The sequence below is a fragment of the Cyanobacterium aponinum PCC 10605 genome, assembly GCF_000317675.1.
In the GTDB taxonomy this organism is placed as follows: Bacteria; Cyanobacteriota; Cyanobacteriia; order Cyanobacteriales; family Cyanobacteriaceae; genus PCC-10605.
In genome coordinates this window covers 2,825,902-2,883,572 of record NC_019776.1, presented here as the reverse complement: position 1 = coordinate 2,883,572, position 57,671 = coordinate 2,825,902, and the positions used below count along the sequence as shown (strand labels likewise).

The 57,671-nt window shown below is 34.4% G+C and carries 51 protein-coding genes, 2 pseudogenes and 1 riboswitch (2 of these 54 only partly in view); of the genes and pseudogenes, 34 read left to right on the top strand and 19 right to left on the bottom strand.

Features of this window, described 5'->3' with window-relative positions; genetic code table 11:
• From CYAN10605_RS12080 to CYAN10605_RS12065, 4 genes are all read left to right on the top strand, one after another.
• Positions 1-240 carry the 3' portion of a type II restriction enzyme NmeDI-related protein gene (locus CYAN10605_RS12080; RefSeq protein ID WP_015220233.1) on the top strand. 723 nt of this gene lie to the left of the window's left edge, so only the last 240 of its 963 coding nucleotides appear in the window; its start codon lies off the left edge, out of view; it ends in the stop codon at positions 238-240.
• On the top strand, positions 237-455 hold the full coding sequence (locus CYAN10605_RS12075; RefSeq protein ID WP_015220232.1) for a hypothetical protein: 219 nt from the start codon (positions 237-239) through the stop codon (positions 453-455). The genes CYAN10605_RS12080 and CYAN10605_RS12075 overlap by 4 nt, the downstream gene beginning before the upstream one ends.
• Positions 434-748 carry a CfrBI family restriction endonuclease gene (locus tag CYAN10605_RS12070; protein WP_502688799.1) on the top strand — a complete coding sequence of 105 codons (315 nt, stop codon included), beginning with the start codon at positions 434-436 and terminating at the stop codon, positions 746-748. Before CYAN10605_RS12075 ends, CYAN10605_RS12070 begins: the two co-directional genes overlap by 22 nt.
• A 101-nt stretch (positions 749-849) precedes the next feature.
• Entirely contained in the window at positions 850-1,725 is an 876-nt protein-coding gene (locus CYAN10605_RS12065) for a hypothetical protein (RefSeq protein ID WP_190274999.1), read from the top strand.
• Positions 1,726-1,840: 115 nt separating this feature from the next.
• On the opposite strand, the gene CYAN10605_RS12060 is transcribed toward CYAN10605_RS12065, so the two are convergent.
• From CYAN10605_RS12060 to ebsA, 3 genes are all read right to left on the bottom strand, one after another.
• Positions 1,841-2,416, bottom strand: a complete 576-nt coding sequence (locus CYAN10605_RS12060) for a Uma2 family endonuclease (protein WP_015220230.1) — start codon at positions 2,414-2,416, stop codon at positions 1,841-1,843.
• 126 nt (positions 2,417-2,542) lie between these two features.
• Complete coding sequence (gene psbA, locus CYAN10605_RS12055) at positions 2,543-3,613, bottom strand: photosystem II q(b) protein (RefSeq protein ID WP_015218695.1); 1,071 nt, start codon at positions 3,611-3,613, stop codon at positions 2,543-2,545.
• A 131-nt stretch (positions 3,614-3,744) separates the two neighbouring features.
• Positions 3,745-4,122, bottom strand: a complete 378-nt coding sequence (gene ebsA / locus CYAN10605_RS12050) for a type IV pilus biogenesis protein EbsA (protein ID WP_015220229.1) — start codon at positions 4,120-4,122, stop codon at positions 3,745-3,747.
• A 329-nt stretch (positions 4,123-4,451) separates the two neighbouring features.
• On the opposite strand from ebsA, the gene CYAN10605_RS12045 reads away from it, so the two are divergent.
• The 5 genes from CYAN10605_RS12045 (at position 4,452) to CYAN10605_RS12025 (ending at position 8,246) form a co-directional block, all read left to right on the top strand.
• The gene (locus CYAN10605_RS12045; RefSeq protein WP_015220228.1) at positions 4,452-5,777 is read left to right on the top strand and encodes an FAD-dependent oxidoreductase; all 1,326 of its coding nucleotides are present in this window, start codon (positions 4,452-4,454) and stop codon (positions 5,775-5,777) included.
• 7 nt (positions 5,778-5,784) lie between these two features.
• Positions 5,785-6,426 carry a dTMP kinase gene (tmk, locus tag CYAN10605_RS12040; RefSeq protein ID WP_041922858.1) on the top strand — a complete coding sequence of 214 codons (642 nt, stop codon included), beginning with the start codon at positions 5,785-5,787 and terminating at the stop codon, positions 6,424-6,426.
• Between the two features lie 238 nt (positions 6,427-6,664).
• Positions 6,665-7,030, top strand: coding sequence for a hypothetical protein (locus tag CYAN10605_RS12035; protein WP_015220226.1), 366 nt, complete (start codon positions 6,665-6,667; stop codon positions 7,028-7,030).
• 182 nt (positions 7,031-7,212) lie between these two features.
• A complete protein-coding gene (locus tag CYAN10605_RS12030; RefSeq protein ID WP_015220225.1) occupies positions 7,213-7,752 on the top strand; it encodes a GIY-YIG nuclease family protein in 540 nt (179 codons plus the stop codon).
• 53 nt (positions 7,753-7,805) lie between these two features.
• Positions 7,806-8,246, top strand: a complete 441-nt coding sequence (locus CYAN10605_RS12025) for a hypothetical protein (protein ID WP_015220224.1) — start codon at positions 7,806-7,808, stop codon at positions 8,244-8,246.
• Positions 8,247-8,287: 41 nt separating this feature from the next.
• On the opposite strand, the gene CYAN10605_RS12020 is transcribed toward CYAN10605_RS12025, so the two are convergent.
• Complete coding sequence (locus CYAN10605_RS12020; RefSeq protein ID WP_015220223.1) at positions 8,288-9,595, bottom strand: ABC transporter substrate-binding protein; 1,308 nt, start codon at positions 9,593-9,595, stop codon at positions 8,288-8,290.
• A 141-nt stretch (positions 9,596-9,736) separates the two neighbouring features.
• Positions 9,737-10,876 carry a murein transglycosylase A gene (gene mltA / locus CYAN10605_RS12015; protein WP_015220222.1) on the bottom strand — a complete coding sequence of 380 codons (1,140 nt, stop codon included), beginning with the start codon at positions 10,874-10,876 and terminating at the stop codon, positions 9,737-9,739.
• 282 nt (positions 10,877-11,158) lie between these two features.
• Between mltA and CYAN10605_RS12010 the strand changes: the two genes are divergently transcribed.
• Together CYAN10605_RS12010 and CYAN10605_RS12005 are read left to right on the top strand one after the other, a co-directional pair.
• Positions 11,159-12,799 carry a DUF3352 domain-containing protein gene (locus tag CYAN10605_RS12010; RefSeq protein ID WP_015220221.1) on the top strand — a complete coding sequence of 547 codons (1,641 nt, stop codon included), beginning with the start codon at positions 11,159-11,161 and terminating at the stop codon, positions 12,797-12,799.
• Between the two features lie 108 nt (positions 12,800-12,907).
• On the top strand, positions 12,908-13,843 hold the full coding sequence (locus tag CYAN10605_RS12005) for a histone deacetylase family protein (protein ID WP_015220220.1): 936 nt from the start codon (positions 12,908-12,910) through the stop codon (positions 13,841-13,843).
• Between the two features lie 136 nt (positions 13,844-13,979).
• Here CYAN10605_RS12005 and CYAN10605_RS12000 read toward each other — a convergent pair whose 3' ends face one another.
• Entirely contained in the window at positions 13,980-14,336 is a 357-nt protein-coding gene (locus CYAN10605_RS12000) for a type II toxin-antitoxin system VapC family toxin (protein ID WP_015220219.1), read from the bottom strand.
• A complete protein-coding gene (locus CYAN10605_RS11995) occupies positions 14,336-14,572 on the bottom strand; it encodes a hypothetical protein (RefSeq protein ID WP_015220218.1) in 237 nt (78 codons plus the stop codon). Before CYAN10605_RS11995 ends, CYAN10605_RS12000 begins: the two co-directional genes overlap by 1 nt.
• Before the next feature lie 124 nt (positions 14,573-14,696).
• Between CYAN10605_RS11995 and CYAN10605_RS11990 the strand changes: the two genes are divergently transcribed.
• Positions 14,697-16,061, top strand: a complete 1,365-nt coding sequence (locus CYAN10605_RS11990) for an NAD-dependent succinate-semialdehyde dehydrogenase (RefSeq protein WP_015220217.1) — start codon at positions 14,697-14,699, stop codon at positions 16,059-16,061.
• A gap of 502 nt (positions 16,062-16,563) precedes the next feature.
• Here the strand turns inward: CYAN10605_RS11990 and CYAN10605_RS11985 are convergent.
• Together CYAN10605_RS11985 and CYAN10605_RS11980 are read right to left on the bottom strand one after the other, a co-directional pair.
• Positions 16,564-19,587, bottom strand: coding sequence for an AAA family ATPase (locus CYAN10605_RS11985; RefSeq protein ID WP_015220215.1), 3,024 nt, complete (start codon positions 19,585-19,587; stop codon positions 16,564-16,566).
• Positions 19,588-19,632: 45 nt separating this feature from the next.
• The gene (locus CYAN10605_RS11980) at positions 19,633-20,937 is read right to left on the bottom strand and encodes an RNA-guided endonuclease InsQ/TnpB family protein (protein ID WP_015220214.1); all 1,305 of its coding nucleotides are present in this window, start codon (positions 20,935-20,937) and stop codon (positions 19,633-19,635) included.
• Positions 20,938-21,191: 254 nt separating this feature from the next.
• On the opposite strand from CYAN10605_RS11980, the gene CYAN10605_RS11975 reads away from it, so the two are divergent.
• Together CYAN10605_RS11975 and CYAN10605_RS11970 are read left to right on the top strand one after the other, a co-directional pair.
• Positions 21,192-21,758, top strand: coding sequence for a DnaJ domain-containing protein (locus tag CYAN10605_RS11975; RefSeq protein ID WP_015220212.1), 567 nt, complete (start codon positions 21,192-21,194; stop codon positions 21,756-21,758).
• A 2-nt stretch (positions 21,759-21,760) separates the two neighbouring features.
• Positions 21,761-22,804 carry a hypothetical protein gene (locus tag CYAN10605_RS11970; RefSeq protein WP_015220211.1) on the top strand — a complete coding sequence of 348 codons (1,044 nt, stop codon included), beginning with the start codon at positions 21,761-21,763 and terminating at the stop codon, positions 22,802-22,804.
• A 71-nt stretch (positions 22,805-22,875) separates the two neighbouring features.
• Here CYAN10605_RS11970 and CYAN10605_RS11965 read toward each other — a convergent pair whose 3' ends face one another.
• The 3 genes from CYAN10605_RS11965 to CYAN10605_RS11955 form a co-directional block, all read right to left on the bottom strand.
• Positions 22,876-23,073, bottom strand: coding sequence for a hypothetical protein (locus tag CYAN10605_RS11965; RefSeq protein ID WP_015220210.1), 198 nt, complete (start codon positions 23,071-23,073; stop codon positions 22,876-22,878).
• A gap of 6 nt (positions 23,074-23,079) precedes the next feature.
• Positions 23,080-24,375 carry an NYN domain-containing protein gene (locus tag CYAN10605_RS11960; protein ID WP_015220209.1) on the bottom strand — a complete coding sequence of 432 codons (1,296 nt, stop codon included), beginning with the start codon at positions 24,373-24,375 and terminating at the stop codon, positions 23,080-23,082.
• Between the two features lie 191 nt (positions 24,376-24,566).
• Entirely contained in the window at positions 24,567-25,022 is a 456-nt protein-coding gene (locus CYAN10605_RS11955; RefSeq protein ID WP_015220208.1) for a peroxiredoxin, read from the bottom strand.
• 121 nt (positions 25,023-25,143) lie between these two features.
• Between CYAN10605_RS11955 and trhO the strand changes: the two genes are divergently transcribed.
• Positions 25,144-25,902, top strand: a complete 759-nt coding sequence (gene trhO / locus CYAN10605_RS11950; RefSeq protein WP_015220207.1) for an oxygen-dependent tRNA uridine(34) hydroxylase TrhO — start codon at positions 25,144-25,146, stop codon at positions 25,900-25,902.
• Positions 25,903-25,940: 38 nt separating this feature from the next.
• Here trhO and CYAN10605_RS11945 read toward each other — a convergent pair whose 3' ends face one another.
• Both CYAN10605_RS11945 and CYAN10605_RS11940 read right to left on the bottom strand, forming a co-directional pair.
• Positions 25,941-26,567, bottom strand: a complete 627-nt coding sequence (locus CYAN10605_RS11945; protein ID WP_015220206.1) for a DUF3782 domain-containing protein — start codon at positions 26,565-26,567, stop codon at positions 25,941-25,943.
• 48 nt (positions 26,568-26,615) lie between these two features.
• Positions 26,616-27,569 carry an ABC transporter ATP-binding protein gene (locus tag CYAN10605_RS11940; protein ID WP_206536277.1) on the bottom strand — a complete coding sequence of 318 codons (954 nt, stop codon included), beginning with the start codon at positions 27,567-27,569 and terminating at the stop codon, positions 26,616-26,618.
• 106 nt (positions 27,570-27,675) lie between these two features.
• Here CYAN10605_RS11940 and hemF point away from each other — a divergent pair, with 106 nt between their 5' ends.
• From hemF to CYAN10605_RS11915, 5 genes and pseudogenes are all read left to right on the top strand, one after another.
• Positions 27,676-28,695 (top strand): oxygen-dependent coproporphyrinogen oxidase, encoded by a 1,020-nt coding sequence (hemF, locus tag CYAN10605_RS11935; protein ID WP_015220204.1) that lies wholly within the window; start codon positions 27,676-27,678, stop codon positions 28,693-28,695.
• A 365-nt stretch (positions 28,696-29,060) separates the two neighbouring features.
• Positions 29,061-29,309 (top strand): hypothetical protein, encoded by a 249-nt coding sequence (locus CYAN10605_RS11930; protein WP_015220202.1) that lies wholly within the window; start codon positions 29,061-29,063, stop codon positions 29,307-29,309.
• A 132-nt stretch (positions 29,310-29,441) separates the two neighbouring features.
• The gene (locus CYAN10605_RS11925) at positions 29,442-29,795 is read left to right on the top strand and encodes a hypothetical protein (protein WP_015220201.1); all 354 of its coding nucleotides are present in this window, start codon (positions 29,442-29,444) and stop codon (positions 29,793-29,795) included.
• 115 nt (positions 29,796-29,910) lie between these two features.
• Positions 29,911-30,288 (top strand): hypothetical protein, encoded by a 378-nt coding sequence (locus tag CYAN10605_RS11920; RefSeq protein ID WP_150108955.1) that lies wholly within the window; start codon positions 29,911-29,913, stop codon positions 30,286-30,288.
• Positions 30,289-30,588: 300 nt separating this feature from the next.
• Positions 30,589-31,620 (top strand): annotated as a pseudogene (locus CYAN10605_RS11915) (IS701 family transposase); the annotation flags it as partial.
• A 154-nt stretch (positions 31,621-31,774) separates the two neighbouring features.
• Here CYAN10605_RS11915 and CYAN10605_RS11910 read toward each other — a convergent pair.
• The 3 genes from CYAN10605_RS11910 to CYAN10605_RS11900 form a co-directional block, all read right to left on the bottom strand.
• Positions 31,775-32,011 carry a hypothetical protein gene (locus CYAN10605_RS11910; protein WP_015220198.1) on the bottom strand — a complete coding sequence of 79 codons (237 nt, stop codon included), beginning with the start codon at positions 32,009-32,011 and terminating at the stop codon, positions 31,775-31,777.
• 62 nt (positions 32,012-32,073) lie between these two features.
• Positions 32,074-33,111, bottom strand: coding sequence for a helix-turn-helix domain-containing protein (locus CYAN10605_RS11905; protein ID WP_041922500.1), 1,038 nt, complete (start codon positions 33,109-33,111; stop codon positions 32,074-32,076).
• Between the two features lie 24 nt (positions 33,112-33,135).
• Positions 33,136-33,798 carry an S-layer homology domain-containing protein gene (locus CYAN10605_RS11900; protein ID WP_015220196.1) on the bottom strand — a complete coding sequence of 221 codons (663 nt, stop codon included), beginning with the start codon at positions 33,796-33,798 and terminating at the stop codon, positions 33,136-33,138.
• A gap of 246 nt (positions 33,799-34,044) precedes the next feature.
• Here CYAN10605_RS11900 and CYAN10605_RS11895 point away from each other — a divergent pair, with 246 nt between their 5' ends.
• The 7 genes and pseudogenes from CYAN10605_RS11895 (at position 34,045) to CYAN10605_RS11865 (ending at position 42,837) form a co-directional block, all read left to right on the top strand.
• The gene (locus CYAN10605_RS11895; RefSeq protein ID WP_015220195.1) at positions 34,045-34,512 is read left to right on the top strand and encodes a hypothetical protein; all 468 of its coding nucleotides are present in this window, start codon (positions 34,045-34,047) and stop codon (positions 34,510-34,512) included.
• Positions 34,513-34,541: 29 nt separating this feature from the next.
• Positions 34,542-37,724, top strand: a pseudogene (locus CYAN10605_RS11890) (efflux RND transporter permease subunit).
• A complete protein-coding gene (locus CYAN10605_RS11885) occupies positions 37,725-38,444 on the top strand; it encodes an AI-2E family transporter (protein ID WP_015220194.1) in 720 nt (239 codons plus the stop codon).
• A 145-nt stretch (positions 38,445-38,589) separates the two neighbouring features.
• Entirely contained in the window at positions 38,590-39,357 is a 768-nt protein-coding gene (locus CYAN10605_RS11880; protein ID WP_015220193.1) for a DUF2092 domain-containing protein, read from the top strand.
• A gap of 108 nt (positions 39,358-39,465) precedes the next feature.
• Positions 39,466-40,356: a DUF6515 family protein gene (locus CYAN10605_RS11875; protein ID WP_041922854.1), complete on the top strand. Its 891-nt coding sequence runs from the start codon at positions 39,466-39,468 to the stop codon at positions 40,354-40,356.
• Between the two features lie 113 nt (positions 40,357-40,469).
• Entirely contained in the window at positions 40,470-41,129 is a 660-nt protein-coding gene (locus CYAN10605_RS11870) for a Uma2 family endonuclease (RefSeq protein ID WP_015220191.1), read from the top strand.
• Between the two features lie 25 nt (positions 41,130-41,154).
• Entirely contained in the window at positions 41,155-42,837 is a 1,683-nt protein-coding gene (locus CYAN10605_RS11865) for an alpha/beta hydrolase (protein ID WP_015220190.1), read from the top strand.
• Here CYAN10605_RS11865 and CYAN10605_RS11860 read toward each other — a convergent pair.
• Positions 42,774-43,886 carry a tyrosine/phenylalanine carboxypeptidase domain-containing protein gene (locus tag CYAN10605_RS11860; RefSeq protein WP_015220189.1) on the bottom strand — a complete coding sequence of 371 codons (1,113 nt, stop codon included), beginning with the start codon at positions 43,884-43,886 and terminating at the stop codon, positions 42,774-42,776. The two genes, CYAN10605_RS11865 and CYAN10605_RS11860, sit on opposite strands and share 64 nt — an antisense overlap.
• 567 nt (positions 43,887-44,453) lie before the next feature.
• Positions 44,454-44,587, top strand: a riboswitch (cyclic di-AMP (ydaO/yuaA leader).
• Positions 44,588-45,117: 530 nt separating this feature from the next.
• Between CYAN10605_RS11860 and CYAN10605_RS11855 the strand changes: the two genes are divergently transcribed.
• The 5 genes from CYAN10605_RS11855 (at position 45,118) to CYAN10605_RS11835 (ending at position 55,885) form a co-directional block, all read left to right on the top strand.
• Positions 45,118-46,458: an ArsB/NhaD family transporter gene (locus CYAN10605_RS11855; protein ID WP_015220188.1), complete on the top strand. Its 1,341-nt coding sequence runs from the start codon at positions 45,118-45,120 to the stop codon at positions 46,456-46,458.
• Between the two features lie 328 nt (positions 46,459-46,786).
• Complete coding sequence (locus CYAN10605_RS11850; protein WP_015220187.1) at positions 46,787-47,527, top strand: DUF3120 domain-containing protein; 741 nt, start codon at positions 46,787-46,789, stop codon at positions 47,525-47,527.
• Positions 47,528-48,121: 594 nt separating this feature from the next.
• Positions 48,122-51,475, top strand: coding sequence for a methyl-accepting chemotaxis protein (locus tag CYAN10605_RS11845; RefSeq protein WP_015220186.1), 3,354 nt, complete (start codon positions 48,122-48,124; stop codon positions 51,473-51,475).
• Between the two features lie 126 nt (positions 51,476-51,601).
• Complete coding sequence (locus tag CYAN10605_RS11840; RefSeq protein WP_015220185.1) at positions 51,602-54,973, top strand: GAF domain-containing protein; 3,372 nt, start codon at positions 51,602-51,604, stop codon at positions 54,971-54,973.
• Between the two features lie 144 nt (positions 54,974-55,117).
• Complete coding sequence (locus CYAN10605_RS11835) at positions 55,118-55,885, top strand: cobalt-precorrin-6A reductase (protein WP_041922853.1); 768 nt, start codon at positions 55,118-55,120, stop codon at positions 55,883-55,885.
• Here the strand turns inward: CYAN10605_RS11835 and CYAN10605_RS11830 are convergent.
• Positions 55,860-56,750, bottom strand: a complete 891-nt coding sequence (locus CYAN10605_RS11830; protein ID WP_015220183.1) for a LysR family transcriptional regulator — start codon at positions 56,748-56,750, stop codon at positions 55,860-55,862. The two genes, CYAN10605_RS11835 and CYAN10605_RS11830, sit on opposite strands and share 26 nt — an antisense overlap.
• A 109-nt stretch (positions 56,751-56,859) precedes the next feature.
• Here CYAN10605_RS11830 and CYAN10605_RS11825 point away from each other — a divergent pair, with 109 nt between their 5' ends.
• Positions 56,860-57,561 carry a pirin family protein gene (locus CYAN10605_RS11825; protein WP_015220182.1) on the top strand — a complete coding sequence of 234 codons (702 nt, stop codon included), beginning with the start codon at positions 56,860-56,862 and terminating at the stop codon, positions 57,559-57,561.
• A 45-nt stretch (positions 57,562-57,606) separates the two neighbouring features.
• Positions 57,607-57,671 carry the 5' end (the start) of a nitroreductase family protein gene (locus CYAN10605_RS11820; RefSeq protein WP_015220181.1) on the top strand. Its footprint extends 541 nt past the window's final position, so only the first 65 of its 606 coding nucleotides appear in the window; its start codon is at positions 57,607-57,609; its stop codon lies off the right edge, out of view.

The following is a 57,671-nucleotide window of genomic DNA, read 5'->3' as shown; positions in this document are numbered from 1 at the left end:
GAACATACAACAGATATAACCAAAGGTTTATTAAGATTATATCAAATTCATAAATTAAGAGTTAAAATGTTTATCATTGCTAATGAGAATAGTAGAAACAAGTTTGATAAAGAGGTGAATAAAAGCCCTTTTAGAAAACTAAATAAAGAATTTATATTTAAAAATTATGATGAATTAGATAGCTTTTTTGAATCAGTAAAAAATTTTAGTAAACTACAACAGGATTTTTTAAACTTATGAATATTAATCAATCTAAATCACAATTTAAAACCAGTGACACAATATTTGCAACGGGAGTTTTTTTAAAGCCTGTCAAATGTGTTATTAATGATATAGAACAATGGCGTTGGATAGTAGTTAGCTTTGAAGATGATAGTTATTTTGATGGTAATTTAATAGAGGTTTATGAATATTCAGATACTTTTGAAGGTTTATTTATTCAAGAGGAAGAATAATTAGTGAAAAATATTATCGTTGTGAAGTTAAATTGATGGGGAAAGGAAATCCAGAAAGTGCCGATGCAATTTTTGCCAGAGAAAGCAATATTTTTGTGGCGGATAAACTATCAGATTTAAACAAACAACAAGCGGATATTTTAGGAGTTAATTGGGTAGAATTAAGAGCGGAAAATGGATTTATGAAATTTGCTGAAATTTTAGAAAAATTAAATATTCCTCATCATTCTTTAATTGAAGATTTAGACACTAAAGTAGCTAAAATACTTACTCAATTAATAGATATAAAATAAAAATTGGGTACTGTTAACCCAAATTGCGGAGGGGGCAAGTGTGCTAACTTTAGGGGATAAGTGTGGCAGGTTTTGCTTATATGGGTTACAAACTCGATCAGATGCAAAAGTCTATTAATAAACTTCAAGAAACTATGGCACAAGGATTTAATGATGTTAATAGTCGCTTAGATGATATTTCTGGGCAATTAGTTTATTTATATTTATTGGTGCGGGATAGTCGAGAAAAACAGGAAAATCTAGGGAAAGCAATTTCTAACATTCATAAAGCGATGTTAATTAAAGAAATCACTACTTTACAAGCAGAATTAGAAGTTTTAAGATTGTTTCCCGATGAATCTCCCCGATTAGCTTTAAAAACCGCTACCAATACTCGTTTATTTTTAAGTAGTCAGGCGATGCAGTCAACCCCAGAATTAGAGGCTGAATTGCTGTTAAATAGTGATGTATCGATTCAAGGATGGGCGGTTGCTACCGTCACCGAAGCGCATTTACTGTTACAAATGGGGCAACATCAGGAAGCAAAGGGAATGTTAAGGGAGGAGGTAGAGAAGTTTAAAACTGTCGCTCATAATTGGAGTAATAGCCTGATAAAAGAGGGTAATTCGTCATTGTCAACGGCGTATCGTTTTTCGGCTTCTCCCTTTGCAGAATATATCACCCCCGAAAGAGTTACCAGAATTAAGGATATTTCCCCTAGTGATCTTAGTTTAGATCGGGATCAACTAAGACGCAAAAAAAATGAGGCAAATGTTGAATTTGAAATGTCTTACGCCCAAGAAAGATACCCTAAATCATGGATACAAAAACAGATTGCCATAGCTGAATATTTAGACAGTTTAAGCGAATTATTGGCAAGATTGGAGAGTTTAGAAGCCTTTGCGGATTTGTGCGAAAGTCGTAACCTGAAAAGCAGTAAGGAGATTTTGCCTGATGAGAATACCCCTTCAGAATTGTATTTGTTACCTGCGGATTGAGAAGTAATCAAAGCTCTAAAGAGCTTACCACAAAAAATGCGATCAGGCGTAGCCTGCCACTTCGTGATCGCATCTACATTTACATTTAATGGTAACATAAACGGGAATTATAAAACTAAAAAATCTCAGTTAAATCTAAAGTAAAATCAGGTAAAATATCTTCTCCTGATAAAATTTTAGGATTATTTAAAACTTCTTTTTCTCCTTCTTGACGATATATTTCAACTTCTTTTTTTTCAGGATTAATTAACCATCCTAATTTTACGCCGTTATCAATATATTCCTGCATTTTCTCCTGAGTATCTTTTAATGAGTCTGTTTTTGATATTAACTCTAAAACAAAATCAGGTGCTAAAGGAGGAAATTTTATCCTTTCTTCTTCTTTTAAATTATCCCATCTTTCTTTTTGAATATATGCTACATCGGGAGAGCGATTACTACCTTTTGGTAGTTTAAAACAGGTGGAAGAATCAAATATATATCCTAATTTTTTTTGTCGATTCCAAATGACAAAATCAGCATTTAATTCAGAATTTTTTTTCCCAGTTTCTCCCCCAGTAGGTGACATAATAACTAGCTCTCCTTTTTGATTTTTTTCCAATTTTAATTCGGGATTATGACGACAAAGCTGGTAAAATTTTTCATCATCAATGGTAGAAATTACATCAAAGTTAATAGTATAAGCAGTCATTATTATATTTCTCCATGCGATCGAAACTAATGTTATAGTAACACACAACAAAAAACACCCCCTAACTTAATAGAGAGTGCCTTTTGATTATTTATTTAATTGTTTTAGTTTTTCAACCTATACAACTTATCCGTTGATTACAGGAGCAGATACAGGCTCTGCACTTGCTAAGTCTAAGGGGAAGTTGTGAGCATTACGCTCGTGCATTACTTCGATACCGATGTTTGCACGGTTTAATACGTCTGCCCAAGTTCCAATTACATGACCTTGGCTATCTAAGATAGACTGGTTGAAGTTGAAACCATTTAAGTTGAATGCCATGGTAGAGATTCCCATTGCTGTGAACCAAATACCGATTACAGGCCATGCACCTAAGAAGAAGTGTAACGCACGGCTGTTGTTGAATGAAGCATATTGGAAGATCAAACGACCGAAATAGCCGTGAGCTGCTACGATGTTGTAGGTTTCTTCTTCTTGACCGAATTTGTAACCGTAGTTTTGAGATTCGGTTTCAGTGGTTTCACGCACTAAGGAAGAAGTTACTAAAGAACCGTGCATCGCAGAGAATAAAGATCCACCAAATACACCAGCTACACCAAGCATATGGAAGGGGTGCATTAAGATGTTATGCTCAGCTTGGAACACAAACATGAAGTTGAAAGTTCCAGAGATACCTAAAGGCATACCATCAGAGAAAGAACCTTGTCCAATGGGGTAGATTAAGAATACAGCAGTAGCCGCAGATACAGGTGCAGAGTAAGCAACACAGATCCAAGGACGCATACCTAAACGGTAAGATAATTCCCACTGACGACCCATGTAGCAAAATACACCGATCAAGAAGTGGAATACTACCAATTGGTAAGGACCACCGTTGTATAACCACTCATCTAAGGAAGCTGCTTCCCAGATAGGATAGAAGTGTAAACCAATAGCGTTGGAAGAAGGAACAACTGCACCAGAGATGATGTTGTTACCGTATAATAAAGAACCAGCTACAGGCTCACGAATACCGTCAATATCAACGGGAGGAGCTGCGATGAAAGCGATGATGAAACAAGTGGTTGCAGTTAATAAACAAGGGATCATCAATACACCAAACCAACCTACATATAAACGGTTGTTGGTAGAAGTGATCCACTGACAGAACTGCTCCCATGCGGAAAGCTGTTGTTGTTGCTGTAAAGTGGTAGTCATCTTATGATTACTTATGTATGATTTTTCGAGGTACGTTATGAATTAAGTGATTTCTCACTATAGCAAAATATTAACGTTTTTATGAAGTTTTGTCAAGGGGTTTTCAGTTTTTTTTGAAAATTTTTTTTCTATTACTCATCAAGGCGGAGTAATTTGCGATAAAATTTCTGAGAGAAATCTGTTTGCCGAGATTGTTTAAAATTTTTGATGAGCAAGATTAGATACTGAATAAATTCTGAGTTAGATAAGTTGACTTCGTAGCTCAACTCGGCACTTCCTTCAAACTGAATTCTGCATCTCGTTATTTCATAAGGAAGCCTAGAAACATACCAAATAGCTACAAAAGGAATACTCTGTTGTCCTTCAATGATTCTTTCTCCCTCTAAGTATCCTTGTTGATATAGACTCAAAGCATAAGGCAAGATTTCTTGTTGCTCTTTATTGTAAAAAGGCAGATACATTTTTGTATCATCTTTATTAGCAGGTTGCAATTTTTCAATATTGGACATTTGACCTTATCTTTACCACATACTATTTAAGTCTGATCTATAACCAATCATACCCTTACTTTGACACTCTATTACATTTTTATTTGTTTCGATTTACATTTAACTTACAGCCTAAAGTTATTCTCAGAATTCTTTTATTTGTTTATTTAGCTCTTTTATTGTCGCCATGACAAATTATATTGTAAAAATAATTTGGGTTTAAATTAAAAAATAGACCAATTAATTTTTCAATGAGTTTTGTTTCGCTAAATTCTGATGTGACTAAATTTATATTTTTCAATTACCCTTTCTGATTTTGACAATTAATTCCCAACTAAACACAATTATCTATGAAAATAAATTATGACTTAATCATTATTGGTTTAAATGAATCTGCTATTAGTGCGGCTGAATATGCTTTAAGATTTGGTGCAAGAGTTGCATTTATTCATAATTCAAATTTTGGTTTTTTATCAAAGAATATAATATTAGATTTAAACATCGATAGTTTAATATTAATTCATAATATCTTGGCTCAAGAAGCAAGGAAAATAGATTATAAAATAGAAAATTTGAAATTGATAGGATTGGATACTTATACTCAAGAATCAGTTTTTTCTTTTTCTCAGACAAACAGAAAAATTCAAGTATCAATGGGGAAATATACTTTAATTTCTCCAGTGGCTATCATGACAGATATATTGAACAAAAATTTAATAGTTGATAATAACTTAAATGTAAATAAAGTAAATATTTATAAAAATTTTTCAGATTTAAAGAATATACTAAATAGTGCGATCGCATCTATAATAATTAAGGGAAGTAACTTAGAAGCCATCTATTTAGCACAACAATTAACTTCACCTAATAAATCAATAATTTTACCCATTAAAAATAAACAATTATTACCCACAGAAGATAAAGATATATCTTGGAAATTACAATTAATTTTGGAAGCTAAGGGAATAAAAATATGTGACGCTAATGCGGATAAATTAGAAACGAATCAAAACATTAGTAATGAAAACAATTTTATTATCAATACAGAAAAAAATATAAGTTATGACGACTATCAAGATTTAGGGAATGATTTGGGCTTAAAATGGCAAGGATATAATATTCTAGCTAATGAGAAACTGCAAACCCATAATTCAAAAATTTATGCCTGTGGAGAAATATTAGGGGGCTATAATTTGGCTAATTTGAACGAATATGAAGCAAAAATAGCCGTTGATAATAGTTTATTTTTTCCTCTTAAAAAGGTTGACTATGGAAATATTAGTTATAGTTTAAACACTAATCCCAGAATTCATCGTATTGGTTACACAGAAAAACAAGCATTACAGCTATATCATAATAATTTTTATATTATTAAACTTGATGTTAATTTGAACTATCATCACTATAGTAATTTCATTAAGTTAATCATTAGTAATGATAATTTGATTTTAGGGTTTCATGGATTGGGAGAAAATTTAGAAGAGCTTTTTATAGTAATTAAAAATATTAAGCAAAATAGATATGGTATAAATTATTTATTTAGAGAAAATTTTAATAATATATATACTTATAAAATTGTCAATCAAATAAAAGAAAAATTTTTAGAAAAAGAGAAGAAACAAAATAATATTATAATGGGTATTCGTGAAACTTTCTTATTATGTAAACGTAGTTAAATTAATTATGATTAGCGAACAAGAGAATAGAGGTTATTTTATCGTTTTTGAAGGTATTGATGGCTCTGGTAGTTCCACTCAAGCAGATTTGTTACATCAATATTTTCTTTCTCAAAATCAAGAATCTGTTTTAAGTCCTGAGCCTTCTAATGGAAAAATAGGGAAACTGTTAAGAGAATTTTTAGCTAATCCGCCATCATTTTTAAGTGATGATTTATTTGAGCAACAAATGGCTTATTTATTCACTGCAGATCGCCATTTTCATCTATATAATAATGTCGATGGAGTTAAAAAATTAGTCGAACAAAATATTAACGTTATTACGACTAGATATTATTTTTCATCTCTCGCTTATAATGGAAAAACTGAATCTGATTTTCATTTTGTTGCTAATCTCAATCAAAATTTTCCGCCTCCAGATTTATTAATTTATCTTGATATTCCCGTAGATATAGCTTTGAATAGAATTGGAAATCGTCCTTTTAAAGAGGTGTATGAAAACAAACAAAAATTAACATTAGTCAGACAAAATTTTGAGAAAATAATTGATGAATATAAATATCCCTATTTAAAAATTGATGCTTGTCAAAAACAAACCGAAATACATCAGCAAATAATAGATTCTTTAGCTTCTACTAAGTATAAATAACTATTGAAAATAAGTAAAGTTTTGTAAAAAATAAGGTATCTTGATAGGTGAAAAACTTAAACTTTCAAACGAAGAGAAAAAGAAAACCTCTTTACTTATTAAGACTGTGTAGAAAGCAATCAAAAATCTGATATATTCATGATGGTGATGATATAGTCAGTAAAGTCTTTAGTCTGTCTATAAAAAATTGCACATTTTTAAGAATAAAGTTTGACAACCAAATATATAAGGAGACACAATGGTACTAAACAAGCTATTTGGTAAGAAAAAAGATAATTACTTTTTTGAAGCCGAAAATAAAAGCACTAATGAGACTGAAACTCAGGTAGAGGGTAATCAAACAGAAACTACTCCCTCTGAGGGTGATGCTGAGACAAACGCAACTCCTGCTGTTTCTGCACCACAGAAAGACGTAGCTTATGAAGTGCCTGATTGGGTGAAAGCCATCAAAAATTATTCCAGTCAAGATACAAGCAATAATGCTCAATCTCAGGGGGAAAATTATGCAGGAAAATATGTTACTAATAATGTCCCTTTTTCCCGCCGCCGCCCAGGGCCTAGCCTCAAACCTTTTAAGGGTATGGCTTCTAAAATTGGCAAATAATTATTAAATTTATTTAAAAGTGGGGGCTTATGCCCCTTTACAATTTGTGTCGGGAGTTTTTATGATTAATTATCAACTATTTACTAATTGCCTTTTGCCCATCTTCATCTAAGCACTTTTTCAGCAAAGCCGAATTAGTGATTGCTTATTTCACAAATGTTGTTAGCTTTTTTTTCATATTTATGACTATCTCTTCGTCTTTACCGAAATTAAATGATTTGTCTTTTCTTCCTTATCTTGATGATACGGGCAAAATTTCTTCAGAATTAGAGGGCAAAATTGGTATTTATGCTATTTTTGATCAGAACAAAAATTTAAGATATATAGGTTATTCTCGCAATTTATTTTTGAGTTTAAAGCAACATTTAATAAGGCAATCCGATAATTGTTCTTGGTTAAAATTATATAGCTTCGATCGCCCCAATCGAACAATTTTAGAAGAAATTAAACAAAACTGGTTAGCGGAAAATCAACACATACCAGAGGGTAATGGGGAAAAAGAAAATTTATGGACACAACCTATTGATGCAAAATTAACGATGACAATGGGTGAAAAAGAGGAATATCAAGAGTTAGATGAAATTAGTAAGGTAAAGTTTCTTAAAAAAATAGCCCGTAAGTTAGAAGAAGATATTAAAGAAAAATTAACTTTGAAGGGGGTAACAATGGAAATTCGTTTCAATCCGAAGTTAAAAGAGGAAGGATTATTAGACTTAAAATAAATATCTTTTACCTTTACAATGAAAAAATATAAGTATAGAAGGATCATAATTATATGTTTTATCGTCTTATAGTTACATTTACTTTTTCTCTTTTTCTTTTGCTTTCTAGCTTTATCATTACCCCCCCAGTAGAAGCATTGGTGCAAATTAAAATTACCGATGTGTCTTATAAAGACTGCCCTCCGGGGGTTGGAGAAGGAAGTGTAACCAGTGGAGGTAGTGCTTTACCTGCGACTTGTTATCTCGTCACGGGGAAAACTAACAATACTTCAGGAAAAACTCTTTATGATGCTGATGTTTTTGGCAGAGTGTATGATGCAAATAATGAACCCGCTCTACAAAATCGTACTCGTTTAGGGGCATTACCAGAAGTGCCTCCCGGAATCAGTAGTTTTGAACTACGTATTAGTGTACCATCTAATCAACCAACTCCTCTTAAACTTAAGCAATTTAAAGCAACAGGATTTACCAGTAAGGTTTACCCCACATTTTAGGATGATAGGGATTTTAGGAGATATTTTTTGTGAAATTCTATTTATTCTAAATCAAGTCTTTTTTGAGCTTCTTGTAAGGCATTTTCAGGAGTTTTTTCACCTAATAAAACAGATTCGATGGCTCTCCCTAAGTTTTCTGATAGACTAGGATATTGGGCAATAATAGGGCGAGATTTAGCATATTTCATTTGCTCTAAAAAAACTTTAATAACTGGATTTGCTTGAACAAATTGTTGATATTCTGGACTATTTTGAGCATTAATATTAATGGGTAAATAACCTGTTTTTAAAGCCCATTGGGTTTGGAATTTTTCACTTAAAATAAATTCTAAAAATTTTAAACTAGCTTCTTCTCTTTCTTGATTAGTTTTGAAAACAAATAAATTTTCTCCTCCCAAAACTGTGGCAGGTTGATTAATCATTGGTAGGGGGAAAACATCATAATCAATGCCAGTTTGATTCAATTGTGCCAAAGTCCAAGGGCCTGTTATTTGCATAGCCACCTTACCATTAATAAAATTATCTAACTCATAACCTCGATCTGGTGCTGATAAAATAGCTACTTTTTTCGCAACTAATTTTTGTGCTAATTGTAAGGTTTTTTCTGTACCTTCATTAATAATATTAGGACGATTATCTGCAGTAATTTCACCATTGGCACTAAAAATAAAAGGCAACCAAACAAAAACAGTAAATTCTCCTTTTCCTACTGCTAATAATACCCCATTTTGTTCATTAACTCCGTCATTGTTACTATCAATGGTTAATTTTTCTGCTACTTGTTGAAACTCATCCCATGTTTTTGGAGTATCTGTTATACCCGCTTCTTCAAATAAACTGGGGCGGTAAAACATAGCCGTATTATTAGTGGCAAAAGGTACAGACCAAATACTATCATTTAATTCCATAGTGGGTAACATAGCAGGGTCAATTTCTTCTTTAATAGAGGAATTATTCCACCAATCTTGTAGAGGTTTTAAAGCCTGTAATTTCACTAATTTACCTGTTAATTGAGGCACATACCATAGTATATCAGGTGGTTGATTAGCTGCGATCGAAGCTATAATTTTTGGTAATTGTTCATCAGGTTGCCCGACATATAAAGCCTCTACTTGAATATCAGGATTATTATCATTAAATTCAGTTAATAATTCATTAAAAATCTCTCTATTTTCAGGGGGATTAATACCATGCCAAAAGGTTATTTTAGTGATAGTATTGTCAGAAATTTGTTGATTATTAATATTTTGACAACCAGTAACAAATAATAAATTAAAACAACATAATAAAACCAAGATTCTTTGAATAAATTTTTTAGGTTGAGTGGGATAAAACAATAAAAAGTTCATATATGGTGGCAATACTATATTTTTATAATGACGGTAAGATAACAAAAATCGATAGTGTATTATCAAAGGTAAAGCTACAATAATTTGAGTATTAATTTTTAATTTTTAATTTTTAATTTTTAATTCTTAATTTATTAGCCCTTACTTTAACAATAAATAATATAATTCTCCTTCCCAATCTACCAAACCAGCTTTACTTTTTGCTATATCCCCTGTGCCAAAATATATATCAACTCTCCCCGCCCCTTTGATAGCACTTCCTGTATCTTGATCTAACACATAACGGGCAGTCATGGGAGTGATTAACTCTTTATTTTGATTAATCTGAGGAATGCGAGTATAAATCAAGGCTAATCCCCCCGGAGGCATTAAATTTTTATCTGTAGCAATAGACCTTTCATCTGTAACTGGTACATTTAAACTGCCAGTTGCCGGTTTGCCTTTGGTTTCGGTGAAGAAAATAAAGCGATTATTGCGAGGGAGATAAACTTCTAACTCGTCTGGATTATTTTCTAAGTAAGCCATTAGGCGAGGCAAACTCATTTCTTCGGCGGGTATTTTGCCATCATTAATTAATTCTTTCCCTAAACTTGTATATGGGTAGTCAGTGGCGCCATCATAACCAATAGTCATTATTGTACCATCTGTTAGTCGTAGTTGAGCAGACCCCTGTACTTGTACTAGATAGGCTTGGAGGCGATCGCGCAACCACACTAATTCATAACCTTTAATAAGACTATTATTACCTAAACCGTCTTTTCCCTCTAAATCTTTGCGAGAAGGATGGGGAGTTTGCCAAGAATCAAAATTAGAAGGTTTACGATAAAGAGGATAACGAAAAACATCAGTTTTTTGGCGACTGGCAGGATAAAGAGGTTGAAAATAACCAGTAAAATCAACTCTACCCTGATTATCATTGCCTACGGATTTGTAAAAAACAAACTCCCTTTCTACCGATGCTTGTAATTGTTGAGGAGTTTTAGCACTTATTAATAATTGCCGAAAACGCTTTAAAGAGGCAATAACCCTTTCACGAGAAAACTCTTTGAGAGGATAATTCTCATAAACTTCCTTTGCTTTGGTAGTTTCTAAATAGCTTAAACTGTGATTTATGCCCTGAATTAGTTTTTGTTTATCATCGGTAAATAATTTTTCATCGATTAAGTTTTGAGGTATATTATTAATCTGTATTAGAGGATAACTAATGGAAGGAAATAGAGGATAAATAAAATTATAAATAAAAGTTAAAAGGAATATTTTATATAGCTGTTTTTTCTTCATTTTTATACTTATTCTGAATCTTAGGCTCTTCTATAATGGTTATGATAAGTTAAAGGCAAGAGGCAAAAGTGTTTAATTAACGCTAACCCTAACACCTGCAACCTGAAACCTGTACGGGCGAATGGCCATTCGCCCCTACTCTTATCCGATATTCTTAAACTGAATTGAGGTTAATTATAGTCCGAGACTTGATTTTAATTAAGTTTTGTTCCCAAAAAGCACCAATTCACAAGAAATTTTATACATTGAACATGAACATATAGGTAAAGTTGGGGGGAAATCATGACTCAGTCAAAATCCCGTAAAAGTGGTTGTGGATGCTTTAGTTTACTATTATTTGGAATTGTTGGTATTGCAGGGGGCTATTTCTATGGACGTAATTTTATCGGGCAAGAATTAACACCTAGCCGTAGTGCGATGATAACCCCTGCTTCTGCTTATGCTACTGGTTTTATTTCTACAAATCCTAGGGAGTGGGAAGAAATAAGTCAATTTGGGACAAATTCTGCTCAAGAAATTCTCACTCAAAATCTGCAAGAATTGATAGATGAAAATTTGACAGAAGAAACACAAACAATTGATGTAGAAAAAGATATTTTACCTTGGTTAGGAGGAGTGAGTGTGGCAGTTTTACCCTCCTCTTCTGCTGGATTGGATTCTAATGTTGCTTTAATTATGGGAGTTAGTAATAAATTTAAAGCAAATAGTTTCTTTCAAAAATATAAGAATAATTTGCAGACAAACCCTTTAGAAACAAAATATAATGGCATCAGTGTTTATGAAATTGATATAGAAAATAGTGAAAAAATTTGGGCTACTTTTTTTAATAATTATTTAGTGATAAGTGAGCAAGAAGAAGTAGTTAATCAAATCATTGACACTCATAAAGGAAAAACATCTTTAGCTAATAATTATCCTCAAAATTTAGTTAATAATAATGCAGTAATTTCTATTTATTTTCCAGAGTACGATCGCATCTTATTAAAAGCATTAAAAGATAGTATATCAGAAGGAGAATTAGATGAGCAAGTAGAGGAACAACTAAATAAAATTAAGACTATATTTATGAATATGAGTATAGAAGATCATGGATTAAAATTTACAACTTTAGTCAAATTATCTGAGCCTTTAGAATATCAAAATAATCGTCAACCAGTGTCAGAAAATTTACTAAGAAAAATTCCAGAAAATAGCATTTTTATGATTAACGGAAATGGGATTAATCAACTGTGGCAACAACTAGAAATCGAAAGAAAAAATATTCCAGAATTAAATGAATTAATAAGTGAAACAGAAATAGCAGTAAATCAATGGCTTAACTTGGACTTAGGTAATGATATTTTTAGCTGGTTAGATGGAGAATTTGCCTTTGCAGTGGCTGTAAATCTTGAAAAACCATTATTTAATAATAACTTTTATGGATTACTTCTCTTAGAAAGTAGTAATAAGAATCAAGGAGAAAATACTCTAAGTAAACTAGAAAATATGGCTCAATTTTTACCTTTTGCGTCTATTAATCGTACAGAAATAGAAGGAATTAATATCACGGAATGGAATAACTATCAAACAACTATTACTTCCTATGCTTGGTTAGATAATAATAATTTTTTACTTACCTTGGGAAAAACTTTTAACCCCAATAAAATTTTAGATAAAAATAGCTCAATTCTTAATAGTGATAATTTTAAGATAACAACAGATTCTCTCGCAAAAAATAATTATGGTTATATCTATTTTGATTATCAAAAAGCCCTCGATTTCGCCTTTAATATTGATCCCAATTTTTATGAAGAGTTTACCCCAGAAATGAGAGCATTATCTGATTCTATTAAAGCATTTGCCCTTACCAGCTCTAGTATAGATGATACGACTGATAAAGTGGAATTGAATATTTCTTTGATCAAAAAAAATGAATTGAATTAATAAGTAATGAATAATAATTTTGATCGGGATAGATATTAGGTTAAAGATTGATAAGTAAAAGTCTTTTAAAAGTGTTTAAATTTTTTACATAATTGCAGTTTTAATTTTATGATAACCATTATTTACTCGGAAGAATTTTTAAACCACAAAACGGGAAGACTCCACCCAGAATCCCCTGATAGACTGATTAATATTTGTCAAACATTAAAAGAAAGTCAACAACTTAAAAATCAATTAAATTGGATACATCCAACTCCTGTAGAAAAAAGTTTAGCCCTCAATTGGGTAGAAAAAATTCACGATTGGCATCACATTGAAAGAATAAAACTTATCGCCAAAAGAGGGGGAGGAAAATTAGACCCAGATACGAGCGTTTCTGCTAATAGTTATTATGTAGGGTTATTAGCTGTTAGTGCATGGTTAGATGGTATTGAACAAATAGTAAACCATCATCAACCCTGTTTTATCCTAGCACGTCCCCCCGGACATCATGCTACTGCTTCAGAAGGAATGGGTTTTTGTCTTTTTTCCAATGCTGCGATCGCGGCTAGTTATGCTATAAGTAAGAAAGGAATAAATAGAGTAGCAATTTTAGATTGGGACGTACATCATGGCAATGGTACACAAGCCATAGTAGAATCTAATCCTAACATAGCCTATTGCTCTTTACATCAATCCCCTTGCTATCCCGGCACTGGTATGGCGGAAGAAAAAGGTTTATATAATAATGTTTTAAATATCCCCGTCAAGGCAGGAAGTGGTATCGCAGAATATGAAGTTTATTTTCAAAAACAGGTAATCCCCTTCTTGAAAGAATTTCAACCAGATATATTGATAGTAAGTGCAGGATACGATGCCAACTTTGATGATCCTTTAGCTAATATGTGTTTGTTTCCTCAAGACTATGGCAAATTGACAAAATATTGTTTAGAAGTCACCGATAAAATAGTATTAGGCTTGGAAGGAGGCTATCATTTACAGGCTTTAGCGAAATCCGTAGAATATACGCTCTTAGAAGTACTAGAAAAAACAAACATAAACTAGATGGATAAGTGTTTTACTCATTTTTAAGAATTAATAAAAATAGAAATTAATGCGTTTTAGTTTAGTTTTAGATAAATTCTAAGGAATAATTCTTAAACTACGGTTATTTTTAATTCTGTATATATTAAAGTCTTTCCTATCTAAGGGTGAAAACCACTTTAAGATTGTAGATTTCTCCTAAATAACATAATGATGCGTCTGCTACTTGCACTCCCATATCATGATATTTCAACATAAATTGATTTAACCAACTAATAGTATTATCTGATAAAGGGTCAATTTGTACTAATCCTCCTTCAATCATTTTAAATAGAGATTGTATTGCTTTTCGATTATGACGAATTAACCATAGAGTTTCAGTAATCACAGCCCATGTTGTCAGCAGGGGGGGCTTAATAGTTTTAAGAGTATCAACGCAAAGTTTGTGGTAATTATCTTGGGGTGATAATATTGCTATTAATGGGCTAGTATCAACCAATATAATATTTTCCATTATTCTCCCAAGCCCATGAAATAGTCAGGGTTTGTGCTTAAATCTGACGGTAAATCTTCAGCTATGCCAATTACTTCTAATTCTAATGCAAGATCATAACAATTTTGCTCCGAAATTTGTGGGGTGTTTAAGTGTTTTTCTAAGGCTTCAATAATAACTTCTTGTTCTGATTTTTGAGTTTTTTGAGCCATTTTTGTTAATTTTTGCTGTAATTTTGAGCTTAAGATTATATTCATTTACTTAAAATTCAGGATAAAAAAGTTTGTTATTTCTGTTATACAATTAATCATGAAAAGTGACTACTAACCCTTCTTTGCTTTATTCCTCATTGAAATATTGTCGGATTCCTAATTAAAATAAATGGCTATTGCAACAGTTAATCCAACCACAGAAGAAACCCTAAAAATTTTTACTCCTTTAACCGCAGAAGAAATCGAAAAGAAATTACATCTGGCAGAAACAACTTTCCAACAATACCGCCTAACTTCTTTTGCCCATCGCCGAGAGAAACTCCTCAAAGCAGGAGAAATTTTGGAAAATAATGCCAGAAAATGGGCAGAAATAATTACTCTGGAAATGGGCAAACCCATAAAACAAGCATTAGCGGAAATTAAAAAATGTGCTTTGGTTTGTCGTTACTACGCTGAAAATGCAGAATCTTTCTTAAAACCAAAGACGATCGCATCTGATGCTTCCTATAGTGTGATAAACTATCAACCATTGGGTATTATTTTAGCCGTAATGCCTTGGAATTTTCCTTTTTGGCAAGTTTTGAGGTTCGCCACTCCTGCCCTCATGGCGGGGAATGTGGGCTTATTAAAACACGCTTCTAATGTGCCTCAATGTGCAAATGCGATCGCATCTATTTTTCTGGAGGCTGGTTTTCCTGAAGGGGTATTTCAATCATTATTAATAACCTCAAATCAGGTAGAAGGGGTGTTGAGAGACAAGAGAGTAAAAGCCGTAACCCTTACAGGTAGTGAATTAGCAGGAAGAAAAGTTGCTTCTGTGGCTGGAGATGAGCTGAAAAAAAGTGTGCTGGAATTGGGGGGGAGTGACCCGTTTATCGTGACTAAATCTGCTAATATCGAAGAAGCGGTAAAAGTCGCTGTCACCGCCAGAATGCTTAATAATGGGCAATCCTGCATCGCCGCTAAACGTTTTATTCTCGAAGATGCGATCGCACCTAAATTTACAGAATTGTTACTACAAGAGTATCAAAAGCTAAAAATTGGGAATCCTTTTGACGAAACCGTTGATATAGGCCCCCTCGCCACTGCTAACATTTTAGAAGATATAGTGCAACAGGTTGATGAAACCATCGCTAAGGGTGCAAAAGTGCTAATCGGAGGAAAACCCCTAGAAGGAAAAGGCTATTTCTACCCTCCTACCATTTTGACCGATATTCCCGTCAATTCTCCGGGGATGAATGAAGAATTTTTCGCACCTGTAGCTTTAATATTTACAGTAAAAAATATAGAAGAAGCGATCATTTTAGCTAATAGTACCAATTTTGGATTAGGAGCATCAATCTGGACAAATAATCAAACAGAAATAGATTTAGCCGTTAGAGATATAGAAGCAGGGTCAGTATTTATTAATGGTATGGTAAAATCAGACCCTCGTCTTCCTTTTGGCGGAATAAAACGCTCAGGTTATGGGCGAGAATTAAGTATGGAAGGAATGCTTGAATTTATGAATATAAAAACCGTTTGGCAAAAATAAAATTTTTTATCTCTGAATTAGATAACTTAATATTAGTTTGCTGAAACATTTTTATGTAATTTTGTCAATGTAATTATTTAAAATAGAAACGAGTAAAATTTTAACATACATATAAACTATTTTTTTATCAGTATTTATAATTTGATTTAACATCTTAATTAGTTATCAATCATAACCTATTGTTTATAAACATACTTTTATCTAAGAATAAAAATTTTAGTAATTTTTTTAATAATAAATTAACCATCTATAAGAATCCTAAATCACCTGAGTTCGATGAAAAAACTTTTGAAAAATAAAACAAGAAAAATAAAACAAGAAGTTAACACCTATTAATCGACAAAATTTCCCCAGAAATAATCATTAAATTGAGAAAAAATGTCTTTAAAATCAGTTGAAATGCAGTTTATATCAATTATAAATACTTTTCTCTGTTCCCCTTAAAAGGGGAGACATAGAAGGGTTTTCTCCTTTCCTTATTAACACCTGACATCTTTAATTGCTAACTAGAAAGTTTAATTTTTGAGCCTTCCTGAGTTTTATATACTTCAATTCTGGTTTGGAAGGCTTCTTTAAATTGATTAACGTGAGTTACTGTTAAAATACAAGCAAATTCAGATGCGATCGCATTTAAAGCTCCAATGAGACGATTACAACCATCAGTATCTTGAGTACCAAATCCTTCATCGACAATTAATAATTGTAAACGAGTACCTGCTCTTTGGGCGAGAATACGGGATAAAGCAAGGCGAATGGCAAAATTGATACGGAAGGCTTCCCCCCCCGAATAAGTCTCATAAGACCTTGTTCCTTGTGCATCAGAAATGATAATCTCTAAAGTATCTATATACTGAGATGATGATTTTTTACTGCGACTAGCTTTTGGTTTTTGGGTAAGGAATTGTACACTTAATTGACTACCTGTAAGACTATTTAAAATGTGATTTGCCTCGTCTTGTAATTGGGGTAAAATATTTTCAATCATTAAAGACTGAATACCTCTTCTGCCAAAAGCAAATGTTAATTCCTGATAAATACGATATTTTTTCTGGGTTTCTTGTAAACGATTTTCTAATTCTTTAACATCATTCTCTCTATCTTTTAAATTAGTTAAAGATTGTTCTAATCTTCCTTTAGCTGTTAGTAATCTATTGATATTTTCCTGACAATTACTTGCTTCTTGTTCTAGTTTCGCTAACTCCTGACTATAATCAGTTAATGATGATAGTTGTTCTTGAAGACTATTTAATTCTTTTTCTCCCGTCTCTTTTTCTTGGTTATATTGGGTTAAATTAGTCTCAATTTGAGTTTGTCTTGTGCTTAACTGGGGATACTGTTTTTTAGCCTGTTGTAAATCTCCATAAAGTAGCTGATAGGGTTGCAATTGTTGCCCTTGTTTTCTAATATTTTGATGATAAGTGCGATCGTAATTTAAAGATTTTATTTCTTCCTCAATTTGGCGTAATTGTAATTGTAAAGGGGAATTTTCTCTGAGATTTTCTAAACGGTTTTCTAAAGATTCTATGTTTGTTTGTAAATCTGGCTTTTGTTGAGCTAGTTTTTTTAGTTGATTTTGAGCATCTTTTATTCTACTTTGCTGAAATTCTACTCGACGTAAATTTGCCTCTTCTTTTCTTAATAAAGCATGGTTTTCTTGACTATAGTTTAAGTTATTAATTTGCTCGATAATTTCTCTTAATTTGCTTTGATTATCTTGAGCGTAATTACCTGTATCTAATTTGTTTTGTAAATCTGCTTTTTCTTCTAATATTAATTCATATTGATTATAAGTATCATCGATAGAATCTAATTGATTTTCTAGTCTAGCATAATCTTGTTTAAGACTATCTTCTAAGGCTAATTCTTGATTTAATTGGGCGTATTCTTTTCTTAAATTGTCTAATTCTCGTTTACAATTGATAATCTCTATTTCATAATAAGATGATTGCGAAACTATTTGTTGTTGTTCATTTTGAGTTTTATTAATTACATATTCTAAATGAGTATCATCTAATTCTCTCTCACATAAAGGGCAAACCGCATGATCTTGATTTAAAGTTTCTAACTTTTCATTGAGTTTTTTAATTTGATTTTCTAAGTTACTTTGATTATCTAAATATCTTTGAATTAAAAGATTTCTTTGCTCTCCTTTTTCCTGTACTCTTTTTTGATAATTTTTGGTATTTTCTATTTCTTTTAACCTTGTTTCTAAGGTAAAAAATTCTTGTCGTATTTGAGGAACTTGATTTAATTTAGTTTGTATATTATTCTCTTCATTTTCTAACTGTTTTAATCTAGCCAATAACATCGCTTCTTCTCTATTTATCTCCGTTTCTAAAGACTGTTTTTGTTGCAACAGAGTATTAGCTTGTACCTGAATTTCATCTAATTGACTTAGTTTTTGACGACAAATATTAAGTTTTTCTAAATCTGCCTCTAAGTTAGATGTCTTATTAACTATTGCCTCTAATTCTTTTTCTTGATTAATTAAATTTTCTAACTTTGTTTTTTCCCTTTGAATTGCTAAAATTAAATCATTACTTTCCTTTTGCAAGGACTGTTCTAAAGTTTGTTTTTTTTCTAGAAATTGTTGATATTGATTAAACTTAATATTTAAACCCTCATCTTCTTCTCTCAATTTTTGCCATTGTTCATAATTAGTGTTAATATCCTCTTCTTGAGATAAAGTAACAGTAATTTTCTTGATTTCTTGTTCTAAATCTGCTTTTTCCTGTTGTAACTGCTGAATTTTTTTTGCAATAGTTTGAACTTGATTTTGTTGCCAATCGTATCTCTGTTTTAAGCTACTTCTCTGATTATTAAGAAGCTGAATTGTCTGTAACTCTTCTTGATTAACAGTCTGTTTTTTTTGGAAATATGCTAATTCCTTTTCTGTTTCATCAATAGCTATATGAAAAGATTGTTTTTCTTCTAATTTTTCCTTATTTTCTTCTAAATTTCGACTAATTTCTTCCGCTTTAATTTTAAAATCTCTAGCTAATTCTTTCGCTTCATTGGCTAAATTTTCATATTGATCTAACTTTAATAAATCTGCTAGTATTTTCCTTCTTTCTGACGGACTTCTTAACATAAACTCATCTGCTCTACCCTGCCTTAAATAAGCAGAATTAGTAAAAGTATCATAATCAATTTTTAAACATTCTTTAATCTTATTTTCTGTATCTCTTAATCCCTTTCCACCAATGGATTTATAGCCTTGCTCATTAATAATTTGAAAATCTAAAGTGCTTCCATTCTTTCTCTGTCTGGTGCGAATAATACGATAATGTTGTTCATCATAAATAAATTCAAAATCAACCCTTGTTTCTCTTTCTCCCAAATGAATTAAATCATCATCGGAGGCTGTGCGAGTTTTTCCCCAAACTACCCAAGTTATCGCTTCTAGTAAAGATGATTTTCCTGCACCATTAGCACCACAAATACAGGCTGTGTGTAAACCGGTAAAGTCTAATTCTGCATGACGATAGCTTAAGAAATTTTTGAGAGTTAATTTACGAGGGATCATAGGAATTTAGAATAGCATTGTAATCAATTTTGACCTCTCCCCGTACTAAAGTAACGGGGATTCAAAAAAGAAATATTGAATCGGGTTAAAACCACGATTAAAAATATTTATCCTTTGTGGCAGGGTCAAAACTGCCCTAGACACCTTGGCTAGTGAGATATTCACTGGCTGTATGCTTACATATTTTCGGAGAATATTAGCGGCGGCCATTACATCGCCATTAACCAAAAAACCTTGTTTAGAACGGTAAAGACCTCGTTTAATCCGTTTTCCTGAAAACTGATACCCTTCGGGTTTTTCACCGAAATTAGGTATCAAATCATTATCTAGGAAACTAGATTTAGAAGTGTAAGCCTCTGGTAATTCGATAAACTTAAGACCGTGTTCATCACACAATTGATGGATGCGGTCTTTTATTTTACCCATTGGGATTTGCACAAAAGATTGATTATTTTTCTTGCCGATATTTACGGATTGCTTTTGTCCCTGATTCCATCCAAAGACAATTGTACCTATGCGATGATGACGACAAAAATTCACAATATATCTAGCAGATTTATTAACGAAATCACGCATTTGACGATTGCGTATTTCGGTAGTACGAGCCAAATCATCTGACCAAAACCCTTGGGGCTTTCCTTCTTTTAGTTTTGCAATTTTCTTGTTATACCACTGATTAAGGCTTTTAGCTTTTTTCCCATCGATAATGATTGATTTTCCTATATTAGTAACACAACTAAGGGCATTTCCTATACCATGATCCATTGCCAAAACCTTTTCAGGATCATTTTTTTGCATTACTATTTTTTTTTCGTAAACATATTCTACATAGAAAAGACGATTACGGGGGACAATGCGAAGTTCTTTGATGGTAGAGAAAGATAAATTGGTTGGCATAGGAAGAAAGAACTCACTCAGCCCAAACCATCTAGTAACGGTTTTCCCTAATGGCAAACGAATCTGATTGCCTCGTAGTTTAAGGGCTTGTTTCGGATAGGTTAGACCACAAAAACCACCTTTCTTTCTATACTTTGGAGGACGGGGTTTATCTGTTATCGTCTTTTTATGATATTGTTTTTGCAACTCATAGTAAGATTTAAAAGATTCTGTCACCGATAACAACAATTGTTGAGCAACCTGTGAGTACAACACCCGATAGTGATTATTATTTTTCAGTAGTTTATTGAGATCAAATTTTTTCAGGTATCGCCTCCCTTTAAACCATAATTGCCTTCCTAGATATACTCCGCAATTATGGAGCTTATTTGACTCCTCGCATAAAAACTCTAGTATTGCTAGTGAATCAGGGTTCGGATTGATCAGATTTTGCTGACATCCATAATTCTTCATTGGATAGCACTACATTAATTGCTGATTGAACTTGTATTAAAATATTACCACAAAAAGAGTAGGATACAATGGGAGACTCAAGTCTCCTTAAGCCTTTCATCCCTTGATTAAAATCTAGGGGTTTTCAGGCTATTCATTTATAAATAGAAGGAAAAATTATCCTTCCCTTTATTCCATGAGATATTTTTTAAAGTTACTATGAGAAAAATTAAATTAAAATGTCCATAACATTAGCATTGTAGGAAAAAAAAGTTATGTTAAACGAAATTATTTATCAAGAAATAGAGCGTATTGCTAAGGAAAAAGGAATAGAAATTTCTCTTTTAAAAGAATTTGCAAACTTCGTTATTGTTAATCAAAAAACGAAAACAAGCAAGAAAAAAGTAGGTAAAACAAAAGGGAAAAAGCCTCTATCTATGACAGCAATAAAAAAAGCTGTTTTAGATTATTTTCACGTAAAAGATACTAAAGATTTACGTAAATCTTCTGAGTTTAAATTAGCTACAGAAAGCATGGATTTAAACTTTCGTCAAAAAGAATCATGGGAAACTCTTTATCGGGAATTTGTCGGCATTCTGCCTGAAGAAGAAGGAGAAGAAGGGGTTAACTGCATCAATGGTATCAATATTTTCAAGTATTTTCGTCCTTGGCGAGTATTTGGACTTAATCCTAAAACTGCAACCGAAAAAGAGATTAAATCTGCTTATCGAAAATTATCAAAAAAATATCATCCAGATAATCCAGAAACAGGAAACGCCCAAATTTTCGATCGCATCAATACGATGTATCAGTCAATTTTACCTAAGACATATCAAAGTTAATCATGACAAAAGAAAAAAATTTATTTACTATTTCTGAAGAAGAATTAACAAATGCTTTAGAAATTTCCTTAGAGCGTTTAGATGAAATCATTGATTTTTTTGATTCTGACCCAGATGATGAATGGGATTTACAAGAAAATCAAGATTATATTTTTCTCAATAAAAACAAAAAAATTAGGAAATATTCAACTAACGGAGCTTTAAAAATTGCCACCTATTTAGATACCCATGAAAATAGGGGAATTATTGCCCAAATAAAAGAATTTATTACAGGACATCACCGAAAAATACGCAATGCTTTAGCGAAAAAAGTCATTTTAGAGGAATTAAGTGATGATGACAAAATTATACAAGTAAATGGTCGTTCAATGATTCAAAAACAAAGTCTAAGAAGAATATTGGCAACCAGTGGAGCAAGATTAAATAAAGCCATAGAAGACTTAAGACAATCGGAAAAACCTTTAGAAGCAAATGTGGATTTTACCGAAAGAGAATCACCAAAAAATAAGATAAAAAAAAGACGAAATAACCAAGATAGTAGCGAAAATACCGTATTTGAATTGTGGTTTTCCGGCAAAGGCTCAGTAAGAATTGCAAGAGAATTAGGAGAAAATTTAAAAGATAAATCTCGCCAAAAAATGTGCATGGCAGTAAGTCAACAGATTGAACCCGTTTTACAAGAAAAAGAGCGGAAAAAATTGAGATTTAATAAAGATATTGAAAGTGCGAAAAATAAAGCTAAAAAAAGAGATAAAAATACCTGTCAAATTACCTTAGTTCATAAAAATGACAAAAAAATAAATGCGATCGCAGCTCATCATTTGTATAGTATCAATAAATATCCCCATTTAGCTACATCTATCGATAACCTAATCACCATTGATGAAAGAATACATAAAGAATTTCATTTAACTTGGATGGGAGGCTATGATGTGGAGTGTACAGTTCAAGATTTCATCGATTTTATCACAGAACGTTATCCTGAACAGGTAACAGAAGAATTACTTGATCGCCTTTTTCACATTCAAAAAACTTTAAAAATTTGAGAAAAGATATAGTTAGAATCATGAAAAATACTAAGACTTGCTCTTATTTTTTACAGGGTATTTAATATTTTTTATACATAGAAAAATAATAATAACAATAAAAAACAAATAAATATAAAAAATAAAATAGGTTTTCCCGTTTGTTCCCAACCCAAGCCTTGATGATTGATATAACTACCATCAATAAAACCAAATAAAGCCAACAAAATTAATAAAAATAAAAAAGTTATTAATAGACTAAAAACAATAAATATTTTTCCAAAAAACATTGTATTTTAAAAATCTAAAATAATTTGCTCAATAATATTTTCTTTTAAATCTTTCCCCCAAAATGATGATAACTTATTAAAAATAGATTCTTTAAATTTTTTAATGATAGCTTTATGTTCTTGAAACTCCAATTTCAACCTAAAAACCTTTTCAGAAATATGTTTATGAGAATTAGTGATGGCAAAAATATCTAAATTAATTAGGGAGAGTAAACAATTATTTATATTTTCACTTTCAATATCTGGATAAATATTATTAATATTTTCCAATAGAATATCTAAGGTATATTCATCCGTTAAACAGGCAACAGCAGAAGTAATCTTTAAAAAATCTTCTGAATCAATAATCTTAATCCGAGGATTACCAATAGCTAAAATTGATTGATAGTTTTCTGAAGAGTGTAAAAAATTATCATCTAAATAGGGTAAAGGTTCAAAGTTTTCAAGAATAGTATTTTTAAGGGCTAATTTAGTTTGAAACTTATCGGAAGTAACAATTTTTAAATCAGTATCCTTACAGATATATTGTAAAAACTGAATGAATTTAGGTAAACCAATTTTATGAGGATCAAAATCTTCTATTCCATACTTAAATGCCTCTTTTATCACTGATAAATGTATTCCAGAGTGAGATAATTCTCTAACTGCTTCTTTATCCTGAGTAAACCAATTTAAAATAATTTGCGATTTCTTAATAATTTCCTCTCTATTATTACTAGATAACCTTTCCAAAGATTGAGACATTTTTAACACTAAAGGGTTAGTAATTTTTAAATTTTGCTCTACCTCTTTTTTCTCTTCTGTAATATTTTCATTTTCTTCTTCTGGGTCATCTATACCGATAAAATAGTCACACATTGATTCTAATACTTGATTAGTTGATGATTTATAACCACAGGCAATAACATACTTCCCGTATTCGTGTAACTTTCTTGCAACAGCAGAGAAACCACCGTCTCCAGAAACAATCACAAATATATCAATATTATTTCTCACATAAGCTAAATCGATCGCATCTACGGCTAACTGTATATCAGCGGCATTCTTTTTTTGATAGTAGGAAAAACCAAATATTTGTACAGGCTCAATACCTAATTCATTAATTTCTCTTTTCATCACCGACAAACGAGAATCACTCCAATTAGCATAGGCTTTTTGCACTAAAATTCTCTTAACTTTAGGAATTTTTTCTACTTCTTTAAATATATTTTTTAAGGAGATGCTATTAATATAATTCTTGGGCATATTATAGCCTTTCAAAAGGTTCTCAACATCATAAAAAATTGCTGTATTTCCATTCATGAAAAAAATTTGGGTAATCGTTAGATTGATGAGAGCGAGAGAGAAGAGGTTTAAGAGTTAAGAGTTAGTTCGGGGCGAATGGCCATTCGCCTGTACAAGAGTTAGAAGTTATTAATTATCAACTATTTACCTTTGCCCTCCCCCTCTCGAGGGCGGCTAAAGGGGGGTTTGCCCTTTGCCCCTTACCTCATTTAAAGAGATTTTATCGTTTTTAAGGCTTCATCCACATGGGCTTTAAAATCCATCATTGAATTAAAGATATGTCTGACAATTCCTTCTTTATCAATGACGTAGGTGACTCTACCGGGTAATAAAAATAACACATTTGGCACATCAAAAAGTTTTCTTACTTTTCCCTGACTATCACTGAGTAAAATAAAGGGTAATTGATATTTACTGGCAAATTGTTGATGAGATTGAGGGGAGTCACTACTAATGCCGATTACTTCTGCACCCGCTTCTTTAAATTCTTCATAGCTATCTCTAAAGGTGCAAGATTCTATGGTACAACCCGGAGTGTCATCTTTAGGATAAAAATAGATAACCACGGATTTTTTCCCCAGAAAATCGCTCAAACTAACGTTTTTACCCTCCGCAGAGGGTAAAGTAAAATCAGGAGCGCGATCGCCAACATTTAAACTTGTCATATAATTTAGAATTAATTGCGATAATAATAATTTAACTTAATAATCAATTGTATCGAAAGACTGGTAAGAGTTAAGATAGAAAACGGACGTTTAAGAGTATTAGATAAAAAACATACTTTCTATGAATCTCATATTTGCCTCATTTTATCGTTTTTTGCCTTTAGAAAACTTAGAAGATTTACAGGCCGAATTTTTGCAGTGGTGTCAAGAAGGAGAAATAAAAGGAACTATTTTAATCGCCAAGGAAGGAATTAATGCCAATATTGTTGGAGAAAAAGAGCCATTAAAAGAAGTTATTGAAAAGATCCAAAAAAAACTTAATTGTGATGAGTGGGAAATAAAATATTCTGATGTAGAAATAATGCCTTTTGCTAGGATGAAAGTCAAAATAAAAAAAGAAATCATTACTTTTGGTATTCCTGACGCTGATCCCAATAAACAAGTGGGAACTTATATTAAACCTAAAGATTGGAATAATTTAATTTCTCAACCCGATGTAAAATTAGTGGATACCCGTAATGAATATGAAGTTCAAATCGGCACTTTTAAAGGGGCAGAAAATCCCCATATTGACTCTTTTACAGAATTAAATAAATATATTGAAGAACATTTAAACCCGGAAAAAGATCAAAAAGTGGCGATGTTTTGCACTGGGGGAATTCGTTGCGAAAAAGTGACGGCGTTAATGTTAAGTAAAGGTTTTAAAGAAGTTTATCATCTACAAGGAGGAATCCTTAAATATTTACAAGAAATTCCCCCTGAAGAAAGTCTCTGGGAAGGAGAATGTTTCGTGTTTGATGAAAGGGTGGCTGTTAAACATGGTTTAGAGAAAGGAAGTTATAAATTGTGTCCTGAAACTGGCGAACCAATACCCGTATAGCTAGAGTTCGGAGTTCGGAGTTAGAATGCAATGAAGAATTACCATGCTTTTGCTTCAAATTCAGGGGGATTGAGAATACCCACAGTTTCTCCTTTTTGTGATAGTACAAATAAACCTTGTCTATCAGCGTATTTATCTGCTCCTTCTTCGATTTCGATTCCTGCTACTGCACCATATAATTTTTTTTGATTATATTCAGGGAAAAACAGGCGAAATCTCTTTAAATCTGCCATTAAATCTTTTACATCTTCCACTCCTAAACTGCTTTTCACTTCTATCACTAACACTGAGTCTTGATTTGTGACTAAAACATCTATTTCTAAGGTATCACTATTAATACGTTTTCTAACTCTTTGACTAACTTGATGAACATCAATTCCTCGACTCAAGAAGATAGTTTCACAGGCTGGTGCAACCATATTTTCCACAAAACGCCCCCATTTACCACCAAGGGTGCTAATTTGCTTATTTACAGCACTAATTTGTCTGTTGGTTTCTTGGATGAGTTGCTGGAATTTACGATCGCTTTCTTGGAAACGTTGTTCGCTTTCTTGGCTAAGTCGCTGGAATTTGCGTTCGGTTTCTTGGCTAAGTTGCTTGGTTTTTTTTTGAGCTTCTGCTAATTCTGCTAAAATCCTCCAAATATCATCGGCGGTGGTTGTCATAATTTGTTGGTTGATTTAACACTACTACACTTCATTTTATCTTCTTGATTAAGATACTTGTTTATGTCCAAGTTTGAGGAAAATTGTTTCTAAATCTTCTTTCTCACAATGGAAATCTGCGATCGCAACTCCTGCTATAATCAAATTTTTTAAAAGTAAGGCACTATCTTTCTGATTGCCTGTAAATTCTAGTTTATACCGTTGTCCATCCGCTAGTTTTTCCCATGCTCTGACGGAAGGGCAATTTCTTAATTCCCCGATGAGTTTATCTTCTCCTTCTAAAATGGTAATCAGGATTAATTGACGGCTCAAACGCTCATACAATTGAGCTAAAGAGGTACTTTCCACTAAAAAACCTAATTCCATTATTCCCACCGATGTACATAATTCCGCTAAGTCTGATAAAACGTGAGATGATATTAAAATCGTCATTCCTGCCTGTTGTAGTTGTTTAATGGTTTCCCGAAATTCCATCCGTGCAATGGGATCTAGTCCAGATACAGGCTCATCCAACAATAACACTACAGGTTGATGAATAATAGTTCTAGCAAGGCTTAAGCGTTGTTTCATGCCCCTTGAAAGAGTAGCAATTTCGGCATTGCGTTTATATTCTAACTGTACTAATTCCAATACATCCGATAAACGGCGGTATCTTTCTGAAGCAGGTATATTGTACAATCGCCCAAAATATTCGAGGTAATCAATCACCGTTAAATCATCGTAGAGAGGAAAATCATCGGGAAGGTAGCCCAAATATTTTTTCAAATGGGAATTACTATTGTCCGTTAAGAGGCGATCGCCATAGAGATAAATTTCTCCCTTAGTGGGAGTTTCCGCCGCCGCTAACATTCGAATTAAAGTGGTTTTTCCCGCACCATTTGGACCTATTAAACCATAAACATCCCCTTTCTTTATTTGTAAATCCACATCGTTAACGGCAATATGTTTATCAAATCTTTTCGTTAAGCCAAGGGTTGTAATAGCTGATTCAGGAGCAATTATCTGTTGCATAATATTAAGATCTGGAAATAATCCTAGTCTAATGGGTATCAGAGGGTTTAGATTGAAAGATTGTAAGTTATTTTAATTATTTATTAACAATTCCATCATGGCAAAAGTTGAGACTAATTCGGAAAAAATTGTTCCCACTTTACCCCCAGAAAATGCCAAAGCAAGGGTAAGTGAATTTATGAAAACTATACAAGAGGAAATCTGTGCAGGATTAGAAGCCCTAGACGGCAAAGGTAAGTTTAAAGAAGATAGTTGGGAAAGAGAGGAAGGAGGGGGAGGAAGATCCCGTGTAATGACTGATGGAGATGTGTTTGAGCAAGGCGGAGTTAATTTTTCTGAGGTTTGGGGTAATCATTTACCTCCTAGTATTTTAAAACAACGTCCTGAAGCAGAAGGTCATTCTTTCTATGCTACAGGTACATCTATGGTGCTACACCCCAAAAATCCCTATATCCCTACAGTGCATTTGAACTATCGTTACTTTGAAGCCGGTCCAGTGTGGTGGTTTGGTGGTGGTGCGGATTTAACACCCTATTACCCTTTTGCTGAGGATGCCAAGCATTTTCATTCTACCTTCAAAAAAACCTGTGATCAACATCATCCCGAATATTATCCCGTGTTTAAACGTTGGTGCGACGAATACTTTTTCTTAAAACACCGCAACGAAACCAGAGGAGTTGGAGGACTCTTTTTCGACTACCAAGATGGAACAGATCCGCTATACAGAGGTCCTCATCCCGATAAAGCCGCCGCTACCTATAGTAATCAATTACCTCCTCAACCTCAACGTAGTTGGGAAGAAATTTTTGCTTTTGTGCAAGATTGTGGTAGAACATTTTTACCAGCTTATGTACCCATTGCGGAAAAACGTCGTGACACCGAATATGGAGAAAGAGAGCGTCATTTCCAACTATACCGCCGAGGTAGATATGTAGAATTTAACTTGGTTTACGATAGAGGCACAATTTTCGGTTTACAAACCAATGGTAGAACAGAATCGATTTTGATGTCATTACCTCCCCTTGTGCGTTGGGAATATAACTACAAACCCGAACCTAACACTCCCGAAGCCCAACTATATGAAGTCTTCTTAAAACCTCAAAATTGGGCAGAATAAAACAAAACCTAAGTCTATGGTTACAGCCATATAAATTTTTTAGGGTGGGCATTGCCCACCAATTACTATTGAAATAAAAGTTACTATTATGAAAAACTGATGGCTTTTCTACGCTTAATTACGATAACTTACTCTGACAATTCTGAAAATGGCTGAAAAGCTAACAGTGTTAAGAATCAAACCATATGCTTAAATGAAAATGCCCAAAATATTTTTCCTAAATCATGAAATTTCATCTATCTAGCATAATTCAGATTTTCTTTGTCAGATTTAATAGATTATTTCCCTCTCATAAAATTGAAGCATTTGAAGCTATTATGATTTTAGCAATCAGTCATGCCTATGGCTGTTTTAATCCTAAATAATTGGCAGATTTCTTAGGAGTTAATCATCAAAAAATATATGCAGAAATTTCTTCATGGACATTATACAAGCTCCAAAAAGTTTTAAAATTATTGATGGTCAATGTGGCAGTAGAACAGTTACAAATTATTGAAAAAAAGAGTAATTCTACACAGTCAAGGGCAAAGATAACACTTGCCGTAGATGATAGTGTTATTGACAGAGTAGGAAAGAGGTTACGCCGTACATTTACTTGGTATAGTGGACGTTAGAAAAAAGTAGTAAATGGACAAAATATATTAGGAATCATATTAACAATCAATGGAAAAGCAATACCCATTGGATTAAAATATTGCTCCAAACAGGGAAGAAAAAATACGGATAAACCAAGTGTTTTAATTGCGATGTTAAAGGAAATTAAAGAAGAATGTCTCAAAGAAAATATCAATATTAGTAAATATCCTATTACTCTCGATTCTTGGGATGTATCAAAACAATTAAAAGAACAATTAGATGAACTAGGATTCACCAAAATTATTATGGCAGGGAAAAGTAGTTATGTATTTGAAGGAGAAGATTTTAAAGGAAAAGGAAGTGAATGGAAAAAAAGAGTGGATTATCAAGAAAATCAATGGGGAATAGATGTGCCTTGTGTGAGAAAACAATTGTCAAATCCGACTTTTGGGGAGTTAAATTTGTGGTTCTTCTACAGTGATTATGATAAATTAACAGAAAATAACTTCCATAACCTTTATTGAATAGTGTTTATAGTAAAACAAAAACTAAAAGTTTATAAATTATTATTTAATAATCCCCTATTGCCTATTGCCTCTTGCCTCTTGCCTACCCTAACTAATAATTTACATACTCAAAGTGATAGAGCCAAATTTGTTATTTTTTCAAAAAAGTAATAGTAGTTGTTATTTATTGATGGATTTAAGTAGTATATCGTTGAGAGGAGTAGAAATATGGCGGATATGGTCTGCACACAATATTATTGAACAGTTTTGGAAAATGTTAAAATCGGTACTAAAAATTGCGGAGATGAAATTAAGGAAACAGGGAATTTATATAGGATTATTAATTAAAGTAATAATGTATTTAATACTGTTATCAATGCAGTTTATGCCTAGTTTAAGTCGTTTATCATTGACGCAAATAATGAAAAAAATAGAATCAACAACTAAGTTACCTGATGTAATTAAAGAGCATTTTCAGCACGATTTTCTAGGGGTTTCAGCTATGGCATAGCTTTTCAGGGTTTTTGTTTGGAATTATCAGTTTAAAATAAAGTCGTATATTAAAAAATAAAGTTATATAATTTTAAACAAAGTTGGAAACCGAATAATAAAGTTAGAAACTAGAGAATAAAGTTGGAAACTAAATAATCCCTTTTTTGTCATGTTCCGAGATAAAATAATAGAAGAAAAAGAGAAATGGAACTTGGGAGGCTTAGATGATAATGGATGTAGCAGAGCAAGTTAGTAAACATTTGCCTCGAACTCCAGAACCCACTATACCTTTAGTGGATCAATAGAATAGTGGATCAATAGAAGATTAAATAAATTAGTAGAGATATTGCAGGGGAAAAAAATCATTCTCATAGTAGATGAAACAGGAGATAGAAAAAAAGGTAATAAAACAGACTATACTGCTCGACAATATTTAGGAAATGTGGGGAAAATAGATCAAGGAATAGTTTCAGTTAATGTCTATGGTGTTTATCAGAATATAACCTTTCCATTAATGACAAAAATATATAAACCAAAGTCAAGATTAAAAGTAGGAGATAAATATAAAACAAAGACAGCAATAGCAGGAGAAATGGTAAGAGAATTAAAGGAATTAGGATTAGAAATAGAAATAGTGTTAGCAGATAGCTTATATGGTGAAAGTAGTAGTTTTTTGGAAGTATTAGAAGAGTTAAAACTGGAATATGTGGTATCGATTAGAAAGAATCATGGGGTGTGGATGGGAGCAAATGAAAGAGTTAGAGCAAATAAATGGTGTAAATTTACTAGGACATTTAGGGATGGAAAAAGAGAAACAAGATACATAAGAGAAATAATTTATGGAAAAAAAAGGAGAATAACATACTGGGAAATGACCACAGATACAGAAAATTTACCGAAAAATTCAACAAGTTTTGTGAGGACAAATTGTCAGGGAAATTTGAAGAAAAGATTAGGAGATTTGTATGGTCAAAGGACATGGGTAGAATATGGATTTAGACAATGTAAACAAGAATTAGGATGGAAAGATTATCGACTAACAAAAATAGAAAGTATTGAGAAATGGTGGGGACTAATAAATAGTGTTTATACCATGGTAAGTTTACAAACAAAACCATTGAGAGAATTACTATTTTCAGAAGAAGAAAAGAAAGAGGAAATAGAAGAAAAAGAGCAAATAAATAGTTGGAAAACAAGTTTAAAGAAAATAATGATGATGATTGAGCCATTAGTCTTATTTTGGTTAATAACACCATGGTTAAAAATGGTAAATTCATCAGGATTATTAGAAGGATTGAATAATTTATTATCGATCACTCATGGTTCTAAATTATATTTTCCTATAGGATAATTGTTTCTATTTTTTGATAGTTGATTCGGAGTTTGACAAAAGAGGGATAACCAAAATTTCTCTAGTTTTTGCTACTTCTTTATCAAACGCTATATTTACAGAACACATTTGTCGAAATTTGAACGTCTCTAAGACAATAAACGGCGTGTTTTTATTATAATTCCTTATCTCTTTGTTTTTTTGCTTGTCTCAAATACTCTTGTCCTGCCCCGACGACAAAACCAATAGCGAATCCAGCCCTACCATACGATCGCACCCAATTACGATAAACGACTCGATCGTACTTTAAACTTGTTTCATTGGCTTGTCCATACTTAGCAATGCCGACACCGGCGACAAAACCAATCATCCCCGTAATGATAGCTGAAAATAAAATACGCTTTCCATTCATAATTATATTGGGAGAATTAAAAATACAGATGGGGATAGGAAAAGGAAAAAAAATACAAATTATTACCTCGTTGAGTGCAATCTATAACGATAATCACTTGGTGTTACGCCTGTCCATCGCTTAAATGATCTTGTAAAACTATTGATTTCACTGTAATGAAGTTCAAAGGCAATTTCCCCAATGGGTATATTAGTATCTTTCAACCATTCCACCGCTAATTGAAATCGAACTTGATCTAATAAATGAAAGTAACTTAAACCTCGATCCCCTAAACACCTTTGCAAACTCCTTTTACTCATCCCGATCGCATCAGCGATAGTTTGTATCTGAATATTACCACCCAATAATTGAGAGCGAATTAATTGTTGCAATGCTTTACTAAAATCAACATCAGGAGAGGAGGAAATCAAATGTTCGTATAAGTCTTGCTCCTCATTATAATCAATATTCTGAGACTCCCTTTTAAGGGGTAAATAGAGGACATTCTTCGAAATGCCAATAGAATTATACCGTTGATTAAAATGTATTCGAGACCGGGAAAATAAATCTATGTCAGATAATCCTTTCACTGTTTGTCCTTGAAAATACAAATCCGTGGGATACCAGTCAAAACCAATCATTGATCGTATTGCCTGAAAGTGAAGAAAAAAGGCATAATAACCCCCTTGTCGGTTTTTATCGTATTGAAGATTAGGATATTGATGATTAAACCAAATAACATCATTCTCTTCCTTTAACCATACCCTTACTCCTGAACTATAAGTTTTACTTAATAAAGTAATAATGGTTCTTAACAAATCATAACCCGTAAAAGACTGACGAAGAATCTTACCAAATAAACCCAGATCCTCTATTTCTAGTTTTTCACTAGCCAAAACTCCCAAGTAATCAATCCCCTGACGATGAGCAAAAGAGTCGATCGCATTAAAGACTTGGTGAAGAGAAAGTAAGTTTTCAGGTTGAGAGAAAATATTTTCGGGAATAGTGCTTTTGTAAAAAAAATTCTCTAAAGGAATACTGTTTTCATGGAGAAATTTAAGCAGAGGAAAAAGACTATTGGCTCGAACTAAAGGTAAATTTTTCATAGATTTAGTCTCCATTTATTCCCCTACTCAGGGTCGCTTTTATTTGTTCACACAATCTAACATTCTTATGATCGCCGCCGCCGTATAATCTCTATTGGCAGATTTTTTTGGTGCAAATTTATCGCCCTTTTCATTAAGAGCAGATGCCACATTACAATAAGCTGACATTTGACGGGTTAATTGCAATTCGTACCCAGAAACGTCAGAGAAAGTAATTTCCTTAACAGTAGGAGTCAGAAAAGAGGATTTACCGAGCTTAACTTGCAAAAATTCCGCCGCCCTTCTCAAAAAGTCCACCAATTCAGTTCTAGTAATGTAATCATCAGGGCGAAAATTACCCGTGGCTGAACCTTCAGGCTGAATATTCCACTGAGCCCATGTGATCTTATCATAACTCCAGCGATTTTCATCTACATCTAAATAAGGACGAGTTCTGGTGGTAGGAGCTTCTTTGAGATCAATTTCCGTTAATGTGCCTAAAGCCTCAACAATCATAGAAATAGCCTCTTCTCTCTTTACTGGTTGGTTAGGGCGAAAAGTTTGATTAGGAAAACCAGCAACGATATTTAATTCTGTTGCTCTGTTGATTTCTTGTTCATAAGGATTGCCTTTTATATCTGTAAAAGTTTGTGCTTTTACTCCTGAAATTAAAGTTAAAGATGCAATTCCTGCAACTAATAAATAAGTTATTTTAAAAAACATTTTCTTCTAAAAAGATAATAATAAATTGGTAATAAATTCAATTATGACTTATTTAGAGTTAATCTTGTCATATTATCTTTATTTTTTTACAAAATAGTTTAATATTTTTTGTCTTTATATTTTTTAATATATTTGGCACAAAATGATGAGTCATTTTAGATTTAAAAACTTTAAGATTAACTTAAAAACCATTTTTTTAATCATTAAAGAATTATTAAATTTTTATTAAACTTTAGTATAATTATTATGTTTTCTCCACTAATTTTATTGTCTTTTTTTAGTCTCTTTTTTTGTAGTTTAATAGTCCCCATTAGAGCGGAAACTTGTAAACCCCTTCCCTTAGTTGGGGGAGAAGGAAGCACAGTCACCAAAACCGTTTCTCAACCTACCATTCCCACCCGTTTTGGTAATATTACGAATAGTAATTGGAATACTGATTGGGCTGTACCTGGAGGAGAGAGTTTTAAGCGTTATGTAGTGACGGTTACTTCCAAAGATGATAATAGTTTTGATATAAGGATGTATCTAAAATATAGTGATCAAACGGCTGACGAGTTTTTTAATGAAGAAGGTTACACCGTAAACCCTGATCAACCTTTAAAAGTATCTGCTAATCCTCGAAAAAGCACTCAACCTTATCAAGTTAATTTATTTGTGAATGGCGTGGCTTCTTTTGGTAAAACTTACACCGCAACAGTTATGGGATGTTTTTAGTGGCAATCATTAGGAAAAGATATTTTTAGATGAGTATTTCTAGCACTTTTATTAAACGACCAGTATTAGCTACGGTTTGTTCTTTAGTCATTATCTTAGCAGGTGCGATCGCTTTTCCTTTGTTACCTGTGGCGAAATTACCACAATTAGCACCCACTCAGGTGAAAGTAACTGCCACTTATAATGGTGCGGATGCTAAAACCGCAGAAGACACCGTTACTACCATCATTGAACGGGAAATTAACGGGGTAGAAAATATGAAGTATATTACTTCTAACACCAGTAATGACGGGGTGACGAATATTACCGTTGCTTTTCCCACAAATATCGATCGCAATCAGGCACAAGTTAACGTACAAAATAGGGTATCCTTAGCCGAGCCTCGTTTACCTGACTCCGTGAAACAAACAGGGGTAAAAGTTGATAAAGCCTCCCCGAATATACTTCTTGCCTATGCCTTTTATGCGGACCAAAATGAGCAAGGAAAACCCATCTATGATACGGTATTCGTCAGCAATTACGTTGATCTATTTGTTACGGACGAAATTAAGCGTATTTTTGGGGTAGGATCAATTACCATCTTTGGGGAGCGTAAATATGCCATGCGGATTTGGCTTGACCCTTATAAACTAGCCGCTCGGGATTTATCTGCCAATGACGTAGTCACAGCAATTCAAAATCAAAACTTACAAGTAGGTGCAGGACGTATTGGACAAGAACCCTCTTTATCTGAGCAACAATTTGAAATTCCTTTGCGTAGTTCAGGACGCTTCAAAACTGTAGAAGAAGCTGGAGAAATTGTTATTCAAACAGGAGACAATGGTACTATAATTAGACTGAAGGATGTGGCAAAGATTGAATTAGGGGCAGAAAACTATGATTTAGATGCAAAATACAACAATCAACCTGCCGTCGGTTTTGCAGTGTATCAGTTACCCGGCACAAATGCTTTAGCTACGGGAGAAGCCATTAAGGCTAAAATTGCTGAGTTACAGGAGAATTTTCCCCCCGGTTTAAAGGTTGATGTGGCTTGTGATACCACCGATTTTGTTAATGTAGCCATTGCAGATGTAAAGAATAACACATTCGAGGCAATTTTTTACGCCATTATTACCATTATGATCTTTTTGCAGAATTGGCGTTTAGCCATTATTCCTGCCATTGCTATGCCTGTGGCGATGATTGGTTCACTAGCGGCGGTGTTAGTGTTTGGTTTAGAGTTAAACTTACTAACTCTGTTTGGGATTATTTTGGCAATCGGCACTGTTACCGATGATGCAGTGGTAATTGTGGAAGCGGTGCAAGTCAAAATGTCTGAGGGAATGCAGCCGTTACAAGCCTCTCTCGATGCAATGGAGGAGTTAGGAGGAGCGGTTTTAGCTTCTTCTTTAACCCAGTTAGCTGTATTTGTTCCTGTTATGTTTTTCCCCGGTACAACAGGCATTGTTTATCGACAATTTGCGGTGACATTATCGGCGGCGATCATATTTTCTACTTTTAACGCCCTTACCCTTTCTCCTACTTTATCATCCCTAATTTTACGCCCTCGTAACGCTCCTCCCGATGTTATTGACAAAACATTTAACTTTCTCTTTGGTTGGTTTTTTCGTCTCTTTAATACGGTTTTCGGATGGATTGAAACCGCCTACGGTAACTTCATTAATGCCCTCACTAACGTCAAATCCCTGATTATGATCATTTTCGTGGCAGGGTTAGCGGCAACGGCTTTTATGTACACTGTCATACCGTCTGGGTTTATTCCTGAAGAAGATCAGGGATACTTTTTTATTATTGGTAATTCTCCTTCTAATACTTCCCTTAACTATACCCGTGAGGAGGTAAATAAAGTAAATGGAATTTTAGCAGAAATACCAGAGGTTAAAGGTTATTTAGGCATTGCAGGAACAAGTTTTGATGGTAATAACTATAACAAATACCTGTTTTTCGGGCGTTTAACACCTTGGGAAGAGCGCCCGTCTGCCCCGCAATCTGCTTTCGGAATTTTACGCAAACTGAATCAAGAGTTAAAAGCAACAATGACAGGCTCAAGAGCGGTAGCTGTTAACGCTCCTGCGGTGGATGGTTTGAGTGCTACAGGGGGCTTGGAATTACAGTTGCAAAACCGTACAGGTTTACCGATGGCAAATATGATCGAAGCGGCTCAAAAATACTTAGCTACTGCCAATGAAAGACCAGAATTGCAAGGAGTTTTCACTCAGTTTACCTTCTATACAGATCAACAACAAATCGATCTCAATCGAGATAAAATTAATGCTTTGAATGTGGATGTATCCGAAGTTTTAAACACTTTACAAACCTATATCGGCTCTCGCTATGTTAATGATTTTGTGTTTGCCAATTGATCGTACCGTGTTTATGCCCAAGTTGAATCTGAGTTTCGAGCGAACCCCGAAGATATTAACACTTTATACGTTAACTCCAGGGATGGTCAACAGATCGCCCTCAAAAATTTAATTAATGTGCAGAATATCAACTATCCTCCCACTCTCACCCACTATAACGTTTATTCTTCTGTCAAAATTCAAGCCTCTCCTGCGGGTGGGTTTAGTTCAGGCCAAGCTATCAAAGTAATGGAAGAAGTTGCGACGGAAGTTTTACCGAATGGTATTGGTTATGAATGGACAGGGAGTGCGTTGGAGGAATTATCTGCGGGTAGTGCCACAATTTTGATTTTCGGTTTGGGCTTTGTCTTGGTTTTCCTCGTTTTAGCCGCTCAATATGAAAGTTATATCGATCCTACTATCATCATGTTAACTGTACCTCTTTCCACTTTAGGGGCATTGGTTGCCATCTGGTTGCGATCGAATATGCAACTAGGGGGTTTTTTCCCCGTCATCAGTAACGATATTTACGCTCAAGTGGGTTTACTCATGTTAATCGGTATGGCATCGAAAAACGCCATTCTCATTGTGGAACAAGCTAACTTGAATGTGGATCTTGGTTTTGATTTTACCAAAGCGGCGATCGAGTCTGCTAAATCTCGTTTTCGTCCGATTATGATGACTTCTCTATCGGGAATTGTGGGTTATATCCCTCTAATGATGGCTTCCGGTGCAGGGGCGTTAAGTCGTTGGTCTATCGGTACTGTTAGTTTTGGCGGTTACTTAGTAGCCACAATTTTAAGTTTAGTCATTGCTCCTATTTTATATGTTGTTATTAAAACCTTTGAAAAAAAAGTCTTGGATAGCTAAATGGAAAATAACTCTAAATTGATAAATACTATCATTCGATTTTTTACCATCGGTTTCTTATTGGCTTGGTGTTTTATACTCATTCGCCCGTTTATTATTATCATTCTTTGGGCGGTGATAATCGCGATCGCACTCTTTCCTGTATTTGAGTGGCTAAAAAACCGCCTCGGAGGACGAGCTAAATTATCCGCCATAAGCCTTGCATTAGTTGGAATTGCCATTGTTTTAGGTCCTATCAGTATAATTGCAACGGTTTTGTTTCATAACGCCCAAACGATAGTAGAAGGCATTGACACAGGTACTTTAGTGATACCGCCTCCTTCTCCCGACATTGCCGATATACCAATCATTGGTAAACCCTTGAGTGAACTTTGGCAGTTAGCATCCCTCAACTTAGAAGCATTAATTAGTCAATTCAAAACCCAAATTGTCGAATTTTCTAAAACTCTTTTATTACAAGCAACTAATATCAGTTTAATTTTACTAAAATTTATAATTTCCATCGTAGTTGCGGTGATATTAACACTAAATGCGAAAAGCCTCAATCAAGGAGTAACTTTATTTGTTTTACGATTAGCACCCACCAGAGGAGAAGAATTTATCCAACTGGCAACTACCAGTACCCATTGTGATTATTTTACTGGGGGTAATTGGCGGAACTATTGCCCACGGGATTCTCGGTTTATTTGTAGGTCCTGTAATCTTGATTCTCGGTTATGAATTAGTGGGAGCATGGATAAGGGAAGATTCAAACACTACATAGTAGGTGATAAAAACCCCTTGAACACCCTACAACCATCTTATGGCGGGAAATGCTTACTCTATTCATTATTTCCTTACTAAATACAATTACAATATCAAACTTATGAATTCTTTACGCATCTTATTAACTTGCTCTTTGTTTATAACTTCTAGCTTTGAGTTAGCAGCAAAAATACAGGCTCAAACCGTTCCAGTTATGCCAACAGAAGAAACACCGATAACAACGGAAGAATTACTAACCCAAGTTTGTGATTTTCTCAAAGGTCAACAATTTATCAGTGTGGAAATGGATATTACCTATGACAACGTTCTCACATCAGGTTCAAAAGTTCAATATGGCGGTTACAAAACTGTTTCTGTGCAAAGACCAAATATGGTAAGAGTTGACACCGTAGCGGATCAGGGTAATCGAAATTTTTACTATGATGGTAAGACTATTACTTTGTTTTCTCCTACTCTCAAAGTTTTTGCCACTAAAGAAGCCCCAGCTAATATCGATGAAATGCTTAACACCATTGAGGAAAAGTTGGGCTTTACTATTCCCATGTTTAATTTATTTACCAGTAATCCTTGTGCTGTTTTGGACAATACGGTTGAAGAACCTTTATATATAGGCAGTAACTTAGTTAATCGAGAGGAAACGGATCAAATTCTAATTGTAACGGCAGATTGGGATGGACAACTGTGGATTAGTCAAGATGAAACCCCTTTGGTAAAAAAGGCGATCGTCACCTATAAAAATTTACCCAATGCTCCTCAATATACGGTGTTATTTTCTAATTGGAATTTTAAACCCTCCTTTGCTCCAGACACTTTTACCTTTACCCCCGGTCAGGATAACTTCAAGGTGCAAATATTACCATCTGATTAGTCTTCCTTATTAAGGGGGAATCTATATAACTGTGAAACAGGCATCTTGCTTGTTAAGAATTGGTGGGCAATACCCACCCTGCAAACTTTATATTTACAGGAGTTCATTATGAAACTTACCAATAAACCCTTTATTTTTATCATTACCGTTTTATTAACCATTCTCACTATTTTATCCGATGTCGCTTATGCAGGACGTGGTGGCGGAAGAGGTGGAGGAGGACGAAGTGGTGGTGGTGCTAGAACTAGCAGTGTTCAACGTTCAAGCAGTTCAAGAAGTTCCAGAGGAGGAGGGGCTTCTCCCAGAGTCAGTAGTGGTACTAGCTTACAAAACAGAGGGAATTTAAGCAATTCTTCTAGTCGTCAAAGCTCCCGTCAAAGTAGCCGTAGTAATGCTCAGAGTAATCGAAATGATGTGAGGAGCGATCGACAAAGCACCCGTCAAACGAATCAGGGTGATCGACAATCTAACCGTAGTGATGCTCAGAGTAATCGTCAGGATAATGCGGCAAATCGTCAAGATGACCGCAGTCAAAATCAAGGAAACCGTCAAGAAAACAGAACTGATCGTCAAGGCAATCGTCAAGACGGCATGACAAACCGTCAAAATAACCGCCAAGATTTCGTTAATGATAATTGGTACGGTGGGGGCTGGTATGGTGGAGGCTACTATACTCCACCTGGATGGGGTGCTTGGGCTGGATTAGCAGGATTAACAACGGGATTGATTATTGGTGCTACTGTTAACGAAACTCCACCCTACTATGATACTGTTTACATTGGCTCTAGCAGTTATATTTACTCCGATGGAGTTTATATGCAACCCGTTAACGATAATTATATTGTGGTTGCCCCTCCTACTGGTGTTGTCGTTAACTATCTTCCTGACGGATGTACTCTTATTCAAGATGGTGATTTTCAATATTATGACTGTGCAGGTATTTATTATGAAGCCGTTTATCAAGACGGTGCAACAGTTTATCGAGTCATTGAATATTAGAAGTTTGTAATTGAGGTTGAGTAAACGACACCCAATACAATTTGAGTCAGGAGTTCGGAGTTAAAATTAAGGAAGAATAGTTATTAAAAATCTATTTGAAGAATATTTGAGCCATGAATACTAAAATTATACCTCCAATGGAAAATGGCGATCGCCTCAACAGTATTGAGTTTGAAAAACTGTCCCATACAATCCCTGAAAACGTCAAAACAGAATTAATCAATGGAGTTGTCTATATGGCTGCGACGTTAAGATATGAAGGACATGGTTTGCCCCACAGTTTAATTATTACTTGGTTAGGTTTTTATATGGCAAATACTCCAGGAGTGGAGTTAGCGGATAAAGCCACCGTCAGATTAGACTTAGATAATCAACCTCAACCAGATGCACTTTTAAGGATCAAAAAAGGTGGGCAATCGAGAGTCAGTAAAGATGATTATATCGAAGGTGCTCCAGAATTAATTGTAGAAATAGCAGGTTCAACCGCTTCCTACGATTTACATGATAAATTACAGGTTTATCGTCGTCACGGTGTTAAAGAATATATTGTTTGGCAGGTATATAGCCGAAAAATAGATTGGTTTTATCTCCATGAAGGAAAATATCTCACCTTTGAGCCTGATGGGGAGGGATTAATTGAAAGTAAAGTTTTTCCCGGATTAGTTTTAGCTGTTAATTCTCTTTTAGAGTACAATTTAGCTAAAGTTTTATCCATTTTACAAAAACAACTAAACTCAGAAAAACACTCCTTTTTTATTCAAAAATTACAATAAAATAAACCTTCAAATAATTTTTAAAATGTTACCATTTAACTCGAATCAAATCAAATCAAAGTTATCTTTATTTCTATTGGGATTAGCTTCAGCTTGTTTAACTTTAACTTCTTTACCCGTAAAAGCCGCAGAAAAGCTATTATTTACCTATGGACCAATTAAATTATCTGTGGACGTAGAATCTTTAGAAGTATTTGCTCAAGATGGCACAATTAATGAAGATTTAGAACAATATTTAAAAAGAATTAGCCCCGAAGATCAAGAAAAGTTTAGAGCGGCTTTGAACAAAAAAGTTGATATTGATGGGGTGAAAATATCTCGCTTTTTAAATAGTAACATGGGACAAGATATTCTGCTTCGTCTGGGAAAAGGTATCACCCTTGAAGGAGGAGAAAATGGGGGGATTGCTTTACGAGGAGGAATTATTCAATCAGCTTTAGAGCCATCGGGTTTAACCTTATTAAATGTGTTGAAAAACTATCCTACTAATTTACAAATACAAGGGGAGTTGATTATGGGGGGTGTTGAATACACAGAAAAAGTAATAAAAGCAACGGATCTGCTTGTTACAAGTATGCGCACTTGGACAGAAGAGGAAGCCCGAACAAATACCCCTGTTGACTATAATACCCTGTCGGATATTCGTCAACAAGGAAAATACCAAGTAAAACAGGAAAAATGGCAAGTTACTGATTCTAGTCGCGATCGCAGCTTTTATATAGATGTTTTCGCACCTCAAGGGGTATCGGGAAATATTCCTGTGATCATCTTTTCTCATGGGTTATCTTCTCGCCCAGAGGATTATGCTGAAGGTTTAAACCATTTAGCTTCTCACGGTTTTCTCGTGGCTGCACCTCAACACGTCGGTAGTGATGTGATATACTTTAAAGAAATGTTTGAGGGATTAAATAAAAACGTATTTGACGAAAATGAGTTTATTAATCGCCCCAAAGATATTAGTTTTGTTATTGATGAGTTAGAAAGACGCAATCAAAGTGAATTTCAGGGCAAATTAAATCTCACAAAGGTAGGCGTTTCTGGACATTCTTTCGGTGGTTATACGGCTTTAGCTGTGTCTGGTGCGGCTATTGATTTTGACTATTTACAACAGTCGTGCGATCGCCTCTACAGTGGTTTAAACGTGGCGATTTTATTACAGTGTCAGGCTTTAAATTTACCAAGACAAGACTATCAATTTCAAGATCCCCGTGTCAAAGCCGTATTTGCTGCTAACCCAGTAAATCGCTTTATTTTTGGCAAAAAAGGTATTCGTCAAATTGGTATTCCCGTACTAATGGGATCAGGAAGTGATGATCCTGCAACACCTCCAGCTTTTGAACAAGCTGTACCTTTTACTTGGTTACAAGGCGAAAATAAATATTGGGCATTAATTGAGGGACAAGCCCATGTTAATTTTAGTAAACTTGATGGTGGAATTAAAGAGGCTTTGGATTCTACCCTGCATTTTACTTTTCCCCCTCAAGATTTAATTAGTGCTTATGTGAAGGGGATTACCCTTGCTTTTTTTGAAGTTCATCTCAATAATAATCAAGATTTTCGTCCCTATTTACAGTCGAACTATGCAGAATATCTCAGTACAGATCAACAGTTTAAATTAAGTTTTATTACAAAAGAATCTAGTGATCAATTAAAAGGTGCGATCGACACTTTCCGACGAGAAAATAACATTACTTGGGAAGATGAGTAATAATGGGAGTATCTGCCAATAGCATTAATTGCTCCTCCTACTCTTAATAAACCAAATAAATACACAACATCTTTAGTAAAAGGTGCTCCACCAGTGATTATATCACCACGAAAAACCCTCCTTGCACTTTCGAAGGATTGATCTTCATTACCCTGAGTACGTTCTAAAAAGTAATGATAAACTTGAAGAAAATCAGCACCCTCGATCGCCATTTGAATGGCAAACACACGATCTGCTAATCTCTGAAAGCGATTCAGTTCCATGCTATGACTAATCACTTCGGCAAAAACTGCTAATCCTTCCTGAGTTGCCGTAGTACCAACGTGTCCTTCCCCAAGAATTGGTAATTTTGTTTGTTTTTTACCATTAATGGAGGTTAAAACGTGGATAAACGCTTCATGATTAATCAACTGAATCCCATCTTGTTCAGTAAATCTGGCATCTCGACGAATACGAATTTGTTTAGAAGTAGCTAGGGCATTAGCCGATAATTCATCAACAATAGTAATTTGAGGAGCATCTTCTCCAAAATGGGGATTGATGGCGGTTTCAATTTTATGACTAATATCTTCTGAGGAATAAATTTTAGGCGAATCAATGTCGATTTTCAAGTAATTTAATCTTGCCACACGATCCCTAACACTTTCCGCTAATTGTAAAGGAGTTTGGTCATCGTAGCGTAGTCTTGTGGTTGGTTCTCCGTATGCTTGACGACAGAAAGTAAAGAAGCTAGGTTTACCAACATTTGCCAACATCCTCGCCCCTACTTCGATCGCATTGGCTTGAGTTTCTAACCACATATCCACACGAGAACTTATGGGAAAGATATGTTTTCTGGCTTCTCGAATTATTTCAATGATAGGAGAATCATCAAAGCTACTGTATTCTACTTCAGGTAGTTTTTGAGCTTGATGGGCAAAAAAATCAGCTTTTATTTGGGGATTCCATGCGATCGCTCCTAGAATCCGAATTGGTTTATTCGCCTGTTTTAATAAATTAGCAACAGAACAAATTCTTTCTTGTTCTTTTTCTGTTTTTAAGTCTGTCACATCAATTAACGGCTAGGTGAAAAGAATCCTAACTTTTTTCCTCTTATTTTAACTATAACAATGGATTTTTCATTTCAGTATAGGCAAATAAAAAAATACTTTAAACCCACCTTTTCATATTTCAAGAAAATACACAAGGCTCATAAAAGCAGTAAAAATATTGAGAAAAGTTCAGACAAGTGAGAAATAATAGCATCATTTTCGATCAAGGGATGATGTTTTTTCTGGGCATAGTCTCGGTTAATTTTTTTTGATCATGAAAAGTAAGAAAAAGTAAATAATCTCAAATAGTAGTATTCATAAAATTTTGAGCTATTTATTAAGTTTTATTGGCAAGGTATTGACTTTTTGCTCATTTATTTGATTTCTAGCTAATGCTATTACCCATTCCCTATTGCTCAACGAAAAGAAGTCAAATTTAAACGGGTTGTAAGATTTAAGTTAATTAAAAAATAGTGCAATTAGAGCAAAATTTTACAAGAATTTTCCTTAAGCCAAACAAAAAATCTTAAGCTATAATCAAGCGTATAACTAATTATTAAGAGTTAGTCAGCCTAGTTCCTTAATACTAATCATTTTTCGATTATTAAATAGGAAGCGGGGGAACCAATTTAGGGGCTTATTTTTGGAGTGTTTCCAGAAAAGAACATCTCTCAGTTCTCGTCCGTCAGCTAACCTCGTAGGCATTGAGAGGAGACTAAAGAATAGGTATTTGTAAAAACCTCCAATTCATTAGGTATTCCTAATTGACAAAACTCTTCATCTATAAAATAATCCTTTTTGAATTTGGAGCAATTCAGATTATGAGTGTGAAATATATTAAATAGAATTTGTGATTGATTCTGATTAATTAAATGTGAAATAGTAAAGGGTTTGTAGTGAGGGCTTTAGCCCTTATCTTTAAAAGATTTGAAGTCCCCAAAAGGGCAAATACAAACTTTTGCTTATTTAATTTGAGCTACTTAATAGTATATATTTTTGACTCTTTTTGTCCATTTTTATTAAGTGTTAATTTGTAAAAAAAACCCTTTTCAGAAGAGAAATATCAAGTATTATTTTGAGCTTATCAAATTCTAGTTAAGCTGAATAATTGATTTTCAGATAAAAAAATAAAGTTTCGATCAAGAAAAAGTGGCCTTTTTTAACTGTTAATTATCCACTTATTTACTCTCAAACTGTATTTTATTTCTTCATCAAAACCTAATTCTCAGAACAAACAAAAATATCAAACATGAGCGAACTTTCTAGTATTATTTCCGCCTCAGTTTTTGTTATTGTTATTATTCTGATTATGTCAGAAAAATTGCATTTGACGATCGCAGCTTTATTAGGAGCATTAATTCTGATTTTTACCCATACAATTACTCTTACAGAAGCCGTTGAATTTATCAGTAAAAGCCATGCAACTTTAGTTTTATTTTTTGGTGTAATGGTATTAATTAGGGCATTTGAACCGACCAAAATTTTTGAATATATTGCCACTAAAATGGTAATTATTGCTAAAGGTAGAGGAAAAGTCCTCATATTAGGAATCATTGGAATAACTACCCCCATTTGTGCAGTGCTTCCAAACGCCACAACGGTTATGCTTTTAGCTCCTTTAATCCCTCCCCTAGCAGAAGAAATAGGTGTTAATTTTGTTCCTCTATTAATTCTTATGGTATTTGTAGCTAATAGTGCAGGTTTAATTACATTAGTAGGAGATCCAGCTACTTTTATTGTGGGAGATGCCATAAATATGACATTTCTCGAATATCTACAAAAGTTAACCCTCGGAGGTATTATTGCCGTCGTCAGTGTAGCTATCGTTGCACCTCTCTTATTCCGCAAAATTTGGAATACAAAATTCACCCACCTAGAAGATTTACCTCACCCTCAAGTTAATCATCCTAGAATGTTAATCCTTGGGGCTTTGATCATGGTTTTTGTACTTACATTCTTTGTTATTGGGGATTCTCTTGCCGTACCGATTTCCCCTGCTTCAGTGGCACTACTGGGGGCAACTTTGGCGTTACTATTAGCCCATCACAGTAAAATTGACACAGTACATAATATTCTCAGAGATGTAGATTGGAGTACCCTTATTTTCTTTATGTCCATTTTTGTTTTGATTGGCAGTTTAGAAAAAACAGGGGTAGTGAGCCATTTATCTGGAATATTAGCATTAGTTTTGGGAAAAAATATTTTTGTTGGTTCTATATTATTAGTTTTCGTGGTAGGCATACTATCAAGCGTTGTCCCCAATATTCCTTTAGTGGTTGCGATGGTACCTTTATTAAAAGAATATTTGGTTAATGTTAATTTAGTTGACTCATCAATTCTTGATCCTAACTATACAGGACAACTGCCCCCGGAAGTTTTACCTTTATTTTATGCCATGATGTTTGGAGCAACTTTGGGGGGAAATGGTACTTTAGTTGGTGCTTCTTCTAATATTGTGGCGGCGGGAATTGCAGAACAACATGGAAAGATAATTTCTTTTCACACTTTTTTAAAATATGGATTACCAATAATGACAGTACAATTATTTATTTCTTCAATTTATATTGGATCATTTTGGCTATTTAACTAGGAAAAGGTAAAGTTAAAAGGACAAGGGTAAATAATTAAAAATTAAGAATTAAGAACTTCTAACTCTCATTACTCATTACTTATTTCCTCCTCTCACCCCTTCTCCTGATCACCTCTTCTCCTCAATACTCGGAACTCATTTCCCCATGGTGTGACACTCAAATCAAAAGTCTGTTATTGACTTTCAGATGAAATATTACTATGATAACAATATCCCCCCTATGGGTATATAAAAATATGAGCGATATTAGTTAAAAATCAAATTTGGATTTTTTTTCTGAAAATATTTTAAGATTAAGTAAAGATAAGTAAAGAAATTATAAGCAATTTTGTTAAATCATACCTTGTTATCTCAATTAACCACCTTGTTGCCATCTGTAGGGGAAATTATCTTTGATTTTCTCGTGGGTTGGTGGTGGGACAAAGAAAAGCGTAAAAGGATTCTTCTTTTTTCTTCATCGGCTTTTCTAGTTTCTATTCCTGTGTTTTTCCAAGCTCCTTTGGTGAGGATTTTTCCTTGGTTGAGTTTATTATTAACTTTTGTGTGGGTTGCTTTAAGTTTTCACTGGCGTAAACAACCTGAAACTTACATCTGGGGAGATTTACTCTGGGGTTTTAGTTGGAGTTGGTTGTGTGGTTCAATTTATTGGGGATGGTTAAGATATTATCCTTCTATTCATATTCCGATCGAGGCTATCGGTTTACCTTTCGCTATATGGGGAATTCGTAAGGGATGGGGATTAATAGGTAATTATTTTTATCTTGGTTCTTTAATTGGTACTGCTATTACTGATTTATATTTTTATATTGATGGGTTAATTCCCTACTGGAAAGAGTTAATGGTAACTGATCCTACTCTCGTTAAACCTCTTTTACAAGGTGCGATCGCACAGGTTCAAACAATTTGGGGTATAAGTTGGGCAATTCTATTAGCGAACACTCTTTTAGGAATTAGTTTGTGGGGATTAGTAAAGAAAAAGACTCATCATATAGTTTTTGCTAGTGCCGTTTTGAGTACTATTTTTACTGATGCTTTGTTTTTGGTTGCCGCTTATCTGGGTATTGGTTAACAGGGGCAAAGATGAATAGTGAATTAGTGAATAGTGAATAATGAATAATGAATAGTTGATAATTACTCGTCACTCGTTACTCATTACTTATTTACCCCTCTCACCCCTTCCCCTCATCACCTCATCACCTCATCACCTCATCACCTCATCACCTCATCGCCTCTAAACCCTATACCTGTGTTTATCTAATATTTTTATATACCTCAGTTCGGTTTAAGAATATCCAACAAGGTTAGGTGTCAGGTTGCAGGTTGCAGGTTGCAGGTGGTAGGGGTTTTTAGCAAGGGGCTTAAGCCCCTTGTTTAAGTCAGTTCGGATTAAGGCAATTTTATCGTTGTTTCTAAGAAGCTATAAGGTTTTCTGACTAGGAGAAAATAATGCTTTCAGCTTATCCCGAACTCAGGTTATATTGAAATGAGTCAATATTAATCCTTTATGAAAGTATATATTGAGATCCACAACTATTGAGTTAAAATGAGAAGGAAATATGCAAACATCTAAAACCTATACGAATAGGTGCTTTATTGTCTTTATATCCATAAGTAATAACACTTAGAAATAACCACTATTAGTAAACTATCTGAGGAAAGTTCCATGACTCAAACTTCCCCCCAAGCTGACCGTCAAGAGCAAAAAAAGGCTAATCAAAATCAAGAATTATCCCCCTCTCCATCGACACAAAAACAACCACCAAAACGCCCGACAAATAATCAATCATCTCAAAGTTTAATTCAATGGTGGCAAAGTAAAAATCTTAGGTTTAAAACTTCCTCGATCGCGATCGCATTGGGTTTATTACCCATTATTATTGTTGGGAGTGTAATTGGTGTCACATTAAACCAAGTATTTCGAGCAGAAATCAAAAGAACACAAGAAGAAGAAGCCCAAATCATTAGCCAAGATTTTGATTTAATCATTGGAGACCGTTTTGCCCAAGTTCAGGGTATGGCGCAAGTAATACCCGAATTGTCTTCTTATCAACAACAAGATAAAGCAAGATTACAAAAACGGTTGAGTGACTTTCAAACTTTATATAAATACTTTGACAGTATTGCAGTATTTGATGCACAAGTTAATGCACTAGCAGAAAGCAATGGACGCTCCATGCCCAACCATAGTGAAAGAACCTATATTCAACAAGCGAGACAGGCAAAAGGAACTATTGTCAGTGAACCAATTATTTCTGAATGGGATGGTACTTACGGAGTTTATTTTGCTTCCGCTCTTATAGATCCTAATACTAATCAAATTACAGGCTATTTGAGGGCAAGAGTCCCTGTGGAGGAACTGCAAAAGTTTATTGCGAGAAATGAAACTGTCGAAGGTAGCGGAGAAAATATTTACCTTGTTGACGGGAATAGTCAAATATTTTTATCCTCTGATACTATCTACTCGACTAACGTTTCCACCACAGGAAAAACCACCACAGAAAGTACAAAAGAATCTGTAAAATCTCTCGAACAAGTATTTCCGCAATTGAGATGGCAAGATTCATCTGATCAAGGAATCACTGTCGAAGATAGAAATCAAATTACAAAAACCAACCAGGTAGTTACCTATGCTCCTATTGAGGTTGATTTAGGAACTAATCCTTTAAATTGGGGATTGGTTTTAGCGGGAGATACAAGTGTTATCCTCGCTCCTGTTAATCGCATTACAACTTTCATCTTTCTGGGGATTTTAATTTCTGGGGGGGTAGTTGGTTATATTGCCTATACCAGTGCAGGATTAATTGTTAATCCCATCGAAAAAACTTCAAAAACAATTAAACAGATTGCGGAAGGAGATTTAGACGCATCTTTAGATATTAAAGGAGATGATGAGATTGCCCAGTTAGGTAATAGTGTCAATAACATGACCTATCAGTTGAAAAACTTACTTGTAGAGCAACAAATCTTAGCCAGTCAGTCTAATTTACTCAAGAATATTACCCTAGAGATGACAAAGGCTTTTAATGTCAATGAAGTTTTTGAAATTGCTGTTAGAGAGATTCGTCAAGCACTACAGAGCGATCGCGTCATTGTCTATAGTTTTGATGATAATTGGCAAGGAACAATTATTGCAGAGTCAGTCAACTCTAACTACCCTCAATCATTGGGGGCAAAAATTCATGATCCTTGTTTTGAGGATAAATACGTTGATAAGTATCTACAAGGCAGAGTTCAAGCAACCCCAGATATTTATAAAGCTGGACTAACAGAATGTCATCTTCAACAATTAGAACCCTTTGCCGTAAAAGCTAATTTAGTTGCTCCTATCATTGTAGAGAATAGACTTCTTGGCTTATTAATTGCCCATCAATGTTCAAGCCCTAGAAATTGGACATCTCAAGAAATTGACTTTTTCGGACAAACCGCAACTCAAATGGGACCTGCTTTACAAAGGGTTATTTTATTAGAATCTCAGCAACTAGATACTTTGTTATCTCAACAATTAAAAGACATTACTTTCAAAGTAGCCGAAGCGTTAAATCAAGATAAAGTGTTTGAAGTGGCAACAAATATGGGTAGAGAAGCCCTAAATGCCAGCCGAGTAATTATTTACACTTTTGATGAGGATTGGAAAGGTACAGTTATTGTTGAATCTGTTGATCCAAAATACCCCAAGGCACTAGGATCAAAAATAAAAGATCCTTGTTTTGCTGATAAATACGTTGATAAGTATAAACAAGGTAGAGTTCAAGCCACCAACAACATTTATACAGCCGGTTTAACCAGTTGTCATATTCAACAGCTAGAACCTTTTGAAGTAAAAGCTAATTTAGTTACCCCGATTATTGTGGATGGTGAACTACTAGGCTTATTAATTGCTCATCAATGTGATAAACCTCGTCAATGGACTCCTTCTGAATGCAATTTCTTGTCTCAATTAGCAACTCAAATTGGCCCCGCTTTAGAAAGAATCAGACTTTTAAATAAGCAACAAGAATCTGAGTTAGAACAAAGAAAAGCACGGGAAACCATGCAACAAAGAGCATTAGAATTATTAATGCAGGTTGATCCTGTTTCTCAAGGAGATTTAACCATTCGGGCAACAGTAACAGAAGATGAAATCGGTACGATTGCTGACTCTTATAACGCCACCATTGAAAGTTTAAGAAAAATTGTAACTCAGGTACAAGGAGGTACAAAGGCAGTTAATCAGGTTGTTACGGAGCAAAACAACTATGTAGAAAATCTAGCACAAGAAGTAATTCGTCAGGCGGATGATATTAACGTTGCCTTGGAAAAAATTCAGATTTTGGCTTTTTCGGCTCGTACAGTATTAGATAATGCAGAACAAGCAGAAGAGGCGGTAAAACAAGCAAACCGCAGTGTAGAAGAAGGAGAAGTTGCTATGAACCGCACAGTGGACGGTATTTTGGCAATTCGAGAAACAGTAGCCGAAACAGCGAAAAAAGTAAAAAGATTAGGAGAGTCAACTCAAAAAATTTCTAAGGTAGTTAACCTGATTGGTAGTTTTGCGGACCAAACTAACCTCTTGGCGTTGAATGCTTCCATCGAGGCGGCGCACGCAGGGGAAGAAGGACGAGGTTTTGCGGTGGTAGCCGAAGAAGTTCGTTCCCTCGCTCGTCAGTCTGCTGAAGCGACGGCGGAAATTGAAAAAGTGGTTGCGGAAATTCAAGAAGAAACCAACGAAGTTGTCAAAGCGATGGAAACTGGTACTGAGCAGGTAGTCGAAGGGACAAAACTGGTGGAAGAAACCCGTCAAAGTCTGAACGATATTACAGCCGCATCTGCTTTAATTAGTCAACTGGTAACTGCGATCGCAGCTTCGGCGGCAGAACAATCTCAAACCTCTGAATCCATTACCGAAACTATGGCAGAGGTAGCAGGAATTTCCAATGATACTTCTAATGCAGTGACTCAAGTGGCTCGTAGTTTTAAAAAGTTACAAAAAGTTGCTGATAGTTTACAAGACACCATTAGTAAGTTTAAGGTTAGCTAGAGGTTCGAATTTCGGAGTTTTTTAAAGTAGGGGAGTACGGAGAATTAAAAATTCAGAAATTTTCTAACACCCGAAACCTGAAACCTGACACCTATTTTCTACATTACTCATTACTCATTACTTTCCATGACTCAAGCACCAGAAAAACCAAGTTTACAATCAACCACTCAGGAAAAAGGAAATACTTCTCCTGTTTATGCCACAAGAAATCAAAAAACCCCTCCTGTGAATACAACCCCCCCCGTGGTGAAATGGTTTTATGATTTATCCATTCGTAAAAAACAATTGTTAGTAGTAGTAGGAGCTCAAGCCATTTCTTTTGCCGTACTTTTAGGAGTAGGTGTTTTAGAAATTGTTACAGGTGGTAGAGAGCAACTTATTAACCAATCAATTTCTGAGCTAGAAGCCACCAAGATTAACTACGACATTAAAATTAATCAGATGGGCTTCGGTTTTCGGGGACAATCGGATAACGTTGCAATTATCAACGCCGCTTTAACTCGTGCTAATGGTAATAGTTTGACTCCCACTCAACAAAGTTTAGTGAAACAAATTCTTCAAAATGAAATTACTGCTCGTAATATTGAGTATGCTACTTTAGTGGGAAGAGATCAGAGAATAATTGTTAGTGCTAATAATAATCGGGCAGGGGAGGTTTTTGATCCCAATGGCTTAGTTTCTCAAGTAATTAATAATCCCCAACAAATCAAAACTACTGAAATTGTTTCTTGGCAAGATTTACAAGCAGAAAATCCTCCTTTGTTGCCTCGTCTAATTCCTAATCAAGATGTGGTTATTCGTTATACTTTTACTCCTGTTTTTAACCCCAACAATCGGGATCAAGTGATAGGGGTGTTAGTTTCTGGAGACGTGGTTAACGGGAAATATTCCATTGTATTTGATACGATTAATGAGTTTAAGGGGGGGTATAGTGCGGTTTATCAGGTTAACTCCGAAGATAATATCTCTTTAGCTAGTTCTGCTACCAATAATGAAGATACAACGAATCAGCTAATTGCTAGTCAAAAATTATTGGAGTTAGCATTAGAAAATCCCAATCAAATTGTTTCTTTCAGAGATAAAGTAGGGGACGAAACTTTTACTTTTACTGCCCAGACCATTCAAAATAAAGCCGGTGAACCTGTGGCCATTTTAGTACGGGGGACTCCTGAAAAAGCACTTAATCAAATTATTGCCAATAGCCTTAAAACTCAAGGACAAACGGCACTAATCGTATTAATTCTTAATTTTATTCTGATAATTGTTTTAGGAAGAGTTATTGCAAATCGTTTAGAACAGTTACAAAAAACGACCACTCAATTTGCTGAAGGTAACTATCGAGTAAGGGCAAATATTGTTGGACAGGATGAAATTGGTGATTTAGCGGATACATTTAATTTACTCGCAGAAAATATTGAAAGTAATGAAACTTTACTTTTATTAGATGCAGAAAAAGCCAGTTTATTCCAAGAAATTACGGGGGCAAGGGTAGTTGATGAAGATGATATTAATCAAGTGTTCGATCGCAGTTTACCAAAAGCAAAAGAAATTTTAGAAGTTGATCGTCTTGTTATCTATCGCTTTAAGCCTAATTGGAGTGGTTATATTAGCAATGAAGCAGGAGATCCAGATTTACCCAGTGCTTTGAGTGAGCAGTTAAATGATCCTTGTATTCCTTTATCCTTAAGGGATTCTTATATAAACGGTAGGGTTGTGGCAACAGAAAATGTTTATACCGCAGGGTTTGCTCCTGAACATGAAGCCTTGATGCACCGCTTACAAATCAAATCCAATTTAGTTATTCCCATCATCAGTCAAGGACAACTATTTGCTTTATTGATTGCCCATCATTGTCGTCAACATCATCAATGGCAAGAAAAAGAAATCTCTTTCTTAAGTCAAATTGCTTTACGATACGGAGTAATTTTAGACCGGGTTAATATCTTAAAAGCCCAAATGACTTCGGCAACTCGTGCAGAACAACTCAAAGAAATAACCCTTAATTTAGCTGAAGGTTTAAGTCCGCAGGAGGTTATGGATACCGCAGTTTTAGAGACTCGTAAAGTATTGAGATGCGATCGCTCTATTGTTTATGAATTTGATGAAAAATGGCAAGGTACAATCATTGCTGAATCTGTAGCAGAAGGCTATCCTCAAGCCCTCGGTGCGAAAATCCATGATCCTTGTTTTGAAGAAGAATATGTAGAAAAATATTTGCAGGGCAGAGTTCAAGCAACTCCAGATATTCACAATGCAGGATTAACTTTATGTCACCTAAAACAATTAGATCCTTTTGAGGTAAAAGCCAACTTAGTTGCCCCCATTATCGTTAACCGTAAATTAATCGGCTTATTGATTTGTCACCAATGTTCAAACATAAGAGAATGGGAACCCTCAGAAATTGACTTTATGACTCAAGTTGCCACTCAAGTAGGACTAGCTTTAGAAAGAGTCAAATTGATTGACTTACAGTTACAGGCAGAGCAAGAACAAAGACAGGCAAAAGAGTTATTACAACAAAGAGCGTTAGAACTATTAATGCAAGTTGACCCTGTTTCTAAAGGGGATCTAACCATTCGTGCCACTGTTACGGAAGATGAAATCGGTACGATTGCTGACTCTTATAACGCCACCATTGAAAGTTTAAGACAAATTGTATCCCAAGTACAAAATGCGGCGTTAGAAGTAGCTCAAACTACCAGTAATAATGAAAGTGACATGGAAATTCTGCGCTTAGAAATTGCTGAACAGGTAGAAAATATTGCTCAAGCCTTACAAACGGTAAATGCTATGAGTCGTTCTAGTAAAATTGTGGCAGAAAGTGCGGAACAAGCGGAAGAAGCCCTAATCAAAGCTCAAGAAAGCGTTGCTGTGGGAGATTCAGCAATGAATAAAACCGTGCGCTCAATTATGGATATTCGTGCCACTGTACAACAAGCCGCAGATCAGGTTAAAAAACTAGGGGATACCACAGAAAATATTTCCAATTTCGTGTCTCTGATTGGCAGATTTGCCGCTCAAACACACCTTTTGGCTTTGAAAGCCTCCATTGAAGCGGCACGAGCTGGAGAGCAAGGACAGGGCTTTGCGGTGATTGCTGATGAGGTTCGGGCTTTAGCGACTCAGTCTGCTCAGGCAACGGCTGACATTGACAAGTTAGTGACGGACATTCTTTCAGAAACAAAGGTGGTGGTAACTTCCATGGAAGAGGGCAATGAATTAGTTGTTGAGGGTAGTAAACTGGTAGAGGAAACCCGCCAGAGTCTTAACCAAATTACCGCCGCTACCGTACAGATTAACGAGTTAGTAGAAGCGATCGCGGCTGCAGCATTTGAACAGTCAGAAAACTCGGAGGAAGTTAGTATCACAATGGGAGATGTGGCAAAGGTAGCTGAAAAAACTAATTCTTCGGTAACTCAACTTTCTCAATCCTTTATTCAGTTAAGGTCTCTTGCTAGAAAATTAGAGTCTGATGTGGCTAAATTTAAGGTCAGTTAGAAAAGGGCAGTTAAGAATTAGTAATTAACCTCAGTTCGGTTTAAGAATATCCGATAAGGTTAGGTGTCAGGTGTCAGGTGTCAGGTGTCAGGTTGCAGGTTGCAGGTGGTAGGGGTTGAATATATTGAACGTCAGTTCGGATTAATGATTTGGTTAATTGGTGGCACATCTGAAAGTGTAATTATTGCTCGTTTATTGTCTGATTTAAAGCAAGATTTTGTGGTGACTGTTACCACTGATTCTGCTTGTAAGTTATATGAGAATATTAATGATATTCAAGTTGTTGTCACTAAGTTATCTTTGGCACAGATGAGGTATTTTATTTCTGTTTGGCAAGTTTTTGCTATTATCGATGCCTCTCACCCCTTTGCTCTTGAGGTTTCCCAAAATGCAATCCACTTAGTCACTTCTTCTCAGGGCTTATGTTTATCTTATCTTCGTTATGAAAGAGAAACGGTAACTACTAACAACCACAAAAATGTTTTTTATTATCCAGATTTACAGTCTTTATTGTCAGATAATTGGATTTTAAAGCAAAAAAAGGTTTTATTAACTATAGGAGCAAAATATTTACACTTATTTAAACCTTATCACCATCAGGCTCAATTTTATGCTCGTATCCTTCCCTATCAATCTTCTTTGGAATTGGCTGAAAAAGCTGGTTTTGGGTGCGATCGCATCATAGCTATTCGTCCTCCTCTGAGTTTAGAATTAGAAAAAGCCTTGTGGCAATTATGGGATATTGAGATAGTAGTTACCAAAGCAGGAGGAAAAGCAGGAGGAGAAGACATAAAATATCAGTTAGCGGAAGAATTAAAGATTCCTCTGGTAGTGATTAAGCGCCCCTCCCTTAATTATCCTTTAATGGCTAAATCTGTTGAGGATGTCAAGGAGTTTTTAAAGAATTTTTGAGAAAATCTGTTAGTAATCTAATTTTGTTCGATAGATGTCGATTGATAGGATAAAGTGCGAATAAACTTAGGGTTTTAGGAGAGTAATCGGGTAGGATTCTTCTTAATTTCCCTTCTTGAAGATAAGATTCGATAATAAATCTTGGTAATATTGTTATACCTAAATCTGCGATCGCACCTTTTGCGAGAATTTCCCCATTATTAGAACATAATCGACTTTTAATTTTGACGATTTTTTTTTCATCTCCTTTTGTTAATCTCCATAGGTGAGGGGAATTAAAATAACCATATTGTAAACAAAAATGATTCTCTAATTCTTCAGGGGAATTTGGTTCACCATAATTTTGGATATATCCTTCCGAAGCACATAAAATTAACTCAATCTCAGCTAATTGATGAACTACTAAGCTAGAGGACTCTATTTTATCGGTAATTCTAATTACCATATCATAACCTTCGGCAATGGGATCAACAAAACGATCATCTAAACTAAGTTCCACTTTTAAGAGAGGATATTCTGCCATAAAAGATGCGATCGTATCTCCTAAATTAATTGTGCCAAAAGTCATGGGAGCATTAATCCTCAATTTACCTTGAGGACGTTGCTGTAAATTAGTAACCGCTATTTCCGCTTCCTCTAAATCCGCTAAAATTCCCGTGCAACGTTCATAAAAAGCTAAACCCGTTTGAGTAGGAGTGACATTACGAGTATTGCGGTGTAATAACTGCACCCCTAAATAAGTTTCCAAATTAAAAACCAACTTATTCACTGCCGAACGAGATATACCCAAAATGCGAGAAGCCTGAGCAAAACTACCCGACTCCACCACTAACACAAAACCTCTAATCTGATTAAATTTATCCATTTGTCAACTTTTATTCAACAATCAGTTAAATATAATATACATTGTCAACCAAAAAATAGAGAAGTATCATGGAAGATAAGAAAACAAATGGGAAAAAACGATTAAAACCATGATTACTATTCGCCCAAGTGAAGAAAGAGGAAAAGCCAATTTAGGATGGCTTGACAGTAAACATACTTTTTCTTTTGGTAGTTACTATGATCCTAATTACATGGGTTTTGCCAGTTTACGAGTAATCAATGAAGACAAAATTGCACCCACTCAAGGCTTTAACACCCATAGTCATCAAAACATGGAAATAATTACCTATGTTTTAGAAGGAGAACTAGAACATAAAGACAGTATCGGTAATGGTTCAATTATTCGTCCTGGTGATGTACAAAGAATGTCTGCCGGTAGAGGAATCGCCCATAGTGAATTTAATCCCTCATCTCAAGAAACAGTCCATCTACTACAAATTTGGATTCAACCAAATCAAATAGGAGTTGACCCCAGTTATGAACAAAAATACTTTGCCGATGATGAAAAACAAGGAAAATTAAGACTAATTGCTTCTGAAGATGGTAGAGAAGGATCTGTCAAAATTCACCAAGATGCGGATCTTTATGTAATGCTTTTGGGTAAAAATGAAGAAATTAAGCATAATATTCCAGAAAATCGCTCTTTATGGTTACAAATAGTTAGAGGTTCAGGAAAAATTAACGGTCATATCGTTAATGTTGGTGATGGTGTTGCTATCACTCAAGAAAAGAAATTAGACTTTATAGCTACTGAAGATAATACAGAAATTTTATTATTTGATCTAGCCTAGAATATTTCCATCCAATGACTTTCAAAAAGGAGAATTAAGAATCCAATGAATACATTAGAAGCAATCTATCAACGTCGCTCCGTTAAAGCCTTTGATCCTAATCACAAAAT

What these genes read in the sequence shown, in the direction of transcription:
- CYAN10605_RS12075 (WP_015220232.1), top strand. Translation starts at nt 237, where the DNA reads ATGAATATTAATCAATCTAAATCACAATTTAAAACCAGTGACACAATA.
- CYAN10605_RS12065 (WP_190274999.1), top strand. Translation starts at nt 850, where the DNA reads ATGCAAAAGTCTATTAATAAACTTCAAGAAACTATGGCACAAGGATTT.
- CYAN10605_RS12060 (WP_015220230.1), bottom strand. Translation starts at nt 2,416, where the DNA reads ATGACTGCTTATACTATTAACTTTGATGTAATTTCTACCATTGATGAT.
- psbA (WP_015218695.1), bottom strand. Translation starts at nt 3,613, where the DNA reads ATGACTACCACTTTACAGCAACAACAACAGCTTTCCGCATGGGAGCAG.
- ebsA (WP_015220229.1), bottom strand. Translation starts at nt 4,122, where the DNA reads ATGTCCAATATTGAAAAATTGCAACCTGCTAATAAAGATGATACAAAA.
- CYAN10605_RS12045 (WP_015220228.1), top strand. Translation starts at nt 4,452, where the DNA reads ATGAAAATAAATTATGACTTAATCATTATTGGTTTAAATGAATCTGCT.
- tmk (WP_041922858.1), top strand. Translation starts at nt 5,785, where the DNA reads ATGATTAGCGAACAAGAGAATAGAGGTTATTTTATCGTTTTTGAAGGT.
- CYAN10605_RS12035 (WP_015220226.1), top strand. Translation starts at nt 6,665, where the DNA reads ATGGTACTAAACAAGCTATTTGGTAAGAAAAAAGATAATTACTTTTTT.
- CYAN10605_RS12030 (WP_015220225.1), top strand. Translation starts at nt 7,213, where the DNA reads ATGACTATCTCTTCGTCTTTACCGAAATTAAATGATTTGTCTTTTCTT.
- CYAN10605_RS12025 (WP_015220224.1), top strand. Translation starts at nt 7,806, where the DNA reads ATGTTTTATCGTCTTATAGTTACATTTACTTTTTCTCTTTTTCTTTTG.
- CYAN10605_RS12020 (WP_015220223.1), bottom strand. Translation starts at nt 9,595, where the DNA reads ATGAACTTTTTATTGTTTTATCCCACTCAACCTAAAAAATTTATTCAA.
- mltA (WP_015220222.1), bottom strand. Translation starts at nt 10,876, where the DNA reads ATGAAGAAAAAACAGCTATATAAAATATTCCTTTTAACTTTTATTTAT.
- CYAN10605_RS12010 (WP_015220221.1), top strand. Translation starts at nt 11,159, where the DNA reads ATGACTCAGTCAAAATCCCGTAAAAGTGGTTGTGGATGCTTTAGTTTA.
- CYAN10605_RS12005 (WP_015220220.1), top strand. Translation starts at nt 12,908, where the DNA reads ATGATAACCATTATTTACTCGGAAGAATTTTTAAACCACAAAACGGGA.
- CYAN10605_RS12000 (WP_015220219.1), bottom strand. Translation starts at nt 14,336, where the DNA reads ATGGAAAATATTATATTGGTTGATACTAGCCCATTAATAGCAATATTA.
- CYAN10605_RS11995 (WP_015220218.1), bottom strand. Translation starts at nt 14,572, where the DNA reads ATGAATATAATCTTAAGCTCAAAATTACAGCAAAAATTAACAAAAATG.
- CYAN10605_RS11990 (WP_015220217.1), top strand. Translation starts at nt 14,697, where the DNA reads ATGGCTATTGCAACAGTTAATCCAACCACAGAAGAAACCCTAAAAATT.
- CYAN10605_RS11985 (WP_015220215.1), bottom strand. Translation starts at nt 19,587, where the DNA reads ATGATCCCTCGTAAATTAACTCTCAAAAATTTCTTAAGCTATCGTCAT.
- CYAN10605_RS11980 (WP_015220214.1), bottom strand. Translation starts at nt 20,937, where the DNA reads ATGAAGAATTATGGATGTCAGCAAAATCTGATCAATCCGAACCCTGAT.
- CYAN10605_RS11975 (WP_015220212.1), top strand. Translation starts at nt 21,192, where the DNA reads ATGTTAAACGAAATTATTTATCAAGAAATAGAGCGTATTGCTAAGGAA.
- CYAN10605_RS11970 (WP_015220211.1), top strand. Translation starts at nt 21,761, where the DNA reads ATGACAAAAGAAAAAAATTTATTTACTATTTCTGAAGAAGAATTAACA.
- CYAN10605_RS11965 (WP_015220210.1), bottom strand. Translation starts at nt 23,073, where the DNA reads ATGTTTTTTGGAAAAATATTTATTGTTTTTAGTCTATTAATAACTTTT.
- CYAN10605_RS11960 (WP_015220209.1), bottom strand. Translation starts at nt 24,375, where the DNA reads ATGAATGGAAATACAGCAATTTTTTATGATGTTGAGAACCTTTTGAAA.
- CYAN10605_RS11955 (WP_015220208.1), bottom strand. Translation starts at nt 25,022, where the DNA reads ATGACAAGTTTAAATGTTGGCGATCGCGCTCCTGATTTTACTTTACCC.
- trhO (WP_015220207.1), top strand. Translation starts at nt 25,144, where the DNA reads ATGAATCTCATATTTGCCTCATTTTATCGTTTTTTGCCTTTAGAAAAC.
- CYAN10605_RS11945 (WP_015220206.1), bottom strand. Translation starts at nt 26,567, where the DNA reads ATGACAACCACCGCCGATGATATTTGGAGGATTTTAGCAGAATTAGCA.
- hemF (WP_015220204.1), top strand. Translation starts at nt 27,676, where the DNA reads ATGGCAAAAGTTGAGACTAATTCGGAAAAAATTGTTCCCACTTTACCC.
- CYAN10605_RS11925 (WP_015220201.1), top strand. Translation starts at nt 29,442, where the DNA reads ATGTTAAAGGAAATTAAAGAAGAATGTCTCAAAGAAAATATCAATATT.
- CYAN10605_RS11910 (WP_015220198.1), bottom strand. Translation starts at nt 32,011, where the DNA reads ATGAATGGAAAGCGTATTTTATTTTCAGCTATCATTACGGGGATGATT.
- CYAN10605_RS11905 (WP_041922500.1), bottom strand. Translation starts at nt 33,111, where the DNA reads ATGGAGACTAAATCTATGAAAAATTTACCTTTAGTTCGAGCCAATAGT.
- CYAN10605_RS11900 (WP_015220196.1), bottom strand. Translation starts at nt 33,798, where the DNA reads ATGTTTTTTAAAATAACTTATTTATTAGTTGCAGGAATTGCATCTTTA.
- CYAN10605_RS11895 (WP_015220195.1), top strand. Translation starts at nt 34,045, where the DNA reads ATGTTTTCTCCACTAATTTTATTGTCTTTTTTTAGTCTCTTTTTTTGT.
- CYAN10605_RS11885 (WP_015220194.1), top strand. Translation starts at nt 37,725, where the DNA reads ATGGAAAATAACTCTAAATTGATAAATACTATCATTCGATTTTTTACC.
- CYAN10605_RS11880 (WP_015220193.1), top strand. Translation starts at nt 38,590, where the DNA reads ATGAATTCTTTACGCATCTTATTAACTTGCTCTTTGTTTATAACTTCT.
- CYAN10605_RS11875 (WP_041922854.1), top strand. Translation starts at nt 39,466, where the DNA reads ATGAAACTTACCAATAAACCCTTTATTTTTATCATTACCGTTTTATTA.
- CYAN10605_RS11870 (WP_015220191.1), top strand. Translation starts at nt 40,470, where the DNA reads ATGAATACTAAAATTATACCTCCAATGGAAAATGGCGATCGCCTCAAC.
- CYAN10605_RS11865 (WP_015220190.1), top strand. Translation starts at nt 41,155, where the DNA reads ATGTTACCATTTAACTCGAATCAAATCAAATCAAAGTTATCTTTATTT.
- CYAN10605_RS11855 (WP_015220188.1), top strand. Translation starts at nt 45,118, where the DNA reads ATGAGCGAACTTTCTAGTATTATTTCCGCCTCAGTTTTTGTTATTGTT.
- CYAN10605_RS11845 (WP_015220186.1), top strand. Translation starts at nt 48,122, where the DNA reads ATGACTCAAACTTCCCCCCAAGCTGACCGTCAAGAGCAAAAAAAGGCT.
- CYAN10605_RS11840 (WP_015220185.1), top strand. Translation starts at nt 51,602, where the DNA reads ATGACTCAAGCACCAGAAAAACCAAGTTTACAATCAACCACTCAGGAA.
- CYAN10605_RS11835 (WP_041922853.1), top strand. Translation starts at nt 55,118, where the DNA reads ATGATTTGGTTAATTGGTGGCACATCTGAAAGTGTAATTATTGCTCGT.
- CYAN10605_RS11830 (WP_015220183.1), bottom strand. Translation starts at nt 56,750, where the DNA reads ATGGATAAATTTAATCAGATTAGAGGTTTTGTGTTAGTGGTGGAGTCG.
- CYAN10605_RS11825 (WP_015220182.1), top strand. Translation starts at nt 56,860, where the DNA reads ATGATTACTATTCGCCCAAGTGAAGAAAGAGGAAAAGCCAATTTAGGA.